At 64.7% G+C, this 57671-nt stretch carries 45 protein-coding genes, 1 tRNA gene and 4 pseudogenes (1 of these 50 running past the window's edge); 21 read left to right on the top strand and 29 right to left on the bottom strand.

The window, feature by feature from the left end:
• Positions 1 to 522, top strand: the 3' portion of a protein-coding gene (locus QSJ19_RS16225) for an acyl-CoA dehydrogenase family protein (protein WP_286321878.1). Its footprint begins 678 nt before the window's first position; only the last 522 of its 1200 coding nucleotides appear in the window; its start codon lies beyond the left edge, outside the window; the stop codon is at positions 520 to 522.
• A 457-nt stretch (positions 523 to 979) separates the two neighbouring features.
• Here QSJ19_RS16225 and QSJ19_RS16220 read toward each other — a convergent pair whose 3' ends face one another.
• The 6 genes and pseudogenes from QSJ19_RS16220 to QSJ19_RS16195 form a co-directional block, all read right to left on the bottom strand.
• Positions 980 to 1564 carry a histidine phosphatase family protein gene (locus QSJ19_RS16220; protein ID WP_286321876.1) on the bottom strand — a complete coding sequence of 195 codons (585 nt, stop codon included), beginning with the start codon at positions 1562 to 1564 and terminating at the stop codon, positions 980 to 982.
• Positions 1565 to 1703: 139 nt separating this feature from the next.
• Positions 1704 to 2396 (bottom strand): annotated as a pseudogene (locus tag QSJ19_RS16215) (PucR family transcriptional regulator); the annotation flags it as partial.
• 53 nt (positions 2397 to 2449) lie between these two features.
• On the bottom strand, positions 2450 to 3874 hold the full coding sequence (locus tag QSJ19_RS16210; RefSeq protein WP_286321874.1) for a phytoene desaturase family protein: 1425 nt from the start codon (positions 3872 to 3874) through the stop codon (positions 2450 to 2452).
• Positions 3871 to 5736: pseudogene (locus QSJ19_RS16205) on the bottom strand (DUF3556 domain-containing protein); the annotation flags it as partial. The gene QSJ19_RS16210 and the pseudogene QSJ19_RS16205, both read right to left, overlap by 4 nt.
• Before the next feature lie 60 nt (positions 5737 to 5796).
• Positions 5797 to 6874 (bottom strand): annotated as a pseudogene (locus QSJ19_RS16200) (class I adenylate-forming enzyme family protein).
• A gap of 61 nt (positions 6875 to 6935) precedes the next feature.
• The gene (locus QSJ19_RS16195; RefSeq protein ID WP_286321871.1) at positions 6936 to 7232 is read right to left on the bottom strand and encodes an alanine-zipper protein; all 297 of its coding nucleotides are present in this window, start codon (positions 7230 to 7232) and stop codon (positions 6936 to 6938) included.
• 83 nt (positions 7233 to 7315) lie between these two features.
• Here QSJ19_RS16195 and QSJ19_RS16190 point away from each other — a divergent pair, with 83 nt between their 5' ends.
• Positions 7316 to 8125, top strand: coding sequence for a DUF1266 domain-containing protein (locus QSJ19_RS16190; RefSeq protein ID WP_286321869.1), 810 nt, complete (start codon positions 7316 to 7318; stop codon positions 8123 to 8125).
• Here the strand turns inward: QSJ19_RS16190 and QSJ19_RS16185 are convergent.
• The 6 genes from QSJ19_RS16185 to QSJ19_RS16160 form a co-directional block, all read right to left on the bottom strand.
• The gene (locus QSJ19_RS16185; protein WP_286321868.1) at positions 8060 to 8677 is read right to left on the bottom strand and encodes a hypothetical protein; all 618 of its coding nucleotides are present in this window, start codon (positions 8675 to 8677) and stop codon (positions 8060 to 8062) included. The genes QSJ19_RS16190 and QSJ19_RS16185 overlap by 66 nt on opposite strands.
• A gap of 49 nt (positions 8678 to 8726) precedes the next feature.
• Entirely contained in the window at positions 8727 to 9464 is a 738-nt protein-coding gene (locus QSJ19_RS16180) for a hypothetical protein (protein ID WP_286321866.1), read from the bottom strand.
• 111 nt (positions 9465 to 9575) lie between these two features.
• Complete coding sequence (gene cysC, locus QSJ19_RS16175) at positions 9576 to 11492, bottom strand: adenylyl-sulfate kinase (protein ID WP_286321864.1); 1917 nt, start codon at positions 11490 to 11492, stop codon at positions 9576 to 9578.
• Complete coding sequence (gene cysD / locus QSJ19_RS16170; RefSeq protein ID WP_286321862.1) at positions 11492 to 12469, bottom strand: sulfate adenylyltransferase subunit CysD; 978 nt, start codon at positions 12467 to 12469, stop codon at positions 11492 to 11494. Before cysD ends, cysC begins: the two co-directional genes overlap by 1 nt.
• The gene (gene stf0, locus QSJ19_RS16165) at positions 12466 to 13263 is read right to left on the bottom strand and encodes a trehalose 2-sulfotransferase (RefSeq protein WP_286321861.1); all 798 of its coding nucleotides are present in this window, start codon (positions 13261 to 13263) and stop codon (positions 12466 to 12468) included. Before stf0 ends, cysD begins: the two co-directional genes overlap by 4 nt.
• 103 nt (positions 13264 to 13366) lie before the next feature.
• Positions 13367 to 14821: a sulfatase family protein gene (locus tag QSJ19_RS16160; protein ID WP_286321860.1), complete on the bottom strand. Its 1455-nt coding sequence runs from the start codon at positions 14819 to 14821 to the stop codon at positions 13367 to 13369.
• Positions 14822 to 14965: 144 nt separating this feature from the next.
• Between QSJ19_RS16160 and QSJ19_RS16155 the strand changes: the two genes are divergently transcribed.
• Positions 14966 to 15925: a phosphotriesterase family protein gene (locus tag QSJ19_RS16155; protein WP_286321859.1), complete on the top strand. Its 960-nt coding sequence runs from the start codon at positions 14966 to 14968 to the stop codon at positions 15923 to 15925.
• A gap of 577 nt (positions 15926 to 16502) precedes the next feature.
• Here the strand turns inward: QSJ19_RS16155 and QSJ19_RS16150 are convergent.
• Genes QSJ19_RS16150 through QSJ19_RS16140 form a run of 3 tightly spaced genes read right to left on the bottom strand, consistent with a single transcriptional unit; the run spans position 16503 to position 19258 of the window.
• Positions 16503 to 17132, bottom strand: a complete 630-nt coding sequence (locus QSJ19_RS16150; protein WP_286321857.1) for a TetR/AcrR family transcriptional regulator — start codon at positions 17130 to 17132, stop codon at positions 16503 to 16505.
• Complete coding sequence (locus QSJ19_RS16145; protein ID WP_286321856.1) at positions 17129 to 18391, bottom strand: acyl-CoA dehydrogenase family protein; 1263 nt, start codon at positions 18389 to 18391, stop codon at positions 17129 to 17131. Before QSJ19_RS16145 ends, QSJ19_RS16150 begins: the two co-directional genes overlap by 4 nt.
• Positions 18392 to 18433: 42 nt before the next feature.
• Positions 18434 to 19258 (bottom strand): SDR family oxidoreductase, encoded by an 825-nt coding sequence (locus QSJ19_RS16140; protein WP_286322016.1) that lies wholly within the window; start codon positions 19256 to 19258, stop codon positions 18434 to 18436.
• 768 nt (positions 19259 to 20026) lie between these two features.
• On the opposite strand from QSJ19_RS16140, the gene QSJ19_RS16135 reads away from it, so the two are divergent.
• On the top strand, positions 20027 to 21397 hold the full coding sequence (locus QSJ19_RS16135; protein WP_286321855.1) for a lipase family protein: 1371 nt from the start codon (positions 20027 to 20029) through the stop codon (positions 21395 to 21397).
• 22 nt (positions 21398 to 21419) lie between these two features.
• Positions 21420 to 22064: a TetR/AcrR family transcriptional regulator gene (locus QSJ19_RS16130; protein WP_286321854.1), complete on the top strand. Its 645-nt coding sequence runs from the start codon at positions 21420 to 21422 to the stop codon at positions 22062 to 22064.
• Between the two features lie 191 nt (positions 22065 to 22255).
• Here QSJ19_RS16130 and QSJ19_RS16125 read toward each other — a convergent pair whose 3' ends face one another.
• Entirely contained in the window at positions 22256 to 23104 is an 849-nt protein-coding gene (locus tag QSJ19_RS16125; RefSeq protein ID WP_286321853.1) for an SDR family NAD(P)-dependent oxidoreductase, read from the bottom strand.
• 135 nt (positions 23105 to 23239) lie between these two features.
• Here QSJ19_RS16125 and QSJ19_RS16120 point away from each other — a divergent pair, with 135 nt between their 5' ends.
• The 4 genes from QSJ19_RS16120 (at position 23240) to QSJ19_RS16105 (ending at position 26634) form a co-directional block, all read left to right on the top strand.
• The gene (locus tag QSJ19_RS16120; protein WP_286321852.1) at positions 23240 to 24040 is read left to right on the top strand and encodes a TIGR02391 family protein; all 801 of its coding nucleotides are present in this window, start codon (positions 23240 to 23242) and stop codon (positions 24038 to 24040) included.
• Positions 24041 to 24300: 260 nt separating this feature from the next.
• On the top strand, positions 24301 to 24618 hold the full coding sequence (locus tag QSJ19_RS16115; RefSeq protein WP_286321850.1) for a Het-E N-terminal domain-containing protein: 318 nt from the start codon (positions 24301 to 24303) through the stop codon (positions 24616 to 24618).
• Positions 24619 to 24964: 346 nt separating this feature from the next.
• Positions 24965 to 25477, top strand: a complete 513-nt coding sequence (locus QSJ19_RS16110) for a hypothetical protein (RefSeq protein WP_286321849.1) — start codon at positions 24965 to 24967, stop codon at positions 25475 to 25477.
• A 188-nt stretch (positions 25478 to 25665) separates the two neighbouring features.
• Positions 25666 to 26634, top strand: a complete 969-nt coding sequence (locus QSJ19_RS16105) for an AAA family ATPase (RefSeq protein ID WP_286321847.1) — start codon at positions 25666 to 25668, stop codon at positions 26632 to 26634.
• On the opposite strand, the gene QSJ19_RS16100 is transcribed toward QSJ19_RS16105, so the two are convergent.
• A complete protein-coding gene (locus QSJ19_RS16100) occupies positions 26603 to 26851 on the bottom strand; it encodes a hypothetical protein (protein ID WP_286321845.1) in 249 nt (82 codons plus the stop codon). The genes QSJ19_RS16105 and QSJ19_RS16100 overlap by 32 nt on opposite strands.
• Positions 26852 to 27013: 162 nt before the next feature.
• Between QSJ19_RS16100 and QSJ19_RS16095 the strand changes: the two genes are divergently transcribed.
• Positions 27014 to 29173 (top strand): S8 family peptidase, encoded by a 2160-nt coding sequence (locus QSJ19_RS16095; protein WP_286321843.1) that lies wholly within the window; start codon positions 27014 to 27016, stop codon positions 29171 to 29173.
• 47 nt (positions 29174 to 29220) lie between these two features.
• Here the strand turns inward: QSJ19_RS16095 and QSJ19_RS16090 are convergent, their stop codons facing one another.
• The 6 genes and pseudogenes from QSJ19_RS16090 to QSJ19_RS16065 all read right to left on the bottom strand — a co-directional run bounded on the left by QSJ19_RS16090 (position 29221) and on the right by QSJ19_RS16065 (position 37481).
• Positions 29221 to 30696 (bottom strand): P-loop ATPase, Sll1717 family, encoded by a 1476-nt coding sequence (locus QSJ19_RS16090; protein ID WP_502876203.1) that lies wholly within the window; start codon positions 30694 to 30696, stop codon positions 29221 to 29223.
• A gap of 187 nt (positions 30697 to 30883) precedes the next feature.
• Complete coding sequence (locus QSJ19_RS16085) at positions 30884 to 34165, bottom strand: type I restriction endonuclease subunit R (RefSeq protein WP_502876202.1); 3282 nt, start codon at positions 34163 to 34165, stop codon at positions 30884 to 30886.
• A 44-nt stretch (positions 34166 to 34209) separates the two neighbouring features.
• Positions 34210 to 35481: a restriction endonuclease subunit S gene (locus QSJ19_RS16080; protein ID WP_286321840.1), complete on the bottom strand. Its 1272-nt coding sequence runs from the start codon at positions 35479 to 35481 to the stop codon at positions 34210 to 34212.
• Positions 35478 to 36317: an N-6 DNA methylase gene (locus tag QSJ19_RS16075; protein ID WP_286321838.1), complete on the bottom strand. Its 840-nt coding sequence runs from the start codon at positions 36315 to 36317 to the stop codon at positions 35478 to 35480. The genes QSJ19_RS16080 and QSJ19_RS16075 overlap by 4 nt, the downstream gene beginning before the upstream one ends.
• Before the next feature lie 76 nt (positions 36318 to 36393).
• Positions 36394 to 37035 (bottom strand): annotated as a pseudogene (locus QSJ19_RS16070) (type I restriction-modification system subunit M); the annotation flags it as partial.
• Positions 37036 to 37395: 360 nt separating this feature from the next.
• Positions 37396 to 37481, bottom strand: a tRNA-Leu gene (locus QSJ19_RS16065).
• Positions 37482 to 37857: 376 nt separating this feature from the next.
• Here QSJ19_RS16065 and QSJ19_RS16060 point away from each other — a divergent pair.
• From QSJ19_RS16060 to pknB, 7 genes are all read left to right on the top strand, one after another.
• Positions 37858 to 39048 (top strand): FHA domain-containing protein, encoded by a 1191-nt coding sequence (locus QSJ19_RS16060; protein WP_286321837.1) that lies wholly within the window; start codon positions 37858 to 37860, stop codon positions 39046 to 39048.
• A 177-nt stretch (positions 39049 to 39225) separates the two neighbouring features.
• Positions 39226 to 39690 carry an FHA domain-containing protein FhaB/FipA gene (locus tag QSJ19_RS16055; protein WP_286321835.1) on the top strand — a complete coding sequence of 155 codons (465 nt, stop codon included), beginning with the start codon at positions 39226 to 39228 and terminating at the stop codon, positions 39688 to 39690.
• Positions 39687 to 41180: a PP2C family protein-serine/threonine phosphatase gene (locus tag QSJ19_RS16050; protein WP_286321834.1), complete on the top strand. Its 1494-nt coding sequence runs from the start codon at positions 39687 to 39689 to the stop codon at positions 41178 to 41180. Before QSJ19_RS16055 ends, QSJ19_RS16050 begins: the two co-directional genes overlap by 4 nt.
• Positions 41181 to 42611, top strand: coding sequence for an FtsW/RodA/SpoVE family cell cycle protein (locus QSJ19_RS16045; protein ID WP_187587062.1), 1431 nt, complete (start codon positions 41181 to 41183; stop codon positions 42609 to 42611).
• Positions 42608 to 44113, top strand: coding sequence for a peptidoglycan D,D-transpeptidase FtsI family protein (locus QSJ19_RS16040; protein WP_286321832.1), 1506 nt, complete (start codon positions 42608 to 42610; stop codon positions 44111 to 44113). Before QSJ19_RS16045 ends, QSJ19_RS16040 begins: the two co-directional genes overlap by 4 nt.
• The gene (locus QSJ19_RS16035) at positions 44113 to 45492 is read left to right on the top strand and encodes a serine/threonine-protein kinase (RefSeq protein ID WP_286321830.1); all 1380 of its coding nucleotides are present in this window, start codon (positions 44113 to 44115) and stop codon (positions 45490 to 45492) included. The genes QSJ19_RS16040 and QSJ19_RS16035 overlap by 1 nt, the downstream gene beginning before the upstream one ends.
• Before the next feature lie 105 nt (positions 45493 to 45597).
• Positions 45598 to 47520 (top strand): Stk1 family PASTA domain-containing Ser/Thr kinase, encoded by a 1923-nt coding sequence (gene pknB, locus QSJ19_RS16030; RefSeq protein ID WP_286321829.1) that lies wholly within the window; start codon positions 45598 to 45600, stop codon positions 47518 to 47520.
• 64 nt (positions 47521 to 47584) lie between these two features.
• Here the strand turns inward: pknB and QSJ19_RS16025 are convergent, their stop codons facing one another.
• On the bottom strand, positions 47585 to 48268 hold the full coding sequence (locus QSJ19_RS16025) for an aminodeoxychorismate/anthranilate synthase component II (RefSeq protein WP_286321827.1): 684 nt from the start codon (positions 48266 to 48268) through the stop codon (positions 47585 to 47587).
• A gap of 218 nt (positions 48269 to 48486) precedes the next feature.
• Here QSJ19_RS16025 and crgA point away from each other — a divergent pair, with 218 nt between their 5' ends.
• Complete coding sequence (gene crgA / locus QSJ19_RS16020; RefSeq protein WP_286321825.1) at positions 48487 to 48777, top strand: cell division protein CrgA; 291 nt, start codon at positions 48487 to 48489, stop codon at positions 48775 to 48777.
• 127 nt (positions 48778 to 48904) lie between these two features.
• Positions 48905 to 49408 (top strand): PH domain-containing protein, encoded by a 504-nt coding sequence (locus QSJ19_RS16015; RefSeq protein ID WP_286321823.1) that lies wholly within the window; start codon positions 48905 to 48907, stop codon positions 49406 to 49408.
• Between the two features lie 28 nt (positions 49409 to 49436).
• On the opposite strand, the gene QSJ19_RS16010 is transcribed toward QSJ19_RS16015, so the two are convergent.
• Together QSJ19_RS16010 and QSJ19_RS16005 are read right to left on the bottom strand one after the other, a co-directional pair.
• Positions 49437 to 50333 carry a rhomboid family intramembrane serine protease gene (locus QSJ19_RS16010; RefSeq protein WP_286321821.1) on the bottom strand — a complete coding sequence of 299 codons (897 nt, stop codon included), beginning with the start codon at positions 50331 to 50333 and terminating at the stop codon, positions 49437 to 49439.
• 44 nt (positions 50334 to 50377) lie between these two features.
• On the bottom strand, positions 50378 to 50899 hold the full coding sequence (locus QSJ19_RS16005) for a peptidylprolyl isomerase (RefSeq protein WP_286321819.1): 522 nt from the start codon (positions 50897 to 50899) through the stop codon (positions 50378 to 50380).
• Positions 50900 to 51034: 135 nt separating this feature from the next.
• Here QSJ19_RS16005 and QSJ19_RS16000 point away from each other — a divergent pair, with 135 nt between their 5' ends.
• On the top strand, positions 51035 to 51208 hold the full coding sequence (locus QSJ19_RS16000) for a hypothetical protein (RefSeq protein ID WP_286321816.1): 174 nt from the start codon (positions 51035 to 51037) through the stop codon (positions 51206 to 51208).
• 917 nt (positions 51209 to 52125) lie between these two features.
• Positions 52126 to 52404, top strand: a complete 279-nt coding sequence (locus tag QSJ19_RS15995; protein WP_286321815.1) for a DUF4190 domain-containing protein — start codon at positions 52126 to 52128, stop codon at positions 52402 to 52404.
• A 1166-nt stretch (positions 52405 to 53570) separates the two neighbouring features.
• Here QSJ19_RS15995 and QSJ19_RS15990 read toward each other — a convergent pair.
• The 3 genes from QSJ19_RS15990 to QSJ19_RS15980 form a co-directional block, all read right to left on the bottom strand.
• On the bottom strand, positions 53571 to 54278 hold the full coding sequence (locus tag QSJ19_RS15990; protein ID WP_286321814.1) for a hypothetical protein: 708 nt from the start codon (positions 54276 to 54278) through the stop codon (positions 53571 to 53573).
• 63 nt (positions 54279 to 54341) lie between these two features.
• Complete coding sequence (locus QSJ19_RS15985) at positions 54342 to 55580, bottom strand: hypothetical protein (protein WP_286322013.1); 1239 nt, start codon at positions 55578 to 55580, stop codon at positions 54342 to 54344.
• A 134-nt stretch (positions 55581 to 55714) separates the two neighbouring features.
• The gene (locus QSJ19_RS15980; RefSeq protein WP_286321813.1) at positions 55715 to 56515 is read right to left on the bottom strand and encodes a DUF8176 domain-containing protein; all 801 of its coding nucleotides are present in this window, start codon (positions 56513 to 56515) and stop codon (positions 55715 to 55717) included.
• Positions 56516 to 57671: the final 1156 nt, after the last annotated feature.

Genomic DNA, 57671 nt, shown 5'->3' with positions numbered 1-57671 from the left:
GTCGCCAATGACGGCCCGTTCCTCCAGCTCTATCTGCAGGGCCTGATCACAGGCATCCTGCTGTCGGTCACCGACGACGCGGTGGACCTACTGCGGTCGAGGTCGCGCACGTTCGACCACGCACCGAGCGACACCCCGCGCGAGGATGCCGTGCTTCTCAAGACCGTCGGCGAGCTCGACGCGGCGGCGCACGTGTCGCGGACCGCGGTGCTGGGCGCCGCGCGGGAGATCGAGACGGCGTTCGCCCTTGCCAGGCAGGGTCACATCGATGCCGAGCTGTTCACCCGCGCGTCGGTGGCCGCGGCGCAGGTGAAAGTCCATGTGGACACCGTCGGGCTCCGGGCTGCGACCGATCTGTTCGACATCGGCGGCGCGTCGTCGGCGAGTCGTGCACGGAACCTGGATCGGCACTGGCGCAACATCCGCACGGTGACGTTGCACAATCCCACGTCGTACAAGGCGATCGCCCTCGGCGACCGCCTTGTGAACGACGCGCCGCTGCCGCGCAACGGCTACTTCTGAACAGCTATTTCCCGAATCCGGAAAAGGTCACTGCCAGATCCAGATCCAGCGGTGCGAGCGCTGGTCGAAGCGGCGGACGCGGCGGCGGCGACGCGCGGGGGCTTGCGGGACCTTGTGGTTGTTGGTGGCGACCGGGGTGGACATGATCGTCCCTTTCTCTCGACGTGTGCGATCCGGTTCGGATCTCGTTGACATCATCGAGAATGCGGTCTGGGACTTGGGGCAGGATCGACGCTGCCTGGGAGGTTCCTGTGGGTGGTCGGGAGGCTTCGATACGACGCCGATGAGTCGTTGCGGTTCGCCCGCTCGATCCGGCGGACGCTCACCGCGGGGCGCCGGGTGGTACTACCGCGCCACCGTGGTCGTCTCGTCGGCGTATCGGCCTATCGCGATCTGGGCGTCGGCGTCGTCACCGCAACGCGTGGTCGCGGTTCCGCGGGACACCGACACCGTCACCTCATCGTAGATGATCGATCTCGTTGAGCGACAACACTTGTCGATGGCCGCCGGGTTGCGCGAGGACCCGGGTGACCGACGTGTAGAACGGCTCGACGAAGAACATGGTCGCGGTGCCGAGAATCTGCGAGAGGTAGGCGTTGATCACGCCGCCGTGACACACCACCGCGACGATGTCGCCGTCGGCCCGGGCCACCGACTCGATCCCGTCGATCACCCGCGCGCGGAAGGCTGTCGGGTCGAAGGTGTTCTCGCCGAGTCGGCCCACATTCATGTCGGCGAGGAGCAGACCGCGGTCGGTGTAGGCATGGACGGCACCATAGGTGGTCCACCCGTGGTCGAGCTCGACGAGTCGTTCATCGGTGATGACGTCGAGTGCGAGAGCCTCCCGCGCGAAGCCGGCGGTCTCGACCGCGCGCCGCATCGGACTGGCGACGAGGCGGTCGATACGCCCGTACCGACCGTCGGCGAGTGCGGCTGCCAGTCGTTGTGCCTGGACCTGCCCGTCGGGGGTCAGCGCGGGGTCCGCACCGGCGGGATCCGACAGCCGAAACGGTTGGGCGTGACGGATGAGCAGCAACTCCATGGGATCAGTTCATCGCACGCGGGGACCGGCCGGAAATCCGCCCCCCTCCGAGGGGTGCCGACGACACTATCTATGTCCGCGATCGGCCTGCAGGGGGCGCTTTCCCGGGGCGCTTCGGTCGCCCATTCGCCTCACGGGGTCAGAGTCCGGACGTCAGGACCGTCGAACCCAGGAACTCGCACACCGCCAGAGCCAACGCCAGATCGACCCGATCGCGGTGCGCCGGAGTCTCGGCGAGTGCCTTGTTCACCCGGTACTTGACGGTGTTGCGATGAAGATTCATCCGCTCGGCGGTGTGCAGATAGGAGTCCTTGGTGGCGAAGAAGGCCGCGAGCGTCTCGCGGAGTACAGCCGCACTCGGGGTGTCGTCGGCCAAGCCGCCCAGCACTTCTCGGACCCACGCCCCTGTCGACTCGAGGTCGCGCGCGATCCACGGCCACACCGTGGAACGGTCGATGGCGGTGATCATCGGCGGGCCTTTCGAACGCAGTCGCCCGGCCCGGTCACGTGCGGCACGGTCGAGGATGCTGAGTTCGATGGGGTCGTCGTGGGACCAGAGGATCACCGCCACGTGCCGGCGTCCCAGTCGGTAGCCGGTCTCCCGTTCGAAGACCTGCGCATCGGGTTCGGGCGAGTCGAGCGATCGATGGATCGTCGACGACAGGACGTTGCCCTCGGCGCCCAGCCACCGACGACACTCGTTCTCGTAGGCCTGGAACACATAGAGAGTGATCCATTCGATGTAGCCGAACATCACGTCGGAGATGTGCCGGGTCACGGCCATCGGCAGATCGGGCGGCAGGTCGAGTTCTTCCACCAGCCGATAACATCGGCTGCAGGGCGTACTCGACGGCTGCCGACACGTCGGCGGCGACACCGGCGCCGTCACCTCCGCACGGCCCGCTGCGACCGGAGTGCCGACGTGGCCGCATGGAATCCGCAGAGTCCGTGGACACCCGCGCCCGGCGGAGTCGACTGCGAGCAGATGTACACGCCGTCGACGCCGATCGAGTACGGATCGACGGCGAGTCGCGGCCGCACCACCAGCTGCAGACCGTCGTTGGCGCCGCCGATGATGTCGCCGCCCCCGTAGTTCGCGTTGTGGGCGTGGAGTTGCTCGGTACCGGTGCTGTGGATGGCGATGACCTGATCACGGAACCCCGGCGCGAACCGCTCGATCTGGGCGATGACCGCCTCCGTCGCATCACCCGAATACCCGCCCGGGACATGCGCGTACGACCAGATGGGGTGGATGTTGCCGTTCGACCGGGTCTCGTCGGCGAGGTACTGCTGACCCACCAGGACGAACGGACGATCAGCCATCACGCCTGCGGCACGCTGCTTCTCGGTGGCCGCGATCTCCGCGTAGTCACCGCCGAGATGAACGGTGCCGGCCACCCGGGATTCCGGGTTGCGCCACGGGATGTCGCCCTCGATCGCGAAATCGACCTTGAAGGCGGCCGCTCCCGTCCGATACTTCCGGTATGCGCGGCTCACCCGGTGCGGCATGACGTCGCCGTAGATCGACAGCGTTTGCGCGACAGAGAGATCCAGCATCACGAGATCGGCGGGCGGGATGTCCGCGCGGGAACTGACCCGGACACCGGTCTCGATCTTGCCGCCCGCGTCCCCCAGCGCCGCTGCGGCGGCGGCGGTGATCGCCCCCGACCCTCCCTCGGCGACCGGCCACCCGTACCGATGCCCGCTCGCGAGGATCATCAGCCCGAGGGACGCCGTGAGCGGCCGATCGAGTCGGGTGAAGGCGTGCGCGGCGACGCCGCCGTACAGGGCTCGCGCCGGTGCGGTCCGGAACCAGCGGGCCATCACACTCGCGGGCAGCACCGCCCGAGGCCCGAAGGCGGCCAGCCGCAGCGGATGCGACGGCACGTTGAGGATGGGACGCAGCAGATCGTGACCGAGATCATCGAATCCCCGCACCAGGTCACCGAGCGCGAGGCGCCACCGTCGGCCGTCCTCGCCGAGACCGGCGGCCGTCTCGTCGAGGGATCGCCGCAGCACCCCGACATCCCCGTTGTCCAGTGGATGCGCGCAGTCGATCTCCGGCCACCGCCACCGCAACCCGTGGTCCTCCAGGCCGACCTCGGTCCAGAACGGCGAGCCCACCACCATCGGATGGAACGCGGAGCACCGGTCGTGGATGAGTCCCGGAACGAAGAGCTCGCCGGACCGGGCGCCACCGCCGATCGTGTCCGCGGCCTCCAGGACCTGCACGTCGACACCGTTGCGGGCGAGGTGCAGGGCGGCGGCGAGCCCGTTGGGCCCGCTGCCGACGACGACCGCAGTCGTCACCGCTGTACCTGATCCTGCGCGGCCGGGGCCACGATCCGGTCGTCGGCAGCGCTGGATCGCATCTGGGGTTCGGCCACGACCTCAAGGATCCGTCAGGGCCCGTCGCGCGTCAACGTCCAGGGTCCAGTCGACGTCGAAGGGGATCGGCCCATTGGGCAGCCACAGCTGCTCCTCGACGGCATCCTTCACCCGATAAGTACCGGTCTCGATCACGCCCAGCGCCGCGTCCATCAGCATGAACCGCTGCGTGCCCTTGTGGATGGGCTGGGACTCGATCCATGCGACCGTGAACTCTCCCGGCGCGAAGTCGCACCGCCGCTGCAGGGCGGCGATCAGCCGCTCGTCGTGCAGATGTCCGTCACCGAAGTTGAATGCCATCAGCGAGTTACAGGAGAACTCGGCTTCCCGCATGGTGTCGATGTCGTCGCCGAGATGACGCAGCATCAGCGAGAACAGCGCGCGTCCCTGGCCGTGCATCGAGCGCCACGCCATCATCTGATGCATCACGACGTCGGCGACCTCGGGTGGGTAAGGACGCAAGCAGCTGCGTGCGGGTGTTCTTGGCGGACCGGACCACGAACCGGTCCAGCTTCTCCTCGGCACCCGGGGCGAACGCCCAGGTTGCCGACGCCCAGTTTCCGGCGTACTGCCGCATGGATGGCAGCAACGACACGAGGTCCGGCCGGAGATTGCCGACCACCGGGAAGAAGCACAGCGCCACCGCGATCGCCACCAGGGCCCACGGTATCGTCGTGTCCGTCAGGGCGTACCCGTCCCAGGCCGGGAACCCCCCAGAACACGAAGATCGAGGCATAGGCGAACAGTAGGTTCCACTCGAGCGGCACGGCCAGCGGGAACGTCGAGAAGATGACGATGCGGAAGCACACCATCAGGATCACGGCGGCCAGCGTCAGCCACCTGCTGGTGGAGAACAGCAGTACCAGCGGCGTGATGACCTCGACGAGCGTGCCCAGGACGTGTCCGATTCCGCCGGCGACCGTGGACGGTCGCATGTCCTCGGGAGAATTCCGATAGTGGGCCCGCTTGACCGCCCTGCTCGGAATCCACGGCGTGTTGGACAGCATCGGTGGGATGACCATCGAGAAGTGGTGGCCCAGTTTGGAGATGCCCGCACCGACCCACACGGTCACGATCAACAGTTTCAGCGCGAGGATCATGTCGACGAACTGCAGGAATCCGAAGAACACGATCGCGGGTAGGTACTGCTCGGAGCGTGCGGCGATGAAGATCACCTTGTCGCGCAGGCCCATCACCACGAGCAGGGCGATCAACGGGTACATCAGCACCGGGTTGACCAGTCCCTGATTGTCGGGGACCGCGCTGTCGGGGGACGACGAGGTGACCCCCGGCAGGACGACGGCGACCACGAAGTTGTCCAGGATCAGGGCATAGATGGCGACGTCGACCGGCCTGCGGGTGTCACCACGGGTGAACGGCACCGTCTCCGGCCAGGGTGGGAGCCGGATCGTATTGGGCCGCAACCACGTAGAGCAGTTACCGGTCATCGGCTTGAAGTGCCCCGCCAGCGGTCCCCACGACCCGCCGATGCCGAGGATCTCGATCAGCACCGTCCACAGGATTGCCTTCTGGTAGACGATCGGCTGATTCCACCACCCGGAGACCTGCAACGGGTTGAGGCCCGACGTGAGCGTCGCGATGGTCACGCCGACGATCGCGAACAGCACGAACACCTTCAGCAGATAGATGACGTGCACCATCTTCGGTGTGCCGAAGCCGTAGTCGGCCCAGTGTGCACCGGGCACCCGCAATCGCTCCAGGAACGGTTTGTCGAGGAAGGTGTCGGGGTCGACCGGCGGGAAGTCGGGTTGGGTGAAGCCCTGGGTGACTCTCCTTGTCGAGGCGGGGGTCGTGGCGGGGTGTCGTGGGGGAGTCGCGCGGGCTCAGATGGGTTGCGGGGAGCGCAGTCCGGTGCGGAGCGCCGGCTTGTCGATCTTGCCGGCCGGGTTCCGTGGGGCTGCTCCACGATGTGAATCGCGTTCGGCTGCTTGGACTTCGCGAGGATGGGTGCGATGTGGTCCGCGAGGTCATCGCGCGTCATGGTCACGTCCGGATAGGTGTCGACGAAGCCGACCAGGATCTCGCCGTACAAGTCGTCGGGCGCGCCGACGGCCGCGCATTCCAGCACAGCGGGATGGGTGGCGAGAGCGTTCTCGATCTCCGTGGGATATATGTTCTCCCCACCGCGGATGATCATGTCCTTGATCCGGTCGACCAGTGTGAGGTAGCCCTGCATCACGGTCGGTCCGGTGACGACCTCACCGGCCTCGCCGTCGGGCAGATCACGATCGTCGGGCCCGACGATCGTGATCTGCTGCCCGGGGAGGGCGGGTCCGACGGTGCCGGGTTTGCGGACGCCGTCGATCGGGTTGCACGCTGACGCACACGTCCCTTCCATCAGTCCGTCGCCCTCGACGATGGGGATCCCGAAGGCGCTCTCGACGCGACCGAGTAGCTCTTTCGAGATCGGCGCCGCGCCACAGATGGCGAATCGCAGCGAGGCCTTTGGGCCGTCCCGTCGACCCGGCTGTGTAGATGAGGAGCGTCGTCGACGGGTAGCGGCGTCGGCGGAGGCGACCATCCCTCGGTGTGGTGCACGGCCAGATCGTCGACCGGGATCACCACGCAGTCGGGATCGTCTCCGCCGGGCGTACCGACGACGACCCGCGCGCCGGAGTCGCGGAGCTGATACCCGGCCTCGTCGGGAGTGAACGCCGGGTTCACCGGGTGGAGACGACACCGAGTTCGCCAGGCGGCCATCAGCGTGACGAGGAGTTCCACCCGATTCGGGAGGAACGTCGCGACCACGTCGCCTGTCGTCACCCCGGCGTGCTGGAGGTGCGCGGCGACGGCACCGACGCGGTCGGCGAAGCCTGCGTAGTCGAGCTGGGTCTGATCGTCGCGGACGCACGCCGCGTCGCCACGATGCGCGAGGTCCCACGCGAAGTAGGAGTCGGTCACGGTCGGGAGCCTTTCGTCGGGCGCGGCGCCGGAACTGTAGGACCGGCTGTGTGCTACGACACTATGGCTGTGATCGGGCAGGTGAAACGGCCCGACGGGCCAGAGTTCGGGGTGCCGGTTGTGCTGAGAGAACAACAGCTGAGTGGGCACGGTCGGCGCGAAAGTGGGCACGGTCGGCGCGAAAGTGGGCACGGTCGGCGCGAAAGTGGGCACGGTCGGCGCGAAAGTGGGCACGGTCGGCGCGAAAGTGGGCACGGTCGGCGCGAAAGTGGGCACGGTCGGCACGAAAGTGGGCACGGTCGGCGCCCTTCGAGACGCTCGCAAGCTCGCTCCTCAGGGACCGGGGGGACGCTCGCAAGCTCGCTCCTCAGGGACCACCGCCGCACGCTCGCTCCACAACCACCGCGACTGATCCCGATCGGCAGGCGATACCCTGATCCGGTGACCTTGCCTCCGATCACGCCGTTCCCGTTCGGCGAGAAGTCGGCGTTGGGTCGGCCCTTCATCTGGCGAGGCCAGAGTCCACTTCCGCCGCGTCACCAGGCGGCGCTGAATGTGGGCGCACACATGTGGATTCCGAATGCGTTCGCATGCGACACGATCCTGATCGACGAGAGTGTGGAGGCGGTCCGGACCCGGATCCGCGAATGGTGGGAGATCACCGATGCGATCTCGGCGCGCAAGATCGTGGGCCAGTTGCTCGACGGGATGCACAGCTCGACGTTCGAGGTGATCGCGCCCCTGGTCGCCGAGTCGACCAGGAAGACCAGCGGTCACGATCCCGAGGCGCATCGCGAGTTTCTCGCCGCCCGAGCCGCCGCTCGCGGTGACTCACCCGGCTATTGGGTTGCGCACTACAACGCCCTCTACAATCTGCGCACGGCGAAGGTGCTCCGGAACTCCGTGGCCGACAGGCACTTTCCGGACCACATCCGTGCATGGGATCTTGGTCGGCTGCCGTTCATCGTGCGGACCGGCCTGCGCGCAGGCTACCTGCAAGAGGACGAGTGTTGGCCGATGCTGTTCGCCGGGCTCGACTCGGCCCGCAACTACTACGCCAACTGGCGCCAGTTCGCGCACGGTGTCGTGATCGGCCGCGCCTATTGGAGCGCCATCACCGACATCGGCACGGCGGGGGATTCCGCGCAGACCGCGGGCAACTGGATGAACGCCCTGCTGGTCCGCTCAGACAGTCCGTGGCGGCGGCTGCCCCTCGGGGCCGAGGAAGATCCGGAGCGTCGCGTTCCGTAGCGCATCGTCGTCCAGAGCTCCCGTGTCGAACGCATCCTTCACCTTCCGGAACCGCTGGAAGTCCTCGGTCACACCCTGATCGTCCGCGCGGTCCAGGGCTCCGCCGCGGTCGTCGAGCACGGCCCGGGAAACACACCAGTACAGACGGTCGTACAGCGACTCCGCGACGACCGAGTTCGTGAAGTACACCTTCGTCGACGCCTCGTAGTCGTGCAGATAGAACACGCGGTAGCCGTCGTCGTCGCCGCCGTCCATCATCTCGAGCGCCGCGTCGACGGGCAGTTCGAATGCATATCCCTCGCCGGCGGTGCTGACCATGACGACACGCCTGGTGGTGACGGCCATGATGCCCCACGCGCGACGGAACCAGGCGTTGCGCGCGACGAGCAGCAACTCGTCCTCGCGGAGGTAGGCGAGCAGCCGATCCAGTTTGGGATTCGGCTCGGACTCCCACCACAATGCCGCCGCGATGTCCGGTCGATGGGGTGACACCGGGCCGTATCCGGGCGCGGTCGGGCCGTCGGGTCCTCTCGGTGTGTCGGTGTCACTCACAAGATGCAATGTAGTTGCTCTCCCCGCCAGCAGTCGCGCCCGTCCGGTGTCAGCCGGCCGCGGCCACCTTGTCGACGGCCGTGACCAGCATCCGTGAGAAGACCTCCGTGTCGGGTCCGCCCAGGAGTCCGCCGGAGGTCACCGCAACCGAGTACCCGCCGACCTGCGCCCACGCCATCATCGATGTCGCGGTGACCTCCCGTCCGTTCACCGTCGACGTACTCGTCTGCTTCACGGCGAACACATCGTCGGCCTTCGTATCCGGTAGTTCGACAGGGGAGTTGACGATCGTCGAACGCGCGCCTGCGACCTCGCCGGAGGTGAATGAAGCGGTCACCTTTGCGCACTTCCCGGTCATGGATTCACGCATGTCGGACATGTCGCCGTGTCGTGGCATCACGGTCTCGGACAGGGTCGTCGATCCCTTGACGGCCACCAGCATGCCCATCTGCGAGACGTCCATCCGATCGGGAACAGTCTTCGGCGGGGCACACTCCGCCGGGCTGATCGTCGCGCCCTTCGTGGAGTCCAGCATGTTGTCGGCCGACTGCTGCATCTGGTTCGGTGGGATCGGCATGACCTGATAGCCGGCGGGGAGATCCGCCTTGCCCAGGACGAGATCCTTGGCGGGTACGGTCGCCGCGGGTGCCTGCGTCCCGGCCGATTCGACAACCTCACTCTGCGAGGCCGACGGAGTGCCGGCATCGGACTCCCCACAGCCCGCGGTCATCACCATGGTCGTCATCGCGGCGATTACGCCGCCCACCACCGGTACCGATGCGCGCATCGGCGCCCCCCATCGTCGAAAGAATTGTCGGATGGAGCCTAGCGCCCGGAACCGGTGCGGCGGTTGTCACCTCGTCCAGTCGAATGACCGGTGACGAATCCCGAGGCGCCCTCAGGCGTCGATGATGCCGCGCTCCACGAGCACGGCGACCACGCGGCCGGCGAGCTCCTCGACGTCCTCCCCGGTGGTGTCGAACCGGAGGTCGGGATCCTGCGGCTTCTCGTAAGGTGCGTCCACCCCGGTCAGGCCCTTCAGTTCCCCACGCCGCGCACGCTCGTAGAGCCCCTTCGGATCTCGGCGCTCACATTCGGCGACCGGGGTGCTCACGTGGACCTCGATGAAGTCGAGATCGGCGGCCTGGTGGAGTTCACGCGCGATCTCCCGGTCCGACCGTAACGGCGACACCATCGACGCGATCGACACCACACCCGCATCGCCGAACAGTCGTGCCAGATGTCCGACACGGCGGATGTTCTCCGCCCGATCGCCAGGCGAGAAGCCGAGGTCGTCGGAGATGCCGTGCCGGATGTTGTCGCCGTCGATGAGGTAGGCGACCCGACCACGGTTGACGAGTTCGCGTTCGAGGGCGACCGCAACCGTCGACTTGCCGGATGCCGGTAAACCGGTGAGCCACACGGTCCCTCCGCGCTGTCCTGTCTTCTGCCACCGTTCCGGGCGGCCCAATGAGCTCGGGTGCCACTTGATGTCGTTGCGGGTCGCCGTGCCCGGCACGACCTCTCGTGGTTCGGCGATCGTCCCGGCGCCGACCGTGTCGTTGGTCGACTCGTCGATCAGGATGAAGGCTCCGGTGTCACGGTTCTCCACATACCGGTCGGCCACGATCACCGACGATGTACGCAGCGTGATGACGCCGATGTCGTTGAGTCCCAACGATCCCGGACCCACCTGCTCGATGAGGGTCTCCGGGTCCAGTCGTCGCTCCAGCGACTGGACGGTGGCGCGAACAGTCGCCGCACCGTGTTTGAGTGCCAGACGATCGCCGGCGCGGAGCGGGCTCTCGGCCAACCAGCACACGGTCGCGTCGAGTTCGCGGGCCAGCACCGGGACGTGCGCGGACTCGGCGGCGCTGACTATCACGTCACCGCGGCCGACGTCGATGTCGTCGGCGAGTTCGACCGAGATGGACAGTGGCGCAACGGCGAACTCGCGCTCGTCGTCGAGGGTGTCGACGGCGGTCACCACGCTGCTGTTGCCCGAGGGCAGCACGGTCACCTCGTCGCCGACGTGCAGACGCCCGGCCGCCAGTCGACCGTAATAGCGACGCCGGTGGCGTTCGGTCGGACGGGACACCCACTGGATCGGCAGGCGCAACTCGTCGGTCGTCGGACTGGGCGCGACGAGCTCGACGTCCTCCAGGTACTCGAGCAGGGTCGGACCGGTGTACCACGGTGTGTTCGCCGATCGGTGAACGACGTTGTCCCCGTGCTTGGCCGCGACCGGGATCGCGAGGATGTGATCGATGCCGACCTGCGTGGCGAGCTCGGCGAGGGCGGCCTCGATCTCGGCGAAGCGTTCCGCCGAATAGTCGACGAGGTCGATCTTGTTCACTGCGGCGATGACGTGAGGCACGCCGACGACGGTCGCGATCCGCGCGTGGCGACGCGTCTGCACCTGTAAACCGTTGCGGGCGTCGACCAGAAGAACGGCGACGTGGGCGTTGGATGCGCCGGTGAAGGTGTTTCGGGTGTATCGCTCGTGACCCGGGGTGTCGGCGAGGACATAGCTGCGGCTGTCGGTGGAGAAGAAGCGGTAGGCCACATCGATCGTGATGCCCTGCTCGCGTTCGGCGCGCAGCCCGTCCGACAGCGCGGCGAGGTCGGCCACGCCCTCGTCGTCGGTGACGGCCTCGAGATGATCGGTCGGCAGGCTGCCGGTGTCGTGCAGCAATCGGCCGATGAGTGTGGACTTCCCGTCGTCGACGCTCCCGGCGGTGGCCAGCCGCAGGATCTGCCGATGATGGACGTCGACGGGGGAACCGGATCGCTCCGGGGAGACAGCGGTGCTCATCAGAAGTATCCCTCGCGTTTCCGGTCTTCCATGGCGGCTGACGACGTACGGTCGTCGGCCCGGGTCTCGCCTCGCTCGGAGACCGTGGCGTCGGAGATCTCGGCGATGATCTCGGGGATCGTGGTCGCCCGGGACCGGACGGCCCCGGTGATGGTGAGATCGCCGACGGTGCGGTAGCGGACCCACTCCGTGCTCACCGGATCACCGTCGCGCGGTTGGCTGAACGGGGAGACGGCGAGCAGGATGCCGTCGCGGTCGAACACCTCGCGCTCGGCCGCGTAGTAGATCGACGGCAGGTCCAGGTCCTCGATCTCGATGTAGCGCCAGATGTCGGTCTCGGTCCAGTTGGACAGCGGGAAGACGCGGACCGACTCGCCACGGCGAATCCGCCCGTTGTAGATCGACCACGGCTCGGGCCGTTGCGATCTCGGGTCCCACTGGCCGAACTCGTCGCGGAAGCTGAACACCCGCTCCTTCGCTCGCGCACGGTCCTCGTCGCGCCTGGCCCCGCCGAACGCGGCATCGAAACCGCCCGCCTCCAAGGCATCCAGCAACGTGCGGGTCTGCAGCCGGTTCCGGGACCCGGACGGATCCGTCGACTCGGCGATCCGACCCGAGTCGATCGACTCCTGCACCGATGCGACGATCAGCTTGATCCCGGCCGGGTTCTCCTCGGTCGGGGCGACGCGCCGGTCGCGGAACTCGATGACCTCGTCGAAGTTGTGCCCGGTGTCGACGTGCAGGATCGGGAACGGCAAGGGATGTGGGCGAAAGGCTTTCTCCGCCAGACGAAGAAGAACGATCGAGTCCTTCCCGCCGGAGAACAGGAGCACTGGCCGTTCGAGTTCGGCCACCACCTCGCGGATGATGTGGACCGACTCGGACTCCAGAACTCGAAGTGCGGCAACGTGGTCGAAGTCGGTGGCGGGTTGCGCGGACGCTGCCGGGCTGTCGGCCACCGTGGTCTCTGCGGTCATCGGGGAAGTCCGTTCCGTTCGGCGTCGTGGCGATAGCGCTGCGCCCAGTCCTTGGAGCGCGCGTTGGACTGGGGTTTGAGTGGTGGCGGCGGAGCGAGGTCGGGATCCTGACCGATCGCCTCGAGTACACGCGCAGTGGTGCGGGTCGGGTTCTGGACCAGGTCGGTGAAGCCGACCTCGACCGGCTCGATGCCCTCCGAGTCGAACCAGCGCCGCCAGTTGCGGTCCTGTTCGAGCAGGATCTCGGCGAGGTGCGCGATGCCGCCGGCGTGGTAGACCGCGCCGTCCTCGCCGGCCGAATGGATGCCGTCCTCGTCACGCCAGATGCGTGTCTGCACCGCGCGCCACATCGAGATGGCCTGCGGTACAACGTCTTCTCGGTAGACGTGCACGTAGACCGGATCGTCGCCGGCGAACAGGGACCTGATCGCGGTTCGCAACGACCCCGACCCGACGCGGGAACGTGCGATGAGCAGCGGCGTCTGATTCCACATCAGCTTTCCGCCCCAGACCCCGTTGGGGGAGCGGCCCTGGTCGAGGATGTCGGCCTTCCATTCGTCGCTGTCGCGAACGTCGACGACCCCGGGGTCGACCTCGGCCAGCAGGTCGAGGATCTCCGGGTCGGCCACCCCGGCGAACCATTCGCGGGGCTGCGGCGCCTGCGACGAACTCGCGAAGTACTGGAAGAACTCCTGCGGTTTACCCGCCACGCCGGACGCGGCGAGCGACTCCACTAGCAGAGTGCTGCCGCTGCGCTGGCTCGCGCACACGAGATAGTTCGAAACGTCCGACACGCGGATCAGTGTAGCGGCGCGAAAACCGCCCGCAAGCTGGGCATTTACGGTCAGTGGAGTGCAAAATCTTTACAAATTCGCACCCGTGTGCTTCGGTTCGGAATCAGTGCTCGCGGTCGCCGCCTGTGCTGATCTCGCCGTGGAGTTCGCGCCGTTCTCCCCGGGGGCGCCGGGACGGCAACTTGTCCTCGTCCGGCTTCTTCGTCGCCGCCTTGGCGTAGAAATCGGCCATGAATTGTTCCGCCACCGCGTTGCCCTCGTGTTCATCGGGGATCACGTCATCGGTTTCCGACCGCCAGTCGTCGAGCGTCCGCTGCAGGCGATCCCGGACCTCGGCGTAGGCGGGATCGTCGGCCAGGTTCGTGAGCTCGTCGGGATCGCTTCGGAGATCGTAGAGTTCGTGCCGCGGACGGGGACGGCCGATCTGATCCGCGTCGAGCGAGCGCGCCGATGGGCTGTCGGCGATGTCGAGGGGGAGCAGCAACCCCGGGCGTTCCGCGTAGTTCTCGATGAAGCTGAAGTCCTTGGTCCGGACGGCGCGGATCGGGTCGAAGGCGTCGTGGTAGGTCTTCTCGGTGAAAACCTCTGTCCGAACCGAGTTCTCGAAATCGTCGAGCAGCGACGCGGCGTGCGACGTGCCGTCGACGCCCGACGGCGAGGGCACCGACAGCAACTCGAGGAGGGTCGGTGTGAGGTCGACGCCGGAGAACAGGTCGTCGTAACTGCGCGGCGTCACGTCGCGACGTCCAGGTGGCCGGATGATGAACGCGATCCCGGTGCCCTCCGAGTAGAGCGTGGATTTCGCCCGCGGGAACGCCAATCCGTGGTCGGTGAAGAACACCACCCAGGTCGTCTCGTCGAGACCGAGTTCGGCGAGGGTGTCCAGCAGCCGGCCGACGGCCGCGTCGGCCTGGGTGATGCTGCCGTGCAGTCCGGCGAGATCCTCGCGGACGTCCGCGGTGTCGGGGAGGAACGACGGCACGGTCACCGACGCCGGTTCGGCATGCTTGTACTGCTCGGCCGGGTAGGGCCGGTGGGTCTCGAAGAATCCCGCCGTCAGCAGGAACGGCCGCTCGTCCGACGCATGGACGTGGTCGCGAAGCCAGTCCTGCGATCGGGCGACCACGTAGTCGCAGAGGGAATCCGAGACGTCGACGGTCTCGAATCCGAGGCTCGTCGGGTCGGCACTCTCGTGCTGCATGCCGAACAACACGGTGCGGTAGCCCACCTCGGTGAGCACCGCGGGCAGGGTGCGGACGTCGCTGCGGTATTCGAATCCGTGATGGGCGAGCCCGACCAGGCCGTTCCGGTGGGGATACCGCCCAGTGAACACAGAGCCGCGGGCAGGCGAGCACAGCGGCGCCGTCGAGTGGGCGTCGGTCAGCAGGATGCCCTCGGCGGCGAGTGCATCGAGATTCGGGCTCTCGACACCGTCGATCCCGTAGCAGTTGAGGTGGCGTCCGAGGTCGTGCCAGTGGATCAGGAGGACGTTCTCACGCGGCGCGGCGCTGCTCTGCGCGTCGGGACCCGCCGCGATGTCGGAGTGCGGGGTCGGCATCCGTCCATCATGCATGAAACGCGTTCACCTGCACGGGGCGCTCCTTGAAGTCGAACTCATCCGCACATAGTGTTCGGCCCAGTGATCAAAAAGTGATCCAGAACACAGTCGACAGCGTCGTCGACCGTCTCACGAAGGAGCCGCATGAGCACCGTCAACACCGTCACCGGCCCAATCGACTCCGCTGATCTCGGCAACGTCCTCGTCCACGAGCACGTCTTCGTCCTGGGTGAGGAGTATCGGGAGAACTACCAGTACGACTGGGACGAGGAGCAGAAGATCGCCGATGCGGTGGCCGACCTGCGGGAGCTGAAGAGCCTGGGGATGGACACGATCCTGGATCCGACGGTACTGGGGTTGGGGCGCTACATCCCACGGATCCAGCGCATCGCTGAACAGATCGACCTGAAGATCGTCGTCGCGACCGGTCTGTACACCTACAACGACATCCCGTTCCAGTTCCACTACACGGGTCCCGGCCTGCTGTTCGACGTGCCGGAACCGCTGGTCACCTTCTTCGTCCGGGACCTGACCGAGGGCATCGCGGACACCGGCGTCAAGGCCGCCTTTCTCAAGTGCGCGATCGAGGAACAGGGGCTCACACCGGGTGTCGAGCGGGTCATGCGAGCGGTCGGTGCGGCGAGCGTGCAGACCGGCGCGCCCATCACGGTGCACACGAATCCGCACACCCAGTCCGGGCTGGTGGCCCAGAAGGTCCTCGCCGAGGAGGGCGCCGACCTGACCAAGGTGGTGATCGGACACTCCGGTGACTCGACCGACCTGGACTACCTGATGAAACTCGCCGACGCCGGATCGATCCTCGGCATGGATCGCTTCGGGCTCGACGTTCTGCTGCCGTTCGAGGACCGGATCAACACGGTTGTGGCGCTCGTCGAGCGGGGTTACGCCGATCGGATGGCACTCGCGCACGATGCGGCGTGCTTCATCGACTGGTTCGACCCCGAGGCCAAGAAGCAGGCGGTGCCGAAGTGGAACTACCGCCACATCAGCGAGGACGTCTTGCCCGCGTTGCGTGACCGCGGTGTCAGCGATGCGGCGATCCAGACGATGCTCGTCGACGTACCGCGCCGCTACTTCGAGTGAATCGGTCGACGGGGAGAGACATTCCTAAAGCGCCCCGTTCGGAAAGCGGACACTTTTTCGGAATGTGTTTCCACGTTTGTTGAAAACAGAGTGACGATTCTTCGGCGCAAACCTGTCTAATCTCTACATCTGTTGGATCGATCGATCCCAGAGTGCAACAACCGTTGAACTCGCTGGTCAGAGCACCTGAGCTGCGGATTCTTCGGTGTCAAGAATTTCTCTTCGGCGCGTGTAACAAATCGTGAAGCATCTCCGACTCCTTCTACGTGTGGTGATTGTGAGCCACCCAGCCCGCAGTTCTTCTGCTCAATGGAGAGGAGGTGAATTCCATGCTTATCGATCTCTTCCAGCAGTTCCTGACCGCGATCTTCAACATCATCGGCAGCGCTTTCTGACCGTTGGCGGTCCACAGGACAGCATGCGGCCGGCCCGGCCCTCACCGACAGCACGATCTGACGAACCCGATCGGGAGTTCCCCCCCAACTCCTGCCCTGGTCATCCGATCGCTCTGAGCCTCAAGGCTTCTCAGTGAGACCGAGCCGGTCGCTCCGTCGGCTTGTCGGGGGTCGACGGAGCGTCACGAACTCCTGCGCAGCCCGATCGCATTGACCCACAATCGAGTTGCGGTGAAGACCAGCTCGTCCATCGGGATCTCGTCGTCGAGGGCAAAGCAGTGATAGGCCATTCGGGAGACCATCCCGGACAACGCGCGTGCGGCAGCGAGGGGATCGAGGTCCGGATCGGCGAGACCGCGGGACTGGAGATCCCGGATGAGTTTCGCATTCCGCTCCGCGAACACCTCTCCACGCTGTCGCCGGATGTCCCGGAACTCCGGACTGATCCCGGCGACCTGCTCCCGCACCAGCATCAACTGGGCATTGCGGCGGTATGCCTCGAAATAGGCCCGGTTGGCGGCCTCGATGATCGCGGTCGGATCGTCGTCGGATTCCGGCTCCACGTGGGGCATGCCGGGATGCAGCATGTCCTCCTGCGCCTCCGCGAGAACCGCGTCGAGGATGTCTTCCTTGCTGTCGAAGTACGTGTAGAACGACCCCGTCGCACAACTGGCCTCTGCGGTGATGTCGGTCAGCCGCGAGTCACTGAACCCGTCACGCTCGAAGACGGTGCGGGCGGCGACGATCAGGGCCGCCCGCGTTCGCTCCCCACGAGCAGTGACCGGCCGCCCCCGAGGGCCGCCGCTCGTCATCGCGAGACGAGTGCCTGATCCGAGACGCCGGAGACCGACTCGGGCGCGTCCGCCGTGCGGTACGGCCGCAGTTCACGACGTGCGATGGCCCGCTTGTGCACCTCGTCGGGCCCATCGGCCAGGCGAAGAGTCCGGATGTGCGCGTATGCCATTGCCAGAGGGAAGTCGTCGGTCACACCGCCACCCCCGTGGACCTGGATCGCGCGGTCGATGATCGTCAGCGCGATGTTGGGTGCGGCGACTTTGATCGCGGCGATCTCGGTCGCCGCCGCCTTGTTGCCGACGGTGTCCATCATGTAGGCGGCCTTGAGCGTCAGCAGTCGAACCATCTCGATGTCGATGCGCGCCTCCGCTATCCAGTCCTGGATGTTCGCGCGATCCGCGATCGGTTGACCGAAGGTGACGCGCTGCGAGGCGCGAGCACACATGAGCTCGAGGGCCCGCTCGGCCACGCCGATGGTGCGCATGCAGTGGTGGATGCGGCCGGGTCCCAGACGCGCCTGGCTGATGGCGAATCCCTCACCTTCACCTTTGAGCACGTCCTCGACCGGCACTCGAACATTCTCGAACACCAACTCGCCGTGGCTCTCCCGATCGACGTATCCGAACACCGGCAGGTTTCGCAGGATGGTGAGCCCGGGCGCATCGGTCGGTACGACCATCATCGACTGCTGACGATGTGTCGGCGCGGCCGGATCCGTCTTGCCCATCACGATCAGCACCTTGCAATCCGGTCGAACCGCGTTCGACGCGAACCACTTCCGACCGTTGAGGACGTACTCGTCGCCGTCGCGCACCATCGACAGCTCGACATTCGTGGCGTCAGAGCTCGCAACCGCGGGCTCCGTCATCGCGAAGGCGGAGGCGATCTCACCGTCGAGGAGAGGCTTGAGATAGCGCTCCTTGTGCGCGTCGGTGCCGAACAGGGTCAGCACCTCCATGTTGCCAGTGTCGGGGGCGTTGCAGTTGAACACCTCGGGGGCCCACACGACGCGGCCCATGATCTCGGCGAGGGGGGCGTACTCGAGATTCGAGAGACCGGGACCCCATTCCGGATGCGGGTGGAAGAGGTTCCACAGACCCGCTTCCTTGGCCTTCGCTTTGAGCTCCAGGAGGATGGGTGGGGTCGCATGAGGGTTCTCCGACTCGCGCATCTGCTGGTCGTAGACTTTCTCGTTCGGATAGACGTGCACGCCCATGAAATCGAGTAGCTGGGCGCGGTACTTCTCCGAACGGTCGGACGGGTTGAGCAGGTCCATGTGGGGCTCCTCCGAGGTGAGCGGATGGGGATCTAGGTCGGTCTAGTAGGTCAGGGATTCTTCGAGGCCGGCCTGATAGCGACGCATGCCGCGCAGCCAGCGGTCGTAGTCGGCGCCCTTGTGCCGGTACATCTCGAGGACCTCGGGATGGGGAAGGATGAGGAAGCGCTCGTCGTCGAGAGCGTCGATGACGACGCCGGCGACCTCGTCGGTGGTCAGCACGCGACCGGCGGTCTCCACCGCGCGCTGCATCAGCAGTGCGCCGGTGTCGGTCGGGGCATCGTCCGGCCGCAACAGCTTGGTGTCGACGCCCATCGGGCACAGGCAACTCGCGCGCACACCCCGGTCGCCATAGGTCACGTTCAGCCACTCGGCGAATCCGACCGCCGCGTGCTTGGTCACCGAATACGTGGCCGAACCGAGCTGGGTCAGCAGGCCGGCCGCCGACGCGGTCGACACAAAGTATCCGCTGCCACGGTCTACCCATTCGGGCACCAGACGTCGCGCCGCTCGGATGTGCGCCATGAGATTGACGTCGACGACCTGCGCCCACTCGTCGTCAGACGCGAAAAGTCCTGGAGCTCCGCCGATCCCGGCGTTGGCGAAGTAGAGGTCGACCGGACCGAACCGAGACTCCGCGCGCGCGATCGCCGCCTCCATGTGGTCCGTGGACGACGCGTCACCCGCGAGGGTCGCAACCGATCCCGCAGAATCCTGGTCGATTGAGGCGGCCACGGTCTCGAGTGCGGACGCGTCGAGGTCGGTCAGAACCACTCGCGAACCCTTGCCGACCAGTGCCTTCGCCACAGCCGCGCCTATTCCGCCGGCGCCGCCCGTCACGATCGCGACCGTGTTGTCCAGCTGCATGACCACATCCTCGTGCTCGTCGCGCGGAGCCATCCACGCCGCCATCAGGGTTGGCGTCACCGTACTTGAAGATGCGTTCATGTTCAAGTGTGCGCATTCTCGGATCCATTGTTGACATCATCAGCCTCACAACATTCGTTGAAAACAATGTGAAAGAGGATGGCGATAACTAATGCGCAGTGACCGGTTTAGGCCGAGTTCAGCTGGGTAACCGTGAATACATGATCGGAATTTTCACGAATAGTGGCGAATCTCGTCGCCGTCGTCGTAGACTCTGAATCACGGTGAACCTGACATTCAACCGCTTGCAACTCTGCCGAACATGGTTGCAGCACAACGAATGTGGGGGAATCAAGGTAATTCCGAGAAATCGGATGCGTCGACGTCGGAAGGTCACTTCCGGATCGGCGACATAAACGTATGAAGGAGGTGACGCACATGCTTATCGATCTGTTCCAGCAGTTCCTGAATGCCATCTTCAACCTCATCGGATCCGGCTTCGGCGCTGGCTGATCAATCGGCGCGTCTGAGCGCCGCATTCTGATGTGACCGCTCGGTCCTCACCTCGACTGTTTACGTTTTGTCAGAGTTGTCAAACCCCTCTCAACTCTGACAGTTGCGCCGCGCTCCCCGGGCGGCCAGAAGCAATCGCGGTGAGGCCGAGCGTTTCGCACGTTCAGGGCCACTGCGGCTCTTGTGGCCCAGCACACAGCGGTGTAGCTTCCTCTGCATCTGAAACATCGACGTTTCACTCTGGGGAGGTTCGACGTGCGTCTGCTGGTGGGATTGTGTGCAGTTCTCGTGGTGCTGGTGCCAGCGACGTCGGCCGGGGCAGCTCCCACGCCGCCAACGGTGACCCCAGGCGCGACATTTCCCAGCCCGCCCGAGTTCGATACGGCGTTCTACGCACCGCCACGGTCGGCCTACGCAGCCAAGCAACCGGGCGAGATCATCGCGGCCCGACAGATCACGGTCGCCAATGCCGGTCTGATCCCGCTGAATGTCGATGCCTGGCAGGTGTCGTTCCGCTCCACCGATTCCCGCGGCGCCGCGATCCCCGCGGTGACCACACTCCTGAAACCGCGAGGGACGTCGGCGCGACCTCGTCCACTCGTCTCCGCTCAGCTCGCCGAGGACTCGCTCGGCCATTACTGCGCGCCGTCGTATGCGCTCCAACAGTTCTCGCTGTCGACCGTCGGCGGCCAGATCACGGTTCCGCTCGAGTTCCTCATAGCGCAGGGGTTCCTGCAGCAGGGCTACGCCGTGTCCATCCCGGATCATCAAGGCCCACGGTCGGCGTATGCGGCCGGTCCCCTGGCCGGACGGATCACCCTCGACGGCATGCGGGCCGCCAAGGCGTTCTCCCGTCTCGGCGTGACGGATTCGTCGCCGATGGCGCTGTACGGCTACTCCGGTGGTGCCATCGCGACCGGCCACGCAGCCGAACTCCGCCGTAGCTATGCACCCGACCTGAACATCGTCGGCGCGGCCGAAGGCGGTGTGCCCGCCGACCTGGGTGTGGTCCTGAACAACGGGAACGGTCAGCTCTTCGCCGGCATGATCATGGCCGCGATCATGGGGCTCTCGCGCGAGTATCCATACTTCCACGACTTCCTCGCCCGGCATCTGAACCCGCTCGGCCAGGCGCTGATGGTGGCGAAGCAGCCACTCTGTGTGCAGTATCAGACCCTGTTCGCCCCGTTCCTGAATCTCAAGGGCATGATCGACTATCCCGGCGACCCGATGCGGGCTCCGGCAGTGCGACGGGTCGTCGCCGAGACCCGACTGGGGCGCACCGCTCCGGATGTTCCTCTCTTCGTGTGGAATTCGAACCCAGACGAGTTGATCCCGGTCGGGCAGGTCTCGACGATGGTGTCGTCGTACTGCCGGAAGGGTGCGCAGGTCCGCTACACCCGCGATAACTTCAGCGAGCACATCACCGCCGAGATCTCCGGAGCGCCGCGAGCGATGTTGTGGCTCCGGGACAGGATCGAGGGTCGGCCGGTGGATCGTGGGTGCCGAACCGCGGATGAGGGATCGATGGCGCTCGATCCCGCTGCGCAGCGCGAGTTCGTGGCGGTGGTGGGCGACGACCTCGCCGGGCTGTTCGGCAAGACGCTCGGGTCGCCGCCGCGCTAGCGCGACACCATACGATGAGGCGGTGACCGCACGCGCCGACCGCTCCTATGGTGGCCTCTCGTTGGAGGACCGCCGCGAGGACCGGCGGCGGCGATTCGAGGCGGCGGCGGTGATGACATTCGCACACAAGGGGTACGCGCAGAGTTCGGTGGCAGACATCTGCTCGGCGAGCAAGCTGTCGCGCCGCCAGTTCTATGAGCTCTACCGCGACAAAGAGCACATGATGCGGGTGGTCTACGACGACATCAACAACCGTGCCCGGCGGGTCGTCATCGAGGCGATCGAACGGCACGACCCGACGACGGCCGACGACTTCATCCGGTCCGCCATCCGCGCGTATGTGCAGTCGTTCGGCGACCGCGACCGGATCCGGATCGCCTTCATCGAGGCCGTCGGGGTCAGCGCCGACTTCGAGAAGCATCGCCAGGAGACACGCGAGAGCTGGGCGAGCCTGATCGAAGCGCTCGTCGAGAGGTCCGAGGTCGTGCTCGGCGACGGTTCCTCCGACCACGGGACGCTCGGCATCGCGCCATGGCAGGCGTTGGCCTTCATCGGGTCGGTCAACGCGTTCGTCTATGAGTGGGCGACCGCCGAGTCGACACCGTCGATGGACGAGTTGACCGAGACGCTGGCACTGATCCTGACGGCCTTGGTGTCCGCCGGCTGAGGCGTCGAGCAAACGGTGTAACACAATCGACCGCTGGTGAGATCTACATTACAGTTGAAACAGCTGTTGCAGGTCACCGGAGGGAGGTGCACCATGTTCGCATTGATCGACGATCTCGTCACGAACATCCTCAGAGCTGTCTGGGGCTTCCTCTGGTGACCACGGGCGCGACCCGCCTCGCCCGTGGGTGTCTACGTCAACGATGCGATCGCCTTGTTCGCCGCCGTGGGTGCGAAGTAGTCGATCGCGGGCAGGATCGCTCGTAGCGCGGCCGGCGCCACCGCCGACGGTTGATGAGTGACGGCGCGCACGATCCATTCGCCGGCATCGTCGGCGCTCAGTGCGTTGACGTCGGCGTACTCGGCTGTCGGCGCGATCATCTCCGTGCGAACCAGCGGATAGAAGATGTTGGTCGCACAGACTCCGGGGTGCGGGTTCTCCGCGTTCAGGCTGCGTCCGAAGATGGCCAGGGCGTTCTTCGACGCAGCGTAGGCGGAGAAGCGCGGGAACGTGTTGGCCATCAAGCCCCAGGTGCAGACATTCACGACCTGCCCGCGACCGCGTTCGACCATCCCGGGCAGAAGTCCGAGAGTCAGTTGGACCGCGGCGAAGTAGTTGAGCTGTATCGTGCGCTGATAGTCGTGCAGGCGGTCGGCCGAGTCGAGGATGGACCGGCGGATCGAGTGGCCCGCGTTGTTCACCAGCACGTCGACATCGCATGTGCGCAGATCGTCGACGAGGGCGGCGATCGCCGATTCGTCGGAGAGGTCGCACACCCGGTAGTCGCAGCGGGTTTCGTCTGCGAGAGAACGGAGTTCGTCTTCGCGTCGCGCGATCGCGATGACGTGGGCGCCGCGCGCGGAGAGCTGCTCAGCCGCGCGGCGACCGATCCCAGCCGATGCGCCCGTGATGGCGATCGTCAGTCCGTCGACGTCTCGCCCCGGTCCGGCGACAGCCTTCTCGATCCCGGCCGGCAGCAGTGTCCGACGTTGCACGACGTCCATGAATGCCGCTTCGAAGCTCTTCCGGTTGAACGCCATCGTTTCCCACCCCTCGTTGCGTTGGTCGTCCATGACGATGGCACACGGGGTTTCGTTCGACGACGAAGGCCCAGGCGCAAAACTGCGGCCTGAGCCTTGTCGGTGGCTTGGGCGCGCGGTTGCTGGTCATTATCAGTGGACAGTGGTGGTGCGATCACGTATGGCGAAGTCATCGGTGTGTACCGCAATGTGTCATCTGGCTCTGGAAGAATGCTGGACATGCTTCCGCACGGCATCAAGGGCAAGACTATGAACCTACGCCGCATCGAAGATGACGGCACAGTGACCGAGTTCGACATCCAGGGGCAGGACCTCGGCCACGAACACGGCATCACGTTCGCTGTCGATGCCGACGTCGAGGATGGCGACGAGGTGACGGATACGCTGCCGAACGGCAAGACCAAAACGATGCGACTAAGAGAAGTGCAAGTACTCCTATCTCCGTTTGGCGGTGGTGGCAGGCTCGATCACACTGGCGCGAAGTACGACGTGGTCTCAGGGAAGGCCGCGCTACGTCAGCCGACCCCAGTTAGCCTCCCTGGGCTGCATCCACTGATCTCGACAGCAAGCGGCTCTCAAGTCGCCAGCCGACACTACGACAATGCCGTGTTCGACGCCTTCAAGGCAATCGAAGATCGGGTCAAGTCGCTAACCGGACACCCTGATATAGGCAAGCGTTTGATGACGTCGGTTTTCAATGAGCAGAGTCCGGCGCTCGACGTCACTTCTCACAGCTCAGACGCAAGCCAGAAGGCGGACGAACGCGAGGGCTTCAAGTTCCTGTTTATGGGGGGAGCCCAGGCGCTCCGCAACCCACGCGGACATGGCCCGAAGCTCCACACCGGCGAGCAGGAGGCGATGGAGATGCTTGCGACGGCGAGCCTTCTTATGCGTGCACTCGACCGGGCCGAAGCTCGCCTTGTTGGCCAGCAATAATGACACTGTAAAGCCGCGCCGTCCTGCGCCACCCAACCGCAATCTCTGTTTGCGAAGCCATGCACTCTATGTGCCTACGACGAGAGGCTTACTGGATCTCCATTTGGCCCGGGCGCTCCCTAATCGTCTGAACGAATACGTGTCTGTCAGACGCGCACCTCCGCCAAGATGTCGATCCGACTGAGCACCAGAGAATGTCGGTAGCACGGGCTAGATTCCAGGTCAGTCCCTTGAGTTCGGCCAGAGCCAGGAGGTAGCACATGGAACCCGTCACGATGGTCGCCGCGGCAGTCGCGATCGGAGCATCCGAGGGTGCGCGCGACACGACCAAGAAGGTGATCAGCGACGCCTACACAGCGCTGCGGAACTGGATCACAAACAAGTACGTCTCCGTGAGCGCTGAGATCAGCGGTCTTGAGGCGGAACCCGACGAGGAACTGCGCCGCGCGCTGCTGGCGAAGAAGCTCGCTGCGGCAGGCGCCAGCGAGGATACGGAACTGCTAGAGCTGGCGCAGATGCTCCTGGAGACGGTCGAACAGCAGGAGCCGAGTCTCCCCGCGCGGTCGGTGTTGCCCTGAGTCGTGCCTCGGTCGGCGGCGACATCGAAGTCGTCAACGTCTCCGTCGATGGCGGTAGCGGCGTGATTGCCGAGGACATCACCGCGGATGGCTCGGTGCGGATTGGTGGGGTGTCGGCTCGCGCCGCTCAGGAGCCGCCCCACCCTCCACGGGCGCGGGAGCGGTAGACGTTTCGTCTGCTCCCGCGCAGTCCTTCACCTCGGCCCAGCGCAACGTCAACGCTGGCCGAGACATCATCACCAATGTCAATTACGGGGCGCCTGCGGAAGCGGGCAACAGCGGCGGCCGCATCCGCGCAGTGACCGTGTCGATCGAAGCGGTGCCGATCGGGACGAACCTCTGGGCCGTGAAGGTGAACAATGGCACCTCCGGCCCAATCACCGACCTCGACGTCGATGTGTACGCCGTGGAGGAAGATGGTCTCCGCGCGCCGGATCGGTGTCGACCCGCCAAAGGGAACATCTCACTGCGCGAACTCATGCGCGATGCTCTATCTGAGAGTCTGAGCGGAGGTCTCGACGCCATTGGGCAGCAGGCGCAGTCGATGTACCCAGGGCTCCCGCTGGGGTTCGGATTCGGCTCCCAGATGTCGCAGCTCGGCCAGCTGGGTGGTTACGGCTCCATGATGTCCAGCCACCTGATGAACTCTCCTCAGATGTCTCAGGTGATCCAACACGTTCAGCAGCAGATGCTCGACCAGTTCCCGCGGGTCATTCCGGCAGGCCAGTCGTCAGGTGTGCTGTACGTGGTCGACGGCGCCGTCGAGGTCCGCGCCGACATCCAGTTCGCCGACGAGGTCGGAGCGCTCTGGCGCCGCCTGTTTGGAGAGTCACCAGAACCTGTGCTCGAGGAGAGCTAGAGGGGGAGCAAGTATCGTGCCCACCTCCAACTGGCGCTCCTCATGTCGGTGTGCCCTTCGATCGACGCGACGGATACCCCAATTGTCAGGCTCACTGCCCGAAGCAGCGGTTCGGCGAGGTATCAGTATCGCGCACCGCGCAAGACCGTACGATCTACGCAGGCAGATTCCGCCAGGAGGGAGGCGTCATGGCTGGCCTAGGCGAGCACATCACCGCGATGGTCCGCAATCACGCGGCAGGCGACGACGCAGCCTTCTACTCCGTCGCACTGCAGATCGCTGCACGCGAAGCACGACAGGGGCACCACGTCCTTGCCACCAACATCAAGGAAGCTGTAGACGCGTCCCGTGAACGCGCGCCCCTCTCAAACGTCACCTCGCTTCCGCGAGTTCGTGGCGAGTTGGCCGAACTGGTGGAGGTGTCACACCCTCAGGTTCGCCTTCGTGAGCTGGTAGCTCCACCAGAGCGAACTGCACAGATCAAGCAACTGCTCGCTGAGCAGCGTCAGCGAAAGAACCTGCTTGAACATGGGTTCGCACCCGCGCATCGTTTACTCCTTGTAGGTCCGCCAGGAACCGGGAAGACGATGACCGCATCGGTCCTTGCCACTGAGCTGTCGCTGCCGATGTTTACCGTTCGTCTCGATGGTCTGCTCAGCAAGTTCATGGGGGAGACCGCAGCGAAGCTACGCATCGTATTCGACTCCGTCGCGGCGGAGCGGGGCGTCTACCTGTTCGATGAGTTCGACGCGCTAGGCGCCGACCGCTCGGGAAACGACGTCGGCGAGGCTCGCCGAATCCTGAACTCTTTTCTCGTATTCCTCGAGAACTCGAGTCCCGAATCGATCGTAATCGCGGCCACAAACCACCGCTCCATCCTCGACAAGGCGCTCTTTCGGCGCTTCGACGCGGTCCTGGACTACACCCTCCCGGACGCTCGACAAGCCACAGCGGTGATGCGAGCCCGGCTCGGCTCCCTGGTCCAGAAGGGCAGTCTAACGAAGCTCGGCGACTACACAGAGGGGCTTAGTCACGCAGACTTGGTGAAAGCCGCAGAGTCTGCGGCCAAATCGGTCCTGATGCGAGGCGAGACGATGGTGGAGCGCGACGATCTCATCGCGGCACTCACTGCTCGGCGATCGGCCACCATTGGCTGAACAGGACCAGCCGCTCGACCACCTCTACGTTCAGGGATACACCACAGCTGAGAGCTTCGATCGCTACTCCGGCGGTGGAGGTGGCGGATTCAAGCGCCGGAGCGTAAATCGGGACTTGCACGGCGCTGCCCGCAAGCAAGACCTGACTGACGCATTCGATGAACTCGATAGCGACCGCGACAACTTCGAGCTTTCCGACGATGAACTCGAGTCGCAAGGAACGATCCTCGTTCTCGAAGGCGAGAATGCGTCGTACCCGCTGAAGCTTGACTCTCTCAACCGGATGACTACCCACACAAGGACTCCGAAAAGGCCTCGCTGGCTGCTACTTTCAGTGAGGCCAGCGACAAAGGACACCCCGGAGCGGGCAACCGTGTGGGTGGCCGACGAGGACCGCGCAGCGTTCATGAAGCTGTTCGAGGACTACCTCAGTGGCAGCACCAAGGCTGGGCAGCCGCCAAATCAAGACCTCGTCGCCAACATCTCACGAATCCGCAAAGCCATCCTCGCCGATCTGTGGACGTCTGACGGCGAACCCCCGGTGCACGGGCAGCACTGGTGGGAGCTTTGGCTCGACACTTCGAGCGGTGACTTCCAAGCCATCAATGGGTTCGTGAGTGCCTACGAGCTTCGAATGCTGCCTCGGTCGATCCAGTTACGTGACCGCTTCGTAGTGTGGGTCGAGGCCACCTGGAACCAACTCGAACCGCTGCCGTTCACAGTCGTGCCGCTGGCGGAGATCCGAAAGCCGGAATTCATCGAGACGATCGAAGACCTACCCGCTCCTGAACAGGACGAATACGTCCAGGACCTGGTCGAACGCTTGAGCACGGCCGACGATAGCGCACCAGCGGTTTGTCACCTCGACACAGGCGTGCTGCGCAGCCACGTGCTGATCGCATCGTCCCTCGCTCCCGAGGACCTGCACACCATAATCGGCGCTTCGGGAGCAGACTCGGACCCCCAGGGTCACGGCACGTCGATGGCTGGCCTTGCCCTGTACGGCGATAACCTGGACGCGGCGCTGCACAGCCGCGAGCCTGTACAGCTCCGCCATCGCCTCGAGTCCGTGCGAATGAAGCCCGGTCCACGCGAAGCCCCGATCGATCCCCTGGACTACGGAAGCGCCACGGTCCAGGCAGTGGCACTCCCCGAAATTACCGCTCAACGCCGCCGCGTATTCGCCCTCACGCTGAGCACACGGCCCGACAACCCCGGCGACCCGACCTTGTGGTCAGCTGCAGTCGATGCCCTTGCAGTTGGCACCGAAACCACAAGGGACGGCAATCGATTCCGGCTCATCTCGGAGCCCGACCCCGGCAATGCACGCCTCATCGTCGTAGCTGCAGGCAACGTCGACACCTACACGAAGGACTATGCCGACCACTCCGACCTTGCCGCGATCGAAGATCCCGCCCAAGCATGGAACGCACTAACGGTTGGTGCCTTTACCAACCTGACCGAAACGCCCCAACATCCGCAGTACGCGGGATGGTCAGTATTGGGAGAGGCTGGCGGCCTGTCGCCCCACAGCCGTACATCGATGAGGTTCCGCCACCGCATCGCACCGATCAAGCCGGACATCTGCATGGAGGGCGGCAATGTCCTCACCGACGGCGGCCAGATGTTCGAAACCAAACTCCCGGGCCTTTCACTTCGGTCGACGGGGAACGCAAATGACATCGCCCTGACCTCAGCGAACGCCACGAGCGCCGCAACCGCGCAGGCCGCACGTTTGGCTGCGCTCGCAATGGCGAGGTACCCCGACTACTGGCCGGAGACGATCCGCGGCCTACTTACGCACGAGGCCGAATGGACACCGGCGATGGCCCGCAACGTCCAGGCCAATCAGCCCAAAACCGCTCGGATCGAGCAGCTGCGTCGCTACGGGTGGGGTGCCCCGACCGTAACCTCCGTCCTCAACTCATCGCGACGGGCGGTTACGCTCGTCACCCAGGACCAGTTCGTACCGTTCGATGGCAGCAATTACACAATGCGCCGATTCCGGCTGCACACGCTCCCATGGCCAACTGAGGCCCTCGAAGATATCGGGTCTGCAGCGGTTCGGCTTCGGATCACACTGTCGTACTTCATCGAGCCGTCAGCATCGCGACGCGGATGGCGGCAGCGGTACGCCTATCCGTCTCACTCGCTTCGGTTCGACTTGCAGGGAGCGTTGGAGAGCGGCCAGCAGTTCGTTGCTCGAATCAACCGCAGCGCTCAAGCTCAAGAAGCCGGTCGAGCAGGAGCGGGAACAACCTCTGAGAGGTGGCTCCTCGGCGAGCGTCAGCGCCTCCTCGGATCACTGCATCAGGACGAGTGGCATGGCACGGGAAGTGAATTGGCACAATGCAATTCAGTCGCTGTGTACCCGGCTGGTGGCTGGTGGAAGAACAACAAGCGGCAGGACCGGATCGATATGCCGGTGCGCTACTCGTTGATCCTGTCGCTCAGGACCCGCGAACAGTCCGTCGACCTGTACACACCGATTGCGACTCAACTCCAGGTTCCGATCGCAACTGAGATCATAACTGAGTGACGGAACATCGTCACTACCTAGACAAGACGCGGCGCGCACCCTTCTAATTAAATTCCGAATGGGACGTTCCAGGCATGACACAAGGTTCCATGGAGAATCAGCGGGCCGCGCAGGTAGATTTCCGAGTCGTCTCGGCGATGATAAAAGCGCATATAGCTATCGTTTCCAACTAGGTTTCCAATAGCTCCAGCGAAGAACAAGAGCTTGAGCAAGCGGTCAACATCTGGATCCGTCGCAGAAACGCCTTTTGCATCCGATAGGGTTCGTCTAAAGTCATCTCGACTAAACTTCTGAGATCCGAGGTATTGAAGAGCTGTAACCGCATCTTGTGCAGCATCCGGCCCGCCTTCATAGCCAGCGAACTCGTTCTTAACGGCGTTGACAAAGTACTTTGTAGAATACTGGACAACCCCTTCTCGAATGGCGCTGTACGAGAGACGGTCGGGGCCGCTTGGAATCACTTGGGCCGCTGCAACCTTTCGAATTTCATCGAAAAGGCGTAATAGATCTCTTGGGGTGTGTCGCGTCAGATTTAGGAGATACTGCATGGTCGGAATCTCACGATTGCTGCCGACTCGGATCTTCTGTGGAAAGTAGTCCAATACTTCGAGATTCACACCTGCCGCAGCAGAGACTTTGTCGTTAACAAGTTTGAATAGCGGCGCGTGCCGCCCGGCGGATCCAGTAAGTATTCTCCAGTCCAAGTCCACGCCAAAGTCATCGCGCATCTTCTGAGAGTCGGGCAGTCGCAGCGAGACCCTTGAGAATACATCGTTTCTCAGAAGCAACACTATTGAGCCCGTCGCTCCGGCTGCACCCAATGATTGGTTCAGCCTATAGGATGCCTGAACCAATGCTGCCAAACTCTCGTCGTAGCGTTGGTCGTTCAGATATATCGAGTCGAGCCCGTCGACAAACAATACATGCCGATTCGGTGACTCCGCCGAAGATACCCAGTCCTCTAAGTACGGAATTAACGAGAATATATTCAGTGCCGATTTTGATTCTTTCTTGTAGATGCTTCCAACCTTAGGAATTGGAATCTCTACCGTGGTTGTGGCGACCTTAAGAAGCGCCTTGCCGGAAGCGTCACCCATAAATCCGTAGCCACGGAGAAGACGCGTCACACGATCAACCTCACGCGTATTCTTTAATTTGCACGCATTGTCTCGACGCAGTAGTGCGATATAGTTACAGAGAAGGATGAACTTCCATGCAGTCACCGTGCGCTCCACGCCCGCGGCTTGGCCCGTTTGCAGATTAGGGATATCAGCCAACGGCAACGACGCAGCGTCCCTAACTTGCGCGCAAACATCATCTATGTCGGACTCGACCCACAACCCAAGAGCCGACTTTCCAGTGCCCTTGGGCCCAAATACGAAGGTTCGATTTCCCGCAATTACCTCTTCTACGATGTTATCAATATTGACGTAGCTCTTGAAGAACTGATCTGGATCCTTTTTCGCCTCGTTCACGGCGTCGCTTAGTCCGAAATACAGATCTGCATACGCGGGTCTACCCACAATCGACCCCCTTCTGTTTGCAAAATCGGGCTACGGTGATTCTTCCTTATTGACATTCCGTAGTATAGGTCCCGCGACCACCACGCAGTCGGAGCCGGTGATCTGTCTCTGACTATGTCGCCGATCAGCGCACCACTGCACACACCCAATTGCGAGACCAGCCGGGCAAACACTCGCTCCACCACGATCACTGACTGCCAGTTGATGGCTGCCCGAGCTGTTGGGCGATGCGTACGGCAAATGCCGGATCAGCGTGGATCCGCGTCACTACGTCGTCAGCAACCTTGTTCACGTCGATCGATCCCGAAGGTTCGATCCCTACGGTTTGGTCTGTAAATCCGAAGTCAACGCGCCGACTGTAGACGCTCTCGCCGTCGTCTCCGTAGGCGCTGAGTACGTGGTCGTAGACGAGTTGGACCTTCTCGCGGAAGATGTCGACGGTGTAGGGCGTCTCGGGTAGACTAGCATCGAGGACCCGGCGGATTGTGCTGTTGACGTCGTTCATCACGTCAACCTTCCGGCGCCAATCCTGCACGAGCTTCTCATGTAGGTGCTCCAGTAGGGCCTTTGCACTTGCCTGAACCGTCTTGCGTTCCTCTGCAGTGAGGACGGGGTCGGGTTGGGTGAGGAGGTCGAAGATCGCGAGCTCCTCCTCGCTCATGCCCTCGCGGACCGCTCGCTCCTCCTCCGCAGTAAGGGTTTTCGAAAGTTCGATCAGGCGGCGAAGGTACTCGTCGATGTTGACGCTGCCTGCGTTGTAGTCGGCGATCAACTGCTCGATCCTCTCGACCAATTCGTACCGTGTCGGATTACGCAATGCCGCGCCGACCGCCTGTTGCCGAAGGAGCTGAGCCATCCGGTCAGTCTCGGCACGCTTGCGGCCCGCGAGCTTCGCTGCCAGCCCGTCAAAATCGATCTGCGACAGGTCAATCAGCGGGTCCGGCTCGCTGCCCTCAGCCGCAGCGCGGATGACATACTCCTCGGCGCCAACCGAACGATCCAAGAGTGCGTCTACAGCGTCGGCGACCGTTTCGATGTCAGGGGTCGGTGGCTTGGTGACCTCGTGAATGCGTTCAGCCAGAACTCGGATCGCGGCGACGTTGCGCTGCTGGTCTATGGCTTTCGGATTCGGGAGGAGTGCCTTGAACAGTCGTCGGACCTGCCGCGCCTTGACCGTGAAGTCGTTGCGAGTCTGCTCATCGACCAGCAGAGCCTCGACAGCGGCGTCGCGTTTCGCGACGTGGTCGAAGCCCTCGGCATCGCGCATCGCAATCAGGTCGACGCCAGCACCAGCGCAGAAGGTGACCACGTCGGCCACAGCCGAATCGAGCTCGCGCACAAGCGCATCGATGATCTCAATCGGCGAGTCTCCCTCCTTCGCCGCGCCGTAGACAGCGAGTGCCTTCTCCAGGTTCCGGAAGACACCGACGTAATCGACGATGAGACCGTTGTCCTTGTCGGGGAAGACTCGGTTGGCGCGCGCGATGGTCTGCATGAGGGTGTGGTTCTTCATCGGGCGGTCCAAGTAGATGGTCGACACGCTCGGTGCGTCGAACCCTGTCATCCACATCGCGCACACAAACACCAGCCGCAACGGATCGTCCGGATCTTTGAACTTCTCGGCAAGATCCTCGCGGTTCATGCGCTCGCGGTGGGGCCGGATGTCGAGGCCGAGGTCGTCGAGCATCTTCAGCTCGTTCTGACTTTGCGAGACGACGACAGCCATATCCGTCGTCTCCATCAGCTCGATCCGCGAGGCCAGCCATGGTCGCTCCAACGGCGGTAGTGCGTCGTGTTGACGCTTCAGATCGGCGAGGTACTCGGCCCACGCTTCCTGGACAAGGTCATACATTCTCACGGCGGCCGCTTTGTCGAGGCCGACGTACATTGCCTTGCCAGAGAAGCCACGTCCGACGAAGTGCGCGACAAGATCCTTGGCGAGGGTATTCAAGCGTTCAGGACGGGTCAGAAGGGTGTACTGGGTGCCGAATTGGCGAACCAGGGCTCCCTCAGAGTCTTCGTCGAGCTCGGCTTCCTCAAGGAGAGCGTCGAGCTCATCGGCGAAGTCCGCGTTCGTGAGTTGTAACTCGGGAATGCGGTTCTCGTAGTAGAGCGGGACCGTGGCGCCGTCTTCGATGGCGTCGCCGAAGTTATAGATACTGACGTAGTCGCCGAACTGCTGGCGGGTCGCCTGCTCTTCGCCGGCAATCAACGGCGTCCCGGTGAACCCCATCATCGAAGCGTTGGGCAGTGCCGTTCGCATGTTGAGAGCGAGAGTGTCGTATTGGCTCCGGTGGGCCTCGTCGGTGATGACGATGATGTCGGACCGGTCGGACAGCACCGGCATTTGCCGCTCGCCCTTGAACGGTTGGAACTTCTGGATCAGGGTGAAGACGTAGCGGTGGTCTGCCGCCAGTAGTTCCCGGAGATGCACGATGGAGTCGGCATGGACCCGAGCCTCAGGAGGGACCGCACCTGCATCGGCAAACTCTCCGTGGAGTTGTGTGTCGAGTTCTGTTCTGTCCGTGACCATTACGAAGGTCCACTTGCCTCGGACGTGACGAAGTACCTTCTGGGTGAACCACAGCATCGACAGGCTCTTGCCCGATCCCTGGGTGTGCCAGAAGACGCCGAGGCGTTTGTCGTGGACTTCGCGCGCTCGATGAAGATTCTCGATTGCAGCGTAGACACCCAGGTACTGGTGCGAACGCGCAACGATCTTGATCAGCCCACCTGGCCGTTCCATGTAGGCAACGAAGTTCTCAAATAGGTCCAGAAGGGTCGCAGGGTCGCAGGTGCCGCGCAGTGCTGTCTGCAAAGCGATCTCGCTGCGTGCTCCGAAGGCGTCGATGACTTTCCAGTCCGAGAAGAAGTCCCACGGCGCATACGTCGAGCCAACTTTCGCTTCGCTGCCATTAGACAGCAGGACAAGGCAATTGGGCACGAAGAGTTGCGGAATAGTGTCCCGGTAGTCGGTCAAGTTGTCGTCGTAGGCCGACTTGACCGGCGCATTCGGCTCCTTGAACTCCAGCACCACCAACGGCACGCCGTTGACGAAGAGGGCCACGTCAAGGCGACGGCTGTGCAGCGGCCCCTTCACCCACATTTGCTGTACCGCCAGCAGATCGTTGCTCAACGGGTCTCGCAGGTCGACGTAACGGAGGACCTCAATTCGCTTGTCTCCGTTATCATCTAGCCACTCAGCCTGATAGCCATCGCGCAGCAGGTCATAGACTTCCTGGTTGGCGCGAACTCGATCCATCACCGAGCGGTCTTTAGTCAGCACCTCGACTGCCTCCTCGATCGACAGGTCGGGCACGTCCTCCACATTCAGTTTGCGCATCGCGAAACGCAGACGGTGAGTGAGGATGACATCATGCTGGGAGTCACGGCCCAAGGTGCCCTCGGCACCGAGGACTTCGTGGAACGCATCGACGGGGGTCCACCCGAGTTCTTCCAACAACTCCATGCTGGGCTTCTCGACGTAGTCGTACTCCGGACCCCGTGCCATCATCACGCCACCCGATCTCCCACCAGTGCATCCAGGTCAAGTGCGGACACGTCGATCTGTCCAGTAACCAGCTTCGGTAAGAGTAGGTCGCGAAGTGCAGTCAACTTCGCATTGTTCTGAGTCAGGTTCCTCATCGTCTCTCGAAGAGGCCTGACCGCATCATTAAATGCAACCTGGACTCCTTGCGGAGGGAGGATGATGCGCGGCTCTGTCATAACCTTTGCACTCGCACTCTTCCGAGTCGAACCCGTACTCGCGCCGGTTACCCAGTCTTGATATGCATCGTGGCTCAGAGTAAAGAACAAGTAATACGGGATCAGCTGCCCGCTTTTCGGACGCATGCGAACTAGATACGAAGCAAAGACAGCGTCAATATCCTCTTCGCAGATTCCTATTTTCCACGGATCGGCCATTCGTATTACAAATATATCGCCCACACTAATTCTAAACTTGGGACTGATCGATGGGTCAATGTGACAGAACGGCACAGTTGACCAATCGATATAGCTCTTCTTGTTAATATCCATCCCGCGCAGGTACCTGGGACCGATTGGCTCGCTCGACGCAGATTCCGTATACCCGTACTGCGTTGAAACAAGGTTCGACAGCCTTGGTGTATCCCAACCATTGGGGACTGGGCCGAGGGCGGAGTCGACGAGGAGGACGTCTTCGTGGCCGGGGTAGCGGAACTTCACGAACCACTCGCGGTAGATGGCTCGCGCCATCTCCTCCAGCACTTCCACCCGCCGTCTGTTGTTCTCGATCAGTTCGTCCAACGATCGGAGAATCGAACCGATTCGCTTCTGATCGTCCAGCGAAGGACAAGGAATGGTGATCTTCTCGCAGTCTGGCACTCTCAGGTGCTCAACCGTCGACCCAGAGCCAAGGCTCTTAAGTTCGGCCTGCACGGTCGGTCCCATCATGCTGTACATCAAGAAGTCAGGATCGCACTCATGGGGATCAGGGCGGTACATCACAAGTCGCTGGCCAAGAAAAACCTGGTCATTGCTTCTGAGCATTCCGACGTCGCCGAAGGGCGCTTCGCGGGTCAAAATGATGTCACCCGGTTCCGGAACCATCCGTCGGGTCCACTTCGCATACGTCGGCTCATCGACGTATTTCACGTTGGTTGTGTCGACCCATCCTCCTCGCACGTTTGTGGTCCGAAGCATCTTGTAGGGAGTGGGTTCCGCCTGTGATGGCGCAGTCTTGTTCACGCAGTCCACGACCGCGAAGCACACATCTTTGATGGGTCTACCGGTCCATTGGCTCATGATTGGAGAATCCGCAGAAGGGCGGTGTCGACGCTCGACCGCAGACCCTCGGCGTCGTCACTGAGCCGCGTGAATTCTTCATACAGCTCTTCGAGTCTTGCTGTGAAGTCCTCGTCGTTCTCGGACACGACGGCGGAGCCCGTGTAGCGCCCGGGGTTGAGGCTCCATCCTTGATCTGCAATCTCGGTGCGCGCCGCGACCTTGCACAAACCAGCGACATCGACGTACTTACCATCGGGAAAATGCTCTTTGAGCAATACCTCGCTGCCAGCGAGCGTTTCGACGTTTTCTCCTCGGTAAAGCCGCACTACGTTGGCGAGGAACTCGATCTGCTCGGGCATGAAGTCGCGGTGCGCGCGGTCAATCTGCCGGTATGTATGTCTGGCGTCGAGAAACAGCACAGAGTCCTCGCGCGGCGTTCCTGCCTTGGCCTTGTCCAGGAACCACAGTGTCACCGGGAGGGTGACTGTATAGAAGAAGTTGGAGCTGATTGCGACCATCACATCGACCGCGCCCGATTCGATGATCTGCCTGCGGATTTCCTTCTCCGAGTGACCAGCGTCGCCCGCAGAGTTCGCCATGACGAAGCCCGCTCTACCCGTCGGGCCGAGGGCGGCGTAGAACTCCTGAATCCACAGGTAGTTGGCGTTGTCGGGCTTGGGTAGCCCGAAGGGGAATCGTTTGTCGCCTGCGATCTGGTCCTTCTTGACCTTGTCGACGTTGAACGGGGGGTTGGCCATGACGTAGTCGAAGGCGCCCACCGCCTTGTGTGGGTCTTCGTAGTAGCTGTTGGCCTGCCGGATGTCGCCGGAGAGTCCATGCAGGGCGAGGTTCATCTTGGCCCAAAGGGACCGTGTCTTCAGTCTTCTCTGTGCCGAAGACTGACAGTTTACGCGAAGCTGATTCATGGTGGCGCTCAACGAATTTCGCGCACTGAACGAACATGCCCCCCGATCCGCAGGCTGGGTCGAACACGCGCCCTTCGAATGGCTCCAAGATGTCGACGATCAGCCGGACGATCGAGTACGGCGTGAAGTACTCACCGCCACCTTTGCCCTCTTGCGCGGCGAAGTTTGAGAGGAAGTCTTCGTAGATGAACCCGAAGGCGTCTCCTTCGAGCTGGGTGGGCAGCGGCGCGAACAAGCGCAGTAGCTCGATCAAGGTTGAGCGTTCGAGCTTCTGGTAGCCGCGCGGCAGGATGTCCTTCAGCTCTGGATTGGCCGCCTCGATCGCCTTGATCGCCTCGTCGACGGCCTTACCGATGTCGTCACCCTCGGGCAGATCGTTCAGGTAAGAGAGCCGAGACTGGTCTGGTACGTACAACACCGACTTGGCTTTGTAGTCAGCGATCGTTGCAGGGTTGCGGGCAGACGCCTTCGCTTCGACTTCGCCACGCACGGCCTCGAAGCGGTTCTCCGCGTATGCCAGGAACACCAGACCGAGCACTGGGTTTCGGTATTGCACCGGCGTCAACTTCGAGTTGGCTCGCAACTCGTCCGCCGCAGCCCACAACGTGCTCTTCACCTTTGCCAGATCCGTCGTCTTCAACCACATTCCGTTCTCTCAATGCGGAGCACTCGCCCCTCACGGCGATCCACACGTGAATAGCCAGGTGGGCGCTGCCGCCTCCGCGCACAGCGGTTTCCCTAGACTCGCGTACCGACAGCCTCCTGCGCAGCTAATCGTATCGGCGTGGCGCGAAGAACGAGGGCGGGATGCCTCGTGTCCGGCATGAGGCCAGCTGAAGGCATCCGGTTGCGGATGGACGCACAATCTGGCGCGCGGGGGACTGCCGACGGACCAATCCCAAAACCCCAGGGTCTGCGGACCCAGCGGGGTTGGCAACATAAAACAAGAGGTCAGGCCGCATATCCGCAACCTGACCTGATGTACCGATTTGAGCTGAACCGCTCGTGGTGGGCGAAGGGGGACTTGAACCCCCACGTCCCGAAGGACACTGGCACCTGAAGCCAGCGCGTCTGCCATTCCGCCACTCGCCCGTGACGTCTGCGTGAGACTCGAAGACGATAGCAAGTAGCCCCACGCGAAGTAAAACTCGGCGAGCAGTGCCGAGAGTCGAGCGAAGACACGGGCTGCCACCATACGCACGCGTTGCAACCCGAGCGCATGGTCGGAAGCCGCGTGTTTGGTGTCACCGATGCCGAATTCACCATCGAGAATAAGGCCGGATTCCCTGGTCAGGGGGCATGACGGCGGTAGGGTGACGGCCACGACGTCGGTGGTGCCGGTGTTGCGTGCGGTGCTGGATTGACGTGAACCCCGACGTCATGGGCAGAATCGGTATCATCTATCAAGGCCAGACGCACGGCGACACGCCATCGCTGTGTGCACCAAGCCGCGAAGGGAGGGTCGGCGGTGGGAATTTTGCAGCGCATCGAGCGCAAACTCGAAGGAGCTGTCGACGACGGCTTCGCGCGTGTCTTCGGGGGCCAGGTCGCCCCGCAGGAGATCGAGAACGGACTGCAGCGTGAAGCCGAGGAATCCCTGGAGGATCTCGGCGACGGCACCGTCCTCGCAGCGAACAGTTATACGTTGTTGTTCAGCCCGACCGATTTCGATCACATCGCGACCGAGTACGAGCTGAACCGCAAGACGTTCTCGAAGCACCTCGAGAACTTCATCGCCGACAACGGCTGGCAGACCTATGGCCGTGTCGTCGTAGAGTTCGACAAGTCGCAGTCGTTGCACACCGGCATCTTCCGCGCGCGCGGAGCGGTGAACCCGGACGCGAGGCCGCGACCGCTCGCAGCCGGTCCGCAACGGCCACATGCAGAGCAGCACCCGCAACGTGCACACCGAGAAGTAGGAGCCCCGATAATGACCAACAACCCCGGATACGACCAGCGCAGGGGTTCTGACTCCGCGTACGACCAGGGGGGCCAGCAGGGTGGCTACGACTACCAGCAGGCCGGATACGACCAGGGCTACGGACAGCAGGCAGCACAGCCCGGATACGACCAGGGTTACGCCCAGCAGGGCTATGCCCAGCCCGGGTACGAGCAGGGCTACCAGCAGGGTGGCTACGAGCAGCAGGGCTACGGCCAACAGGGTTACGACCAGGGCTACCAGCAGGGTTACGGCCAGCCCGGATACGAGCAGGGTGGCTACCAGCAGGGTGGCTACGACCCGGGCTACGCGCAGCAGGGCTATGACTATCAGCAGGGCTATGCCCAGCAGCCCGGGTACGGCTACGCCCAGGGTGGCTATGAGCAGGGCGGCTACGACCAGGGTTACGGACGTCCGGCGGGCGGCTATGCGCCGGCGGCGATCACGTTGCTCCTCGAGGACGGCAGCAACCGCACCTTCCAGCTCCGTGAGGGCTCCAACATCATCGGACGCGGGCAGGACGCACAGTTCCGACTGCCGGACACCGGCGTGTCCCGCCGGCACGTCGAGATCCGCTGGGACGGCGCCACCGCGATGCTCACCGATCTCAACTCGACCAACGGCACCACGGTGAACGACCTGCAGGTCAGCAGCTGGGAACTCGCCGACGGCGACCGCATCCGCGTCGGACACTCCGACATCACCGTTCGGTTCCAGTAGTCACAGGTCATCGACCCGGTCCCTCGCGCGGGACCGGGTGTTGATACTGAACTGTCACATCTCGATGTCGGGGAAAGCAGTCACTGCCCATAAGATGCAGTCGGGTCCGTTTCTACGACCGGCGCCCGGGGTGGAACGAGCGGGCAGAGAAGTGATGGCGCTGGAGGTGAACACTTAATGCAGGGCTTGGTGCTGCAGCTGACCCGCTTCGGGTTCCTGCTGCTGCTCTGGCTGTTCGTGTACGCCGTCATCCGCACACTGCGCGCCGACATCGCGGCCGCGGGTGGGAGCAGGCTCGCACGCTACACACGCAGCGACAAGCGTGATCGCAGCGCACGCGCGGCACGCGGCTCGGCTCGGTACCTGGTCGTCACGCATGGTGCCCTGGCGAACACACGCATCACGCTCGGCGCCCAGCCGGTGCTCCTGGGTCGCGCGGACGACTCGACACTGGTGCTCACCGACGACTACGCGTCCGAACGCCATGCACGTCTGTCCCGTCGCGGCGACGACTGGTACGTCGAGGATCTCGGATCCACGAACGGCACCTATCTGGACCGCTCCAAGGTGACCACGGCGGTGAAGGTTCCGATCAACACGCCGATCCGCATCGGCAAGACCGTGATCGAGTTGCGCCCGTGACACTCGTGCTGCGCTATATCGCGCGAAGTGACCGGGGTCTGGTCCGGTCGAACAACGAGGACTCCGTCTATGCCGGCGCGCGCCTGCTCGCACTCGCCGACGGGATGGGTGGCCACGCGGCGGGCGAGGTCGCCAGCCAGCTCGTGATCCAGGCGCTGCGCACCCTCGACGACGACGAACCCGGTGGCGACCTGCTGGCCCAGCTCGACCGGGCCACGCACAACGGCAACGCCGCCATTGCCGCACAGGTGGAGCACTCACCCGAACTCGAGGGCATGGGCACGACGCTCACCGCGATCCTCTTCGCCGGCAGTCGAATCGGCCTGTGCCACATCGGGGATTCCCGCGGCTACCTGCTGCGCGACGAACAGCTCACGCAGATCACCCGCGACGACACGTTCGTGCAGACCCTCGTCGAAGAAGGTCGCATCACCGCCGAACAGGCGCACACCCATCCGCAACGCTCCCTCATCATGCGTGCCCTCACCGGTCAGGAGGTCGAGCCCACGCTGACCATCCGGGAGGCGCGTGCCGGCGACCGGTACCTGCTCTGCAGCGACGGACTGTCCGACGTCGTCAGCGAGGAGACGCTCGCCGACACACTCGGGTCCATCCCCGATCACAGGGAATGTGCCGACCGGCTCATCGAACTCGCCCTGCGCGGTGGCGGACCCGACAACGTGACGGTCATCGTCGCCGACGTCGTCGACACCGAGTACGGCGATTCGCGACCCATCGTCGGCGGTGCCGCGGGTGGCGACGACGAGGGCTACACCCCGAACCCGGCGACCGCGGCGGGACGTGCCGCTGCGTTGCGCCCACCGGCGGCGGAGACGCAACGACCGAGCATCCTCGCCGACGACGCGCCGCCACCACGCAATCCACGACGACGCTGGCTCGTCGCGGGCATCGCGATCGCAGTCATCGCGGTTCTCATCGGTGGCCTGTTCGTGGCACGCAGCCTGGTGCGCAACAACTATTACGTCGGCGCCGAGGACGGCGACGTCGTGGTCTTCCAGGGCTCGCCGGACAAGGTCATGTTTCTCGACCTCAGCTCGGCGTCGCAGAACGTGTGCGTCTCCGGCCTCGACCAGGAGAAGCCGCAGATCGAATTCGTCGACTACGACGCCTCCGACACCTGCACGCCGCTGCAGACCTCCGACCTCGCCGAGCTCGACCGCAACGCCGTCGTCGGCAAGTCGATCCGCAACATGCCGCTCTCCGATGCGCAGAACCGCGTCGAGCAGCTGAATTTCCTTCCGCTGTGCCCGGATCCGGCACCCGCCCCCGCCCCCGCACCTGCTCCCGTCCCCGCGGACCCGCGCAGTCCGACACCGCCACCACCGTCACCCGCCGGCACCCCCGCCGCGTCGTCGACGACACCGGTACCCGTGTCGGAGACGACCCGCCCCGACGACTCGGCGACCGCGTCGCAGGAGGCACCGCCGCAGTACGACAGCGACGGCAACAAGATCTGCCGGGGCCACTAGATGACCCAGCCCTCCAATCCCGTCCACGCCCCGCCGAAGGGGCCACCGGAACAGACCGGGCGCACCGCAGAGATGGTGCTGCTCGGATTCGCCATCGGTCTGGTCACCGTGGCGTTGCTCATCGTCCAGGCCGCGCAGGGTCAGAGCATCACCTGGGATCTGGTGAAGTACGTGGTCGCCTACACGGTGCTGTTCGGGGCCGCGCATCTCGTTGTGCGACGCTATGCGCCGCACGCGGATCCGTTGCTGCTGCCGGTGGTCGCCGTGCTCAACGGCCTCGGACTGGTGCTCATCCACCGGCTCGACCTCGGCACCGGAAACACCGGCGAGACGATCAACAACACCGATGTCACCAACAACGCCGATCAGCAGTTGCTGTGGGCGGTGCTCGGCATCGTCGCGTTCGCCGCGATCCTGATTCTGGTCCGCGATCACCGCACGCTGTCGCGGTACGCCTACACCCTTGGTCTGGGAGGTCTTGTCCTCCTGATCATCCCGGCGATCCTGCCGTCGTCGATGTCGGAGATCAACGGGTCGAAGAACTGGATCATCCTGCCGTTCTTCTCGATCCAGCCCAGCGAGTTCGCGAAGATCCTGATCATCATCTTCACGGCCGCGTTCCTGGTGTCGAAGCGCGATCTGTTCACCACCGCGGGAAAACACTTCCTGGGCATGGATTTTCCCCGCGCCCGCGACCTCGGTCCGCTGCTGGCGGCGTGGTTCGTGTCGATCGCGGTGCTGGCCTACTCGTCGGATCTGGGCAGCTCGCTGCTGATCTTCTCGACGATGCTGACAATGGTCTACGTCGCGACCGAACGCGCCAGCTGGCTCGTCCTCGGTGTCACCCTCTTCGTCGTCGGCGCGCTCGTCGCCTACCAGCTCTTCGCACACCTACAGGTCCGCGTCGAGATCTGGCAGGATCCGTTCAGCGACTTCGACGGTTCGGGCTATCAGATCGGGCAGAGCCTGTTCGGTCTCGCCACCGGCGGATTGTTCGGCACGGGCCTCGGCTCCGGGCGTCCCAACATCGTCCCGTTCGCGAACACCGACTTCATCATCGCCACCGTCGGTGAGGAGCTCGGGCTCGTCGGGCTCGGGGCGATCCTGATGCTCTACCTGATCTTCGTGATGCGCGGCCTGCGCACCGGGATCGCCGTGCGCGACAGCTTCGGCAAGTTGCTGGCGACCGGGCTCTCGTTCACCATCGCGGTGCAGGTCTTCGTGGTCGTCGGCGGTGTCACCAAGCTGATCCCGCTGACCGGCCTGACGACGCCGTTCCTGTCCTACGGCGGGTCGTCGTTGCTGGCGAACTACATCCTGGTGGCCTTGCTGATCCGCATCTCGAACGCGGCGCGCGAACCGGATCCGACCCGGAAGCGCCCGCCGCCCAAGAGCATCGACTCGCTGCCGACGCAGGCGGTGCGTCGATGAACAAACCGATCCAGCGGGTGTCGATCGCCGTGATCGTGATGGTCGTCGCGCTGCTCGCCAATGCCACCTACGTCCAGGTGTTCAAGGCCGATTCGTTGCGCGCGGACCCCCGCAACAACCGGGTGTTGCTCGACGAGTACGCCCGCCAGCGCGGCGCGATCACCGCCGACGGTGGCTCGGTCGTTGCTGTGTCGGTGCCGACCGACAGCCGGCTGAAGTTCCTGCGCACGTACCCGCCGAGCGGTGCCGAGGCGTTCGCGCCGGTCACCGGTTACTACTCGTTCCAGTACGGCAGCACCGGTCTGGAGCTGTACGAGAACTCGATCCTCAACGGCAACGACGACCGCCTGTTCGGTCAGCGCTTCATGGACATGTTCTCCGGTCGCGACCCGCGCGGCGGCAACGTCGTGAGCACGATCGTGCCGCGCCTGCAACGCGCCGCCTACGACGGCCTGCGCAACGGCTGCGAGGGGGGCTGTCGCGGCGCGGTCGTGGCCATCCAGCCGAACACCGGCAAGATCCTCGCGATGGCGTCGTCGCCGAGCTATGATCCCAACAAGCTGGCCAGTCACGACCAGAACGTCCGCGAGCGCAACTGGGCAGCCTGGAACCAGCCGGGTGACATCAACACCCCGATGCTCAATCGTGCGATGAACCAGCTGTACCCGCCGGGGTCCACGTTCAAGGTGCTGACCACGGCCGCCGCGCTGCGCGACAACATCTCGCCGGATATCCGGCTCACCGCGGCGCCGTCCATCGTGCTCCCGGATACGGAGACGTCGCTCACCAATTACGGCGGCCAGACGTGTCCGGGCTCGTCGGGCGGTACGGTGTCTCTTCTGCAGGCGTTCAAGTACTCCTGCAACACGGCATTCGTCGATCTCACGACGAGCAAGATGAAGGATCCGATCACCGTGTTCCGTGAGACCGCGAATCGCTTCGGCCTGGACGAGAAGCAGCCCGACACGCCGTTGCCGGTGGCGCGCTCGACCGTGGGCGACATCCCCGACCTGGCTGCGCTGGGGCAGGCGTCGATCGGTCAGCGTGACGTCCGGGTGACACCGATGGAGATGGCGATGGTCGCCTCGACCGTGGCCAACGGTGGCGTCCGGATGCAGCCCTACCTGGTCGACAAGCTGCAGGCAGCGGATCTGCGTACGCTGCAGACGACGCAGCCGACGACGATCAACGAACCGATCAGTTCGGATCAGGCGGCGACACTGACGTCGATGATGATCGAGTCGGAACGCAGTACCCAGGGGGCGGGGGGCCCGGTCTCGATCGCCTCGAAGACCGGCACGGCCGAACACTCGGCGACCTCGGACGTCGAGTCCGAGACACCGTACTCCTGGTACATCGCGTTCGGGCCGTCGTCGAACGCTCAGATCGCCGTGGCCGTTGTGGTGGAGAACGGCGATCCGGGTCCCGCCTCGACAGGCGGTACCGTGGCGGCGCCGATCGGACGAGCAGTGATCAACGCGCTGGTGGGAGGTGCACGCTGATGACCCTGCAGAGCGGGACCACCATCGCCGATCGCTACCGGCTGATGCGTCTCATCGCGACCGGTGGCATGGGCCAGGTGTGGGAGGCACTCGACACCCGGCTCAATCGGCGGGTGGCAGTGAAGGTACTCAAGGCCGAGTACACCAACGATCCCGAGTTCACCGCCCGGTTCCGCGCCGAGGCGCAGACGACGGCCAAGCTGAACGATCCGGGCATCGCGAACGTCTTCGACTACGGCGAGACGCCCGACCGCGCCGGTGGTGAGCCGTTGGCCTACCTGGTGATGGAGCTCGTCGACGGTGAGCCCCTCAATTCGGTGATCTCGCGGATGGGCCGGCTGTCGCTGACCAACACGCTCGACATGCTCGAGCAGACCGGACGGGCGCTGCAGGCCGCGCACAGCAAGGGCCTGGTGCACCGCGATGTGAAGCCGGGCAACATCCTGATCACCCCGGTCGGGCAGGTCAAGATCACCGACTTCGGCATCGCCAAGGCCGTGGACTCGGCGCCGGTCACGCAGACCGGCATGGTGATGGGCACCGCCCAGTACATCTCGCCCGAGCAGGCCACCGGAGACGAGGCGACCGCGGCGTCGGACGTGTACTCGCTCGGTGTCGTCGGCTACGAGGCGCTGACCGGTCGTCGGCCGTTCCTCGGCGACGGCGCGATCACCGTCGCGATGAAGCACATCCGGGAGACGCCACCGCCGCTGCCGTCGAACGTGCCCGCCAATGTGCGTGAGCTCATCGACATCACGATGGCCAAGGATCCGCGACAGCGATACGCCAACGGTGGCGAGTTCGCCGACGCCGTCGCCACCGTCCGGGCAGGCCGTCGTCCGCCACACCCGGGTCTCATCGCGGGTGCCGCCGCGGCGGGTGGTGCGGCCGCCGCCGCTGCGGTGCGGCCGTCGGCGACCCGTGCGATGACGGGATCAGTCGCGGCGTCGCCGTCGACCGCACGGACCACCAGTCGGCCGCCGAGCCGTCCGGTGCCGCCGGCCGACGACAACAGCTGGACCACCGGGCAGAAGGTGCTCGCCGGGGTCGCCGGCGCACTGCTGCTGGCCGCGCTGGTGCTGATCGGCTACTGGCTGCTCAACCTGAACTCGTCGTCGCCCGGTGTGCCGGCCACGTCGTCGACGACCACGGTCACCGAGACGACGACCGCCGTCGAGGAGACGACTCAGGAGCAGGAACCCGAGCCAACGACCACGACGCGTCGCACCCCGACGACCACGGAGACCACGACGACGCCTCCGCCGACGTCGGAGGAACCGACGACCACGGAGACGACCGACACCACCGATCCCGGGGCACCGACGGCGGATCAACCCGTCTTCCCCACATTCACCATCCCGGGACTCTCGGGTCGATGAGTTGGCCGATAATGGGTGAGGTGTCGGTCCCGATGACAGCGCGCACGAGCGCGCCCGTTCGCGCGGCGCGCGGTCGGAGCAGCGAAAGATGGTGAGCGCAAGGTGATGTCGACGCCGCACCATCTCTCGGATCGTTATGAGCTCGGTGAGACACTCGGCTTCGGCGGCATGTCGGAGGTTCACTTCGCGCGGGATCTGCTGCTGCACCGTGACGTCGCGGTCAAGGTGCTGCGTGCCGACCTCGCGCGCGACCCCACCTTCTACCTTCGGTTCCGCCGCGAGGCGCAGAACGCGGCGAAGCTGAACCATCCGACGATCGTCCAGGTCTTCGACACCGGGGAGGCGGAGACCGAGGAGGGTCCGCTGCCGTTCATCGTCATGGAGTACGTCGACGGTGAGACACTGCGCGACGTACTGCGCGGCAACGGCCCGGTGCCGCCGCGCCAGGCGATGACGTGGATGGCCGACGTCGCCGCCGCGATGGACTTCTCCCACCGCAACGGCATCGTCCACCGCGACATGAAGCCGGCCAACGTGATGATCGACAAGTCCGGAGCCGTGAAGGTGATGGACTTCGGCATCGCGCGTGCGATGAGTGACACGACGTCGACGATGACGCAGACGTCGGCGGTGATGGGCACCGCGCAGTACCTGTCGCCGGAGCAGGCCCGCGGCATCAAGGTCGATCCACGCAGCGACATCTACTCGATGGGTTGCGTACTTTTCGAACTGATGACCGGCGAGCCGCCGTTCACCGGTGATTCGCCGGTCGCGGTCGCTCACCAGCACGTGCACGAAGACCCAGTGTGGCCGTCGTCGATCCGCCCGGAGATTCCCCGCGAACTGGACTCCGTGGTGCTCAAGGCGATGAGCAAGAACCCGGCGAACCGCTATCAGTCGGCGGCAGAGTTGCGCGCGGACCTGATCAAGGTGCTCGCCGGCGGCAAGCCGTCGGCACCGATGCTGCTGTCCGATCAGGACCGCACCGAGTTCATGGACTCTGGGCCCCGACGGGCACTCGCCACCGACACCGGACCGCGTCGTGAGTCCGGTTCGCACCGCCGCGACGAGGACGCCGACGGCGGGGAGCCACCGTCGCGCCGCCGACGGCGCGGCCCGCTGATCGGTGCCGCGGCGCTGGTCGTCGTGCTGATCGCAGGTCTGCTGCTGTGGTCGCCGTGGGGATCGGACGTCGCTCGGCAGGTGCCGGTGCCGTCCGTCGCAGGCAAGGCGGTGTCGGAGGCGCGCAGCAGTCTCGAGGAAGCCGGCTTCCGGGTGAAACAGCTCGACGAACCCAGCCTGGACGTCGCCGCGGGTTCGGCGACGCGGTCGACGCCGTCGGAGAACGTGCTCGCGGCGCAGGGTTCGGAGGTCACGCTGTACGTGTCCACGGGTCCGCAGCGACATCAGATGCCGGATCTCCGTGGCAAGACACCCGACGAGGCGACCGAGGCGCTGCGCGTCCTCGGATTCTCGAACGTCAAACCCGATCGCGTCGACTCCACTCCCGAGCTCAAGGACAAGGTCGTCAGCACGACCCCGCCGATCGGCGCCGAGGCACCGGTCAACGGCGCCGTCGTGGTGCACGTCGGTAACGGGCCGAAGGAGGTCACGATCCCCGACGTGACCGGACAGGCCGAGGATGCAGCGCGAACCGTTCTCGAGCAGATCAATCTGAAGGTGGTCACCATCGCCGGCGACTCCGAGTTGCCGGCCGGCCGCGTCGTCAGCAGTTCGCCATCGGCAGGCGAGACCGTCGAGCAGGGCAGCACGGTCCAGATCGTCGTGTCCCGAGGGAACATGTTCGTGATGCCGAATCTGCGCGGTCAGACACCCGCTCAGGCGCGGGCCACGCTGGCAGCGGCCGGCTGGGAGGACTCCACGCTGACGCGGTCGTCGCGCAACGTACCGATCACGAGTCCCGACGACGGCAAGGTGATCGGGCAGGAACCCGATCCGGGTTCGCGGGTCCGCAAGAACGGTTCGGTGGCGATCGTCGTCGGCCAGGGCAGTCTGCTACCGGGCTGACTCGGTTCGGGAATGACTCGGTTCGGGAATGACTCGGCGGGTCGTCGGCGCGGGTCGTCGGCGTTCAGCCGACCGCCTCGGCCATCTCGCTCTCCAGCACCGCCACACGCGACTCCGGGATCTCGATGCCGCACACCGCGAGCCAGTTGGCGAGCATGCGGTGTCCGCCCTGCGTGAGAACGCTCTCCGGATGGAACTGCACGCCGTGGATCGGTAGTTCGCGGTGTGCCATCGCCATCACGATTCCGGTCTCGGTGCGTCCGGTCACGATGAGTTCGTCGGGGATCGTCTCCGGCAGCACGGTGAGCGAGTGGTAACGGGTCGCGGTGAACGGATCCGGCAGGCCGACGAAGACACCCACGCCGTCGTGGAACACCTGCGAGGTCTTGCCGTGCAACAGTTCGGGCGCGCGGTCGACCGTCCCTCCGAATGCCGCACCGATCGCCTGGTGCCCGAGGCACACGCCGAGCAACGGGATGCCGCTGTCGCGGGCCACGCCGACCATCGGGATGGTCGCGCCGGCACGCTGCGGAGTGCCCGGACCGGGACTCAGCAGGACTCCGTCGAATCCGTCCACAGCCGCAGCAGGGTCGGCCAGTTGCGGGTCGTCGTTGCGCCACACCACGGCATCGACACCCAGTTGACCCAGGTACTGCACCAGGTTGTAGACGAAGCTGTCGTAGTTGTCGATGACCAGGACACGGCCGACTGTCGACCCTGCTCCCACGTGCGCAGACGGCTGATTCACCCCGTCAGGCTACCTCCCGGGCCGATACCCCGGTCGACCGGTTTTCCGCGGGGCGCCACCTGGGCTGACGCGACGTTGCCGGGTCGGCGACCTGGTGAGATACCGTAGAGGGACGTTCTTGCGAGCGACGGCCCACCTGTGGGCCCCGAGCCAACGGTGGCGGTACCGTCGCGTCTGACCGACAGCCCGACGAGCTGTTCAGCACTACAGAGGAAGTCATGCCGAAGTCAAAAGTCCGGAAGAAGACCGACTACACGATCAACCCGGCCAGCCGCACGCCGGTCAAGGTGAAGGCCGGGCCGTCGAGCAACATCTACGTGTGGATCATGCTCGGCCTGATGATCCTCGGACTCGCCTGGCTCATCGTGTTCTATCTCGTCGCTACGCCGACGGCCCTCGGTGGTGAGGGCAAGGCCCTGAATTGGATGTACGAGCTCGGCCCCTGGAACTTCTTGATCGGCTTCGCGCTCATGGTGGTCGGCCTGCTGATGACGATGCGGTGGCGCTGATCTCCCCTCTGAACTGGGACGATCCTCTTCCGACACAGTCATCAACAGCATCGACTCACATGTGCGTAATTCATCCACACTGTGGAAATCACATGTGTGTAAGTTCTCCCCATTGTGAGTAACACCTGTGGATAACTCGGCACATCTGTCCACACAGGCGTGGGCGACGCCCCGCCCCGCCGGGATCGCGCTGGCCGTCGGCGGGGTGATCCTGTTGGTCGCCGCCGTGATGACGTCGTCCGATCCGGCGGGTCTGGTCCTGATGGGCGTCGCCGGGCTTTTGTTGATGGCCTTCGCGGCGTACGCGCTCCTGGTGCGACCACGTCTCGCGATCACCGACGACGCCGGTGAACCGGCGATCGCGATCCGCACCATCGGCGGCACGCATGTCTATCCGCACGACCGAATCGACCGGATCCGGTTACTGGACTTTCGTCGGATCGGCCGACGGACGGGTCAGATCGAATTCGACGTTCTGCACGCGGATGCACCTGCGGCGGCAGACACCGAGGGTCCCCGCGACGACACTCGTCTGATCGTGTTCAGCCGGTGGGACCTCGGTACGGATCTGGGTGACGTCGCGGAGAGTCTGCGTCGGGCGGGTTTCGACGTCGAGGATCAGCGCAAGTAGGAGCCCGAGCGTGGCATTCGCCGGAGCGCTACCCGACGAGGATGTGCGTGTTCGCGTAGGAGATTCCCACGCCGACGCCGATCGCCACGGCGACGATCAGCAGCACCACGATCGCGATCCACCCGACTCGACTCGCCGCGGCTGCATTGCGTCTGTCTGCCGACAGCACCCATTGCGGGAGGAACAGGATGCCGGCCGTCGCGGCCGCGCCGAAGACCAGTCCGCCGACGTGTGCGAGCAGCGAGATGCCCGGGATCGTCACCGACAGGACCAGGTTGAGCACGATGATGCTGATGACGGGAACCGGTGACACCCGCGCCCTGAGGACGACGATCAGTACGGCGCCCATCAGGCCGTAGATGGCACCCGATGCACCCGCGTTGATCGCGGTCCCGGAGCCGAGCAGCATGACCGCGGCGCTGCCGCCGAGCAGCGCGGTCAGGTAGACGCCGAGGTAGCGCGGGATCCCGATGGCGATCTCGAGGTCCCGGCCGAGGATGTACAGCGAGATCATGTTCAGCGCGATGTGGGTCACCGAGAAGTGCAGGAATCCCGCGGTGAGAAGGCGCCAGTACTCGCCGCCGGCGATCCAGGGTTTGACGAGCGCCCAGTCGACGAACAACTGCGAACGGATCATGTCGAACCCGCGTGCCTGGAGAGCGCAGAACGCGAAGATGACGAGGTTGAGCGCGATCAGGCCGTAGGTGGCGTAGGGGCGCGAGGCGACCATCGGCTTGGCGACCATCGGGCTGATTCCGCGATCGCCGAACGTCGGCCGCACGGCCGACCTCTGCACTCCGTCGTTGCGGAGGCAGTCGATACAGTGTTGTCCGACCGCTGCGGGCCGGAGACATTCCGGGCACGCCGGCCGCCCGCACCGGCTGCAGGACAGTCCGGTCGGGCGGTCGGGGTGCCGGTAGCACACCGCAGGCGGACCTGCGGTGTGCGGACCGGGTTGGTACGGGCCGGTCAGCTGACTTCGATCTTCTGGATGACGACCTCGTCGAGCGGACGATCCGCGCGGTCGGTCGAGGTGGTGGCGATCGCGTCGACGATCTGCTGGGAGGCCGGGTCGGTGACCTCACCGAAGATGCTGTGCCGACGGTTCAGGTGCGGGGTCGGGCCGACGGTGATGAAGAACTGCGAACCGTTGGTGCCCGGGCCGGCGTTCGCCATGGCCAGCAGGTAGGGACGGTCGAACTGCAGTTCCGGATGGAACTCGTCCTCGAACTGGTAGCCCGGTCCGCCGCGACCCGTGCCGGTCGGGTCTCCACCCTGGATCATGAAGCCCTCGATGACGCGGTGGAACACCGAGCCGTCGTAGAACGGCCCGCTGTCGCCGCCGGAGGCGTTGGGCTGGCTGTAGTCCTTCGACCCGTCGGCGAGGCCGACGAAGTTGGCCACGGTCTTCGGCGCGTGATTCGGGAAGAGGTCGACAACGATGTCGCCGCGATTGGTCTTCAGAGTCGCGGTCTGCTTCTGAGTAGTCACGACTCCATCCAACCACTAAACGGTGTATGCCGGACTCGGCCGTGAGCGAACACCGGCGATGGCGCACCTGTTCTGCACTGTGTTCTGCGACGGCCGAGGTGACAGGCGGCGACTGAGACTGGCACGCTGGAGGTCATGTCGAACAAGTACGTCGTGGCGGCGGTGTCGGTCGCGGCATCGCTCGTGGCGACCGCGATCACCGCCGTCATCGTCCGACGCTCGCGTCGGGAGCCGCCACCGGTGTCGGCGACGGTTCCACGGGTCGAAGAGCTGTCCCCGCCCTCCGGCGACGCTGCGGCGGCGTCATGACCACGAGCCCGGCCGCGACGCGACCTGTGCCTTCGCAGCGGTAATTTGTACCAGTGACCTCCGACGACAGTTCGCGTCCGCCGGGCGACCCGGGTGACCGGGACGCCCGGCCGGCCGACGACGGCGGTGCAGCCACCGCGAACGCGCCGATCTCGGCCCCGTGGGAACGACGCCCCAGCGCACCGGTGACCGCACCGGGTCCACAACCCTCGGGTTCGGCGCCTGCGGGCCCCGGACCGCGTCCCGGTGCTACTCCCCCGCCGTCTGGCCGACCGGGACTGCGTCCACCGCAGCCGGGTCCGAGCGGTGGTGCCCCGCATCAGCGTCCCCCTGCACCGCGCGGCCCGGGTGGTGCCGGTGCTCCCGCTCCGGTGCCGCCGGGCGGTCCCGCACCGGGCGGTGCCCCGCCGTGGAACGCCTCGGGTCCGGGCGGAGGTCGTAACGCCCCACCACGTCGTGGCGGTCCCCCGCCTCCTGGCTACCGGCCACCTCCCGGACGACGGCCTCCGCCGCCCGGACGTGTCGGCCCCCCTCCCGGCGGTCAGCCACCCCGTGCCGGTGGACCCGGCCCCGGCCCTGGTGCAGCTCCCGGTGGGCCCGCGGGCCCGGGCGGCCTGGGTGCTCCCGGTGGTCCTGGTGCTCGACCACCGAGCGCGGCGCCGACACGCTCAGCGCCCGCGCCTCTCGATCCCGATTCGTCAGACAAGACGACGCGAACGCCCGCCGGTCCGACCCCGGACGCTGCGACGCGCGTCAATCGCCCGGCGCCGATTCAGGGTCCGAACGACGACTTCGCCGCCGTCGACTCCTCCCCCGCCGACTCGGCTGCCCCGACCTCCGTGGTCGACAGCTCACCACAGCGCCCGTTGGCCTATTCGGCCAATATCCCGGTCACCGACGACGTTCCGGAGGAGCCCGTGCCCACGCGGAGCAATTCTCAGGCCGCACGGCCCTCCCGCACCGCAGCCGCCCGCGGCACCAATCGCACCGCGATCTGGGCGTTGGTGCTGTCGGTCCTCGGCATCACCTCGCCGATCGGCCTCTACCTCGGGTATCGCGCTCGTAACCAGATCGCGCGTACTCGCGAGTTCGGGGAACCCTTTGCGCGCGTGGCGATCTGGATCGGTTGGCTGTACGTTGTCGTCATCGTGCTCGCATTGATCACGTTCTTCTGGATCTCAGGCCAGAGTTCGTAGGCGTCGACACAACCGGCTGTCATTCGGCTGGACGACATGAACTGCGTTGTCACGAGGCGGTTCTGACCCTTTCGGACAGGTCGGTTACCGTGTCAGGCATCGGGGCGACAGGGTCGCCGGGGGATCCAGCCGAAAGGTCTGACGTGTTTCGACGTTCGCTTGTTTTCGTGTGCAGTGCACTTGCTCTGGTCGTGATGTCGTTGGTGGGAAGTGGAGCTGCTGCGGCGGCGCCGTATCCGGCACCGCGAATCAGCCAGTACAGCGAAGACATCTGGGCGGTCGGGGGAAACAGCGGGTGTCGCGGCGCAATCCAAGTCGGGATCGCGGTTGACCGCACGAAGCCCGGCAAGGCATTCATCACCTACACACCGCGACCGTTCGTGGGCGACGGTCCGGCGTGGCGGCGGAAGCCGGTGTGCAACCTCCAAGTGACTGCTCGGATGGACATCGTCCGAGGCGAGGGCTGGTCTCGCAACATCACGGCCGGCCCACGTGGCGGGCGCGCGGCACACCTAACACTCACGCCCGGAAGCGGTCCGCACATGTTGGAGTTCTTCACGGAGGGCGTGCAGTGGGGAACCCGAAACTTTGTACTCATCCCGTGAGTTCGCGGGTGGCGAATGCATCCGTGGGGTTACGGTCCGTGCTCACCAGCGCATCACGAGAGTTTAAGATGAATCACCGCGCAATTGCTCTCGCTGCCAGCGCAATAGCGTCGCTCCCCGCGGCCCTGATCGCATCGGCTCCCGCCTCAGCTCGCCCGTATGAAGCCCCGCGAATCAGCCAGTACTCGCAGGATATCTGGTCGGTTGGCTCCAACAGCGGTTGTCGGGGCGCCATCCACGTCGGGATCAAAGTCGATCCACAGCAGCGCGGAACGGCTTTCATCACGCTCACTCCTCGGCCGTTCGTGGGCGACGGCCCAGCGTGGCATCGAAACCCCGTGTGCACCATCCGTACAGGAGTCGCTGTTGACCTGGTCCGCAAGGATCCGCGATGGGAGCGGACGATCACTGCAGGACCCCGCGGTGGTAAGCGCGTTCACGTGACCGTCAAATCTGGTTCAGGCCCGCATGTCATTACGGTGGGTGGCACCGGGACAAGCCTTGGCAGCTCGAATTGGATGGTCGTTCCGTGAGAGTGAAAATGTGCTCGCTAGGCCGGTACTAGGCGCGCCTGGTTCCAGCAGAGAGTCTTCCGATCGACTCCCAGGTTCTGCTCGAGAACCGTTGTTGCGAATCCTTGTCCAGCGCTGTGCCCTCACCAAGGACCGGTTCGTAGTCGAGCCCAACGACTCCTGCGACCTTCCCTGATACCGCATCGATCAACATCTGCGTCAGCGCCTGGTGATTGAGAGTCGGTACCTGGCAACAGATCACGATGATGGTCTTCGCCAACACCCCGGCATGGTCCCATTCGGTGAAGATCTCCCGGGAACGATTCAGCAGATCGGGCCTCGGGCCGACGATCAGAACAGGTGTGACGCTACCGAGTTCATCAGACTCGAGTTCGGGCAGGACCGTGAGGGGCCGTGTCCCGGCGTCCACGACGGGTACCGCACCGAATCGCCATGTGTGCAGGACGATATCGGACACCGCGGCCTCAGGTGCCGGTAATAGTCCGGTCCCGAGTGCGGTTCGCAACAAGGTCTGATCACCGGTCGCTCGCAATCGCTGATGGATGTCGCCGTCGTTTCCGGCGGCGTCGACCCACCATGACGCTCCGCCCAGAGACGTCCCTGCGCGATACTCGGCGAGGAGCGCAGACACGACCGACGTGCCCACTCCTCCGGCGGTGCCGCACACCACGACGCTGCGCTCGGCGGTGTCCGGCGGATGGATGGGACCGGCCTGCCCCTGTGCATCCTCGCTCATCATCACTCTCGATCTCGATCGGTTCCGGCGACCGCGCCAGTCTAGTGGGACCGACCGTGGAGATCAGCGGGTCGGGGCGGACTCCTGCGGCCAGTTGACCTGCCCACCGTGGACAGCCGACTCGAGCTGACCACTGCGCTGCTTGGTGAAGTCGCGCGCGGACTTCTCACCGTTCTTGGCTCCGCCGCCGAGAACAGCGTACGGCGCCAGGGCCTGCCCGACGCTCCAGTTCGCCTTCCATCCGCCAACTTCGACGTTCACATCGCCGCGCTTGTTGACGATGTACTCGACTCCCGGGAGACCGGCCTTCTTCGCGTCGTCGGCCGACAACTTGTACTCGAACTGGTTGCCATCGGGATTCGGAAGTGGCTCCGCTCTGGGGGCGTTCGGCTTTCCCTGCTTCCACGGCTCGCGTGGATTTGCGCCGGGATCGCCGGCGCCGAGGGCGTAGGCGAGTGCGCCTCCCGCGGTTCCGCCGATTGCGGCACCGAGGGCGGCACCGGCGGCTCCGACGCCGACGGCTCCAATCGCTCCGCCTGCTGCGAGCCCGATGCCGGCGCCGGCGGCGGCGCCGAGGCCTACCATCACCCCCCATTGGGGTGTCATGGGTCCAAGCCAAATGAATGTGGCCCCGTTGTAGATCCCTCCGGCGATGGCGCCCACTCCGGTTCCGATCACCGCACCCCCAGCAGCCCCGAGAACCGCCGCGGGGATCCCCAACGTGACCGCTCCCGCGGTCCCGCCAGTCATCACACCGATGATCGTCGATGCCGCCTGCCGCGACGCCTCATCCTGGGGCACACCGACCGAGATCAGTCCCTGCGCGATCTTGGCCTCGCCGTATGCCGACCACGCGTTGACGGAGTTGACGTCTTTGTCGGACATGCCTTTCGGGATGTCGGTGACGAAGTTGCCCACACGGATCTTCTCCGGCGGCGGCGCGATCGGGCGCACCGGCGCCGTCGGCTTCGGCGCGGTGAGCGGCCGATTCGGCACCGGGTTGTAGGCGTTGTCGTACGACGGCGCGGTGTAGGAGCCCGGCTCCACATACGGCTGGTACGGGGCTTCCTGCGGCGGTCCCGGAATCGAGCCTGGACCCGGCGAATAGATCGGCGCCACCTCGGGTTGGGGAGTGGGTGTGGTGCCGCCCTGTTCCGGCGAGCCCGGACTCGGGGTCGGACTTGTTCCGCCTTGCTGAGGCGCGGTGTCGCTGGGACTCGTCCCACCCTGCTCGGGCACGGCTTGTGCTGCGCCCGCGCCGATTCCGGCGGCAATGGACGCGGCCAACGCCGCCGATGTCATCGTCATCAGGAAAGGTGTGCGTCGGTCGTCGCACTGGCTGTGGCGGTGTCTGGCTCGCTGGGCGGGCTGCGTCATGGTGGTCGTTCCTCTCGGTCATGCCTCCTCGCGGAGGACGGAAGTCGTTGTGCTGCGGGTTATCCCTCGGATGCGATCGAGGCGATCCAGGTCTTCCCCCGGGACTGTATGGTCTTGATCGTCTGTCGGTAGACGATCGGCTGGGCACCCGGCTCCGGCGGGATCTCGGTCAGGACAACGGAGTACGTCCCACGGCCACGGTCGGTGATCGACAGGCAATGTTGTGTACCTGCCGGACGCTGGTCGATGTATTTCTGCATCACGTCGGCGGTCGCCACGGCGTTGGGCGCGGCGACTGCTCGCGCCGCAGCGGCGGATCGCTCGATGTAGTAAGCGTGGTTGAAGGCAAGAATGGCTCCAGCACCGGACTTCTGGTCGCCGGAACCGTGGCCTGTTGTCACGGCACCGTCCACAATTGTCGGGCACGGATCCGACGGGGTTGACGACGTCGGTGCGGCTGACTGAATTGCCCGATCCTCGGGTTGCGAACTACCATCCGACATTTGCGTGACCGCGATGATAGCGGCGATCCCCACGACAACAGCAGTGGCCGCCGCGCCAAGGATCGGACTCTTGTGGTCCTTCCACAATCGTCGAGTTCCCGATCCGTCGCTGGCACTCGGACGCAGCCGCATCTGCTCGAAGGGATCGGAATCGTCGGCCTCGGATGCCGCGTCGGCGAAATCCATTGGCGATGGCAGGACGTTGGCTTGCAAGACCGGCGCTTCGTGCTCGGTCGGAGTTTGGATCCTCGAGATCAGTCGCTCCGCAGCCAACGCGCGGGCCAGCTCGGAAGCGGGAGTGTCATCCGACGATGGCCAGGCGGCAATGTCGTCGAACCACACCGTCCCGCGCGACATCACCGATCTCCTCCCACTGCTCGACGACAGCGAGCGTTCCGCAGGCAGACATCAGAGATCGCACACAGAGCTGAACATCCCCCCGAAGTCATTCCCTCACCCCTGAACAGCAGCACCCTCCCGCGCTGCACCCCGACAATGCTGGCAGCAGACTATCCGAAGCTCCGTCTGCCATTCACATCAGAACTCGAGGTGAAGGCCTCCAATACGTCGAAGCGCACCTGAGATGTCGGTCGCTTGAATAAATTTTTCCGCTTCCGGGGAGGCTCATCCCAGGAACCTTCCGTGCCAATACCGTTCTCGCGGCTGGTGGAATCGCGTTCCGCCTGTTCACGATGAACCCGTCCCCGCAGTTCAACGTATGCGTGGTAGTCCAGTCGCTCCCGGCTCAGGCATCGTCGGCAGTCGCGGCATCCTAAATTCAGGCTGGACCGACGTGTTCCTCATCACATGTGAGCCTTCCTGGATTCTCGAGGCTCAGGGCACCATCGCCACGAACCCGGTACCGCCATACGACTGAGGGATCTGGACGGGACTATTGACGGCATACGTAGCAACATTGAACGAACCAAGACCGGAACCCGGGGACAATTCTCGGACAAACTTCTCGCCGCGCTTTGGTCCAAAGGCCACAGGGTGGAAGCTCTCGCGACCGACGGGATACTTCGCGCTCCACTGCGTGAGGCGCAGCAAGAATCGACATTTCGGATTCTTGGCCCATCCCGCACCATTCCCGACGAAGCCATACGATGTCACTGTTATTCGAATGGTTCCGCGTTTGCCCTTCGGCGCAATCGCTCCGACACGGAGGGCACCACGACACGAGTCGTGATCACCGACCGTTCCAAAATTGTCACTGGGGATTGTGATCCGGTCCAACTGCGGCTCCGCGACCGCACTCCCCGCCCCCAGCAACGACAACGCACCAACCACGACCGCGACAACCACCGCACACATCTTGCGCATACGAATCGAACCCCCCTCGACGTCGACAACCCGTCAAACCTAGCGGACCGCCGATCGAGCACGACTCGTGTCCTCTGCGTGAACGACAACACGCACGCGGCTGCGTAACTCCCGAACACACGCGTACACGTACTGTCGCCTGGTACGCCTAGAGAACACGACCGTCGGCTGTAGGGAGCACATGATGATC

The sequence above is a fragment of the Gordonia sp. ABSL11-1 genome, from assembly GCF_030315685.1.
GTDB lineage: Bacteria > Actinomycetota > Actinomycetes > Mycobacteriales > Mycobacteriaceae > Gordonia.
This window is presented reverse-complemented; position numbering and strand designations above follow the sequence as displayed.

What these genes read in the sequence shown, in the direction of transcription:
- QSJ19_RS16220 (WP_286321876.1), bottom strand. Translation starts at nt 1,564, where the DNA reads ATGGAGTTGCTGCTCATCCGTCACGCCCAACCGTTTCGGCTGTCGGAT.
- QSJ19_RS16180 (WP_286321866.1), bottom strand. Translation starts at nt 9,464, where the DNA reads ATGCGCGCATCGGTACCGGTGGTGGGCGGCGTAATCGCCGCGATGACG.
- cysC (WP_286321864.1), bottom strand. Translation starts at nt 11,492, where the DNA reads ATGAGCACCGCTGTCTCCCCGGAGCGATCCGGTTCCCCCGTCGACGTC.
- cysD (WP_286321862.1), bottom strand. Translation starts at nt 12,469, where the DNA reads ATGACCGCAGAGACCACGGTGGCCGACAGCCCGGCAGCGTCCGCGCAA.
- QSJ19_RS16160 (WP_286321860.1), bottom strand. Translation starts at nt 14,821, where the DNA reads ATGCCGACCCCGCACTCCGACATCGCGGCGGGTCCCGACGCGCAGAGC.
- QSJ19_RS16155 (WP_286321859.1), top strand. Translation starts at nt 14,966, where the DNA reads ATGAGCACCGTCAACACCGTCACCGGCCCAATCGACTCCGCTGATCTC.
- QSJ19_RS16150 (WP_286321857.1), bottom strand. Translation starts at nt 17,132, where the DNA reads ATGACGAGCGGCGGCCCTCGGGGGCGGCCGGTCACTGCTCGTGGGGAG.
- QSJ19_RS16145 (WP_286321856.1), bottom strand. Translation starts at nt 18,391, where the DNA reads ATGGACCTGCTCAACCCGTCCGACCGTTCGGAGAAGTACCGCGCCCAG.
- QSJ19_RS16140 (WP_286322016.1), bottom strand. Translation starts at nt 19,258, where the DNA reads ATGCAGCTGGACAACACGGTCGCGATCGTGACGGGCGGCGCCGGCGGA.
- QSJ19_RS16125 (WP_286321853.1), bottom strand. Translation starts at nt 23,104, where the DNA reads ATGGCGTTCAACCGGAAGAGCTTCGAAGCGGCATTCATGGACGTCGTG.
- QSJ19_RS16115 (WP_286321850.1), top strand. Translation starts at nt 24,301, where the DNA reads ATGGAACCCGTCACGATGGTCGCCGCGGCAGTCGCGATCGGAGCATCC.
- QSJ19_RS16105 (WP_286321847.1), top strand. Translation starts at nt 25,666, where the DNA reads ATGGCTGGCCTAGGCGAGCACATCACCGCGATGGTCCGCAATCACGCG.
- QSJ19_RS16085 (WP_502876202.1), bottom strand. Translation starts at nt 34,165, where the DNA reads ATGGAGTTGTTGGAAGAACTCGGGTGGACCCCCGTCGATGCGTTCCAC.
- QSJ19_RS16080 (WP_286321840.1), bottom strand. Translation starts at nt 35,481, where the DNA reads ATGAGCCAATGGACCGGTAGACCCATCAAAGATGTGTGCTTCGCGGTC.
- QSJ19_RS16075 (WP_286321838.1), bottom strand. Translation starts at nt 36,317, where the DNA reads ATGAACCTCGCCCTGCATGGACTCTCCGGCGACATCCGGCAGGCCAAC.
- QSJ19_RS16055 (WP_286321835.1), top strand. Translation starts at nt 39,226, where the DNA reads ATGCAGGGCTTGGTGCTGCAGCTGACCCGCTTCGGGTTCCTGCTGCTG.
- QSJ19_RS16045 (WP_187587062.1), top strand. Translation starts at nt 41,181, where the DNA reads ATGACCCAGCCCTCCAATCCCGTCCACGCCCCGCCGAAGGGGCCACCG.
- QSJ19_RS16040 (WP_286321832.1), top strand. Translation starts at nt 42,608, where the DNA reads ATGAACAAACCGATCCAGCGGGTGTCGATCGCCGTGATCGTGATGGTC.
- QSJ19_RS16035 (WP_286321830.1), top strand. Translation starts at nt 44,113, where the DNA reads ATGACCCTGCAGAGCGGGACCACCATCGCCGATCGCTACCGGCTGATG.
- pknB (WP_286321829.1), top strand. Translation starts at nt 45,598, where the DNA reads ATGTCGACGCCGCACCATCTCTCGGATCGTTATGAGCTCGGTGAGACA.
- crgA (WP_286321825.1), top strand. Translation starts at nt 48,487, where the DNA reads ATGCCGAAGTCAAAAGTCCGGAAGAAGACCGACTACACGATCAACCCG.
- QSJ19_RS16000 (WP_286321816.1), top strand. Translation starts at nt 51,035, where the DNA reads ATGTCGAACAAGTACGTCGTGGCGGCGGTGTCGGTCGCGGCATCGCTC.
- QSJ19_RS15990 (WP_286321814.1), bottom strand. Translation starts at nt 54,278, where the DNA reads ATGAGCGAGGATGCACAGGGGCAGGCCGGTCCCATCCATCCGCCGGAC.
- QSJ19_RS15985 (WP_286322013.1), bottom strand. Translation starts at nt 55,580, where the DNA reads ATGACATCGGCGGCGTTGGCCGCGTCCATTGCCGCCGGAATCGGCGCG.
- QSJ19_RS15980 (WP_286321813.1), bottom strand. Translation starts at nt 56,515, where the DNA reads ATGTCGCGCGGGACGGTGTGGTTCGACGACATTGCCGCCTGGCCATCG.